This window comes from Cytobacillus oceanisediminis (assembly GCF_007830235.1).
Classification (GTDB): Bacteria; Bacillota; Bacilli; order Bacillales; family Cytobacillaceae; genus Cytobacillus; species Cytobacillus oceanisediminis.
The window spans coordinates 1-57,671 of sequence record NZ_VLKI01000013.1 but is presented as its reverse complement, the minus strand read 5'-3'; the positions used below and the strand labels follow the sequence as shown (position 1 = coordinate 57,671).

Genomic DNA, 57,671 nt, shown 5'->3' with positions numbered 1-57,671 from the left:
ATTTAATTTTCCTCAAGGAGCTTATTGAGAAGCGGAAGATTAAATCGGTCATAGATAGATCCTTTCCCTTTGATCAGACTGCCGAGGCACACAGGTATGTTGAATCAGGACAAAAAAAGGGAGATGTTGTTATAACTATTTAATATTTTGTTATGAACGTGTGATTGAGTTTAAAATCGGATGTCTACAGCAACTACTCACAATCGTGGAACAAGGATTTAGCCCTCCTTTTCATTTTAGAGCCAGATTGCTGCAGAATAAAATCCCAATGCCTCATTTATATCACTGAGACATTGGGGTTTTTTAGATGAAGTATAGGATGGACCACCCTGTAATATATTTAAAAGTTTTCACCCATTCAATAATTATCTTTATATTATGATGTGTCAACATTTAGCCTTAATTAATCCTTTGTATATTTAAAAACTTCGTTAAGGGAGTGGTGGAGCATCTCAGGTAAGAAGTTTATAATCAATAGTAAACTAGTGCAATGTAATAGAAAGGTGTAGATAGAAATGAATGTTGCATCTTTTTTTCCTGAAAACATCAAAGCAGCTCTAAAAAATATTCCGCCTGGGGAGTGGATTCCAGAGCTTCCTGAAGATTGTATTCGTCTCCATTGCGGCTATCCAGCACCTGCCCTTGTTCCGGATAAGGAGCTAAAGGCAGCTGTTGCCAGTCTATTAGAAGAGGAACGTGATTTACCGCTCCATTATATTGGAAGTCCAAACATTTTAAAACTAAAGGAACAGATCAAAAAAAGATTGGAAGAGCGAGGTATCTCTGTTTCTGAAGAAGAGCTTTTAATAACCTCTGGCGCTTGTCAGGCGATCGATTTAATTGCCCGCATTATCCTGGATGAGGAGTCAATCGTGGCAGTAGAGTCTCCCACCTATATGGAAGCTTTAGAAATTTTTCAAAATTATACGAAACATCTGATCAGTATTCCTGTAGATAAGCATGGACTTCAAACTGATGTTTTGGAAGAGATTTTAGCCGAAAGGAAGCGCAATGGGCTAGCTCAGCCGCGTTTTCTATATACTATACCAACTTTTCAAAATCCAACAGGGACGACTATGACTGCAGAGCGCAGGCAGCATCTATTGGAGCTGGCCGACAGCTATAATTTCTTAATAGTAGAGGATGATGCGTATGGGGAATTATCATTTTATAAGAATCTTCCAACACTGAAAGCGATGGATAAAATGTCAAGAGTTCTGCATATCGGTTCATTTTCCAAGATAGTGGCACCAGGAATGCGTATTGGATGGATAGCAGGAGCAAGGGAAATCATTCATGCATCCGCCTGGTTTAAAAAAGATCTGAACCATCCGTTTGCTCAAGCAACCATGGCTGTATATTTAGCAAACACCGATTTTGAGGCAAAGCTCTTAACCTTGAGAGACACATACCGGGGCAAATGTGCCGTTCTACTCTCGGCACTTGAACAGTACCTGCCTGAATCAGCTTCCTGGTATGTGCCAGAAGGCGGTTACTTCGTGTGGATGAAAATTTCTGGTGTCGATACATCAAAAATGTTGGCAGCAGCGCTAGCGGAAGGGGTATCTTATATTCCTGGTAAATACTTTTTCATGAATCAAGCAGATGGGACGGAATTTCTTCGCCTTTCCTTCAGTTATGAGGATGAAAAGGAAATAGCAGAGGGGATTCGGAGACTGGGGAGAGTCGTAGAAGCTGGTCTTTAATAAAATTATTTTATGAAAGGCTATTTTCATAAAGTTTGTTGCCTTTCAATAACGCCGATTAATTTGCTGAGTTGATTGGAGCTGAGGGCACTTGACTCCTGCGGGAGGAGAGGGAAGTGGGAGACCCCGCAGGCGAAGCCGAGGAGGCTCGCATTCCTCCCCGCGGAAAGCAAGTGCCTGTAGCGGAAATCAACGGGCAGAATTCAAAAGCAAAAACAACAATTTATGAGAAAGAGCCTTATGAAAAAAGGATCAACTACCACCATTAACAGTGACTCCTAGGAGATTAAGTAAAGGTTAAAAGTGACAGAAAGATTGGAAGGAATTGAGGATGATCATTCTTGACTGGCAGTTGAGCGAAAAATTGAAGAGGAGTGTTCCTGGATGACAAATAGTAGAACAAACACTAAGGTGGATGAATTTTTAAGTAAAGCTGAAAAGTGGAAGGAAGAATTTGAGAAGTTGAGAAGTATCGTTCTTGACTGTGAGCTGACCGAAGAATTTAAGTGGATGCATCCTTGTTACACGTTTGAGAATAAAAACATCGTTTTAATACATGGATTTAAAGAATATTGTGCGCTTCTGTTTCACAAAGGTGCGTTGTTAAAGGATATCCACGGGATTCTGATCCAGCAAACGGAGAATGTACAGGCGGCGCGCCAGATTCGGTTCACCAATGTTCAAGAAATAGCTGAAATGGAAGCCATCTTGAAAGCCTATATTAGTGAAGCTATTGAAGTTGAAAAAGCCGGTTTGGAAGTAAAATCCAAAGAGCATAAAGAATACATAATTCCTGAAGAACTTCAAAATAAATTCGATGAAATCCCTGCCTTGAAAACTGCTTTTGAAGCATTGACGCCGGGGCGGCAAAGAGCATACATTCTTCACTTTTCTCAACCCAAACAATCCAAAACGCGAGTATCAAGGATTGAAAAATGTATGCCGAAAATTCTCGATGGAAAGGGATTAAATGACTGCACATGTGGATTATCTCAGAAAAAGCCAAACTGTGACGGATCGCACAAGAACATTCGATAAGAAAAATCAATTAATCAAACTCCAAGATATTACCTCACTTTGCGTTCATTCACACTTCTTTTTAGATTGCAGGTAATATTCAAAATGGAAAAAATAAAAGAATGGTATTGCAGTAAAGCTGAATAATTTTTCGTCACCTGGAAATTATATAGTTGAATCCAGACAGGAGGAATGAAGTGGAAACAAGTATGAGTGTGGAAGAAGTATTAACCGGGATCTCTGAACTTAGGGAAAAAGATGGGCAGCCGCCTCGAAAGAAGCAAGTAAAGAAATCAAATCCAGAGCTTATGAAAAATGCATTGTATTATTTTCCGAGCTGGGAAAATGCAGTAGAACAGTCTATAGGATCTTAACCTCAAAGAGTACATAAATTATTTGCTTTTTAAATTGGCCCGTTTTGCGTAACGTAGGTGGGTTCAATTAATAAAAAAACCACAGAAGGTGCCTGCCTGACGCACCTTCTGTGGTTTTTTATAAAGGAAGAATTTTTTGTTTTTGATAAGGTTTAAATGATTGTAATGGAAGAGAATGGTGACAAGAATTTTACCCCTAATATTTTTTTCAAAATAAAAGGTGAGCAAGTCTATTCTTGCTCACCTGGTAATGAAAATTTTAAAATCCCCGGTCCCCATTGAAAATTGAGTTTTTAACAATAACGTAATCCACATGGCGGATGGCGTCCAGTTTGTTCCCGCCTGCATATGAAATGGAGGATTGAAGATCCTGCTCCATTTCTTTCAGCGTATCTGCTAATGATCCTTTGTACTCGACTAAAATTCTCTTGCCTTCAACATTCTTCTTTTCACCTTTTTGAAATTCTGAGGCTGAACCAAAGTACTCTTTATAGAGCTTTCCATCTTTCTCATTTTCGATGGTTTTTCCAGGTGACTCTTCATGTCCTGCAAATAAGGAACCGATCATCACCATTGCTGCACCAAATCGAATGGATTTAGCAATATCACCATGGGTGCGAAGACCTCCATCAGCTATTATCGGCTTGCTTGCTGCCTTTGCACACCAGCGAAGTGCTGCTAATTGCCAGCCGCCCGTTCCAAATCCAGTCTTAATCTTTGTGATGCATACTTTACCAGGTCCAATTCCAACTTTTGTGGCATCAGCACCAGCATTCTCTAATTCTCTGACCGCTTCCGGGGTTCCGACATTACCAGCAATCACAAAGCTTTGAGGAAGGTATTTCTTAATATGCTGAATCATTTGGATGACAGCATTGGAATGCCCATGAGCGATATCAATGGTAATGTATTCCGGTGATAGATCTTCATCAGCTATTTGCTGGATAAACCCAAATTCGCCTTCTTTCACGCCAACACTGATCGAAGCGTATAATCCGCGTGCCTTCATATCTTTCATAAAAGAAATCCGCTTCTCTGGTTCGAATCGATGCATGATATAGAAATACCCATTCTCCGCTAAGTATATGGCAATTTTCTCATCTACAATCGTCTGCATATTGGCAGGCACTACAGGCAGCTTAAACGGACGTCCCCCTAAAAATACCGTTGTATCACATTCAGATCGGCTATTGACGATACTCTTTGCCGGAATTAATTGAATATCTTCATAATCGAATACATTTTCCATCGTAATCCTCCTAATACAAACGAAGCTGAATAAGTTATACGCCCATTGCATGGATAGGTTTTTCAGTTTCAATCGATCTTATACAAAAAGGTAAGGAAAGCATCATGCAAGCAGCAGAGTGCTTTCAATCGGATTTCATCCGCTAATAAAAAAGAGCTTAGAAAACTCCTAAGCTCAATGGATAATAGGGGGTCGATTTGTGATAGTCGACCAATTACATTTTATACAATTCAGAATGCCATTTCAACCCATTAAAGTGAAAACGCGTAAAAGTGATAATGTATTAAAAAATTTCTTTCTCATTTCATTAAATTCAATCAAATTTTCTTAAAATTTGTAAATGGATTTATGAACCTATTAGTCTAGGAAACGTTATGAAAAGATTTTTTATGGAAAAGGACTATATGAATATTTTTTTAATAAACTTGCATTTAAGAAAAATTTTGGTTACGATATTAATCGTAATAATTACGATTTAAAAACATGGTTATAAACTTAGCAGTCAAGCTAGAAATTTTTTATATCGAGTATACATATTAAAGAAATAAAAGATCAACTATTTTGTTTAAATCGTAACGTTTTTGATTTATGGGAGAGGTGAAATAAAATATAGCAGTTATTTAGTTATTCAAAAACATAGTTATTTTATCTGCAAAATTAAAGCACAGCCCACTGCAAGGCAGTGGGATAAATCGAGGGGGAAGATCATTGAATAAGAAAACTCGCATTAGCTTAGTACTAATAGTATTTTTGATGCTGCTGACAGCTTGTTCTGCGGAAAACTCGAATTCATCTGCAGAAAGAAATGGTGAAGAAAAAAAGAAAGAGATAACGTTCCTTTCCAATTTTCCAAGTGAGACACTTGATCCGCATCTGAACTATACGGCTGTCAGGGCAGGAGTAACTGAAACACTGGTGAGAGTCAATCAGGATCAAGAGCTTGAACCATGGCTTGCGGAAAGCTGGGATACAAGTGATGGCGGTCAGACATGGAGCTTTCAAATCAGAAATAACATTACCTTCCAAAATGGAAAGAAAGTAGATGCAGCAGCTGTAAAAGCTTCTTTAGAACGAAACATACAAGTGAGCGAAGCCATGAAAACGGCATTAAAGATTAAGGCTATGGAAGCGGATGGACAAACCCTGAACATTACAACTGAACAGAAATTGCCACAGTTTCCTTCCGAACTTGTTCATCCCAACACCGCTATAGTGGATAGTTCCGTGGAGAATATGGAACAAAAACCAATCGGAACTGGCCCTTTCAAAGTTGTTTCTTTTGAACCGAACAGCAAGCTGGAACTGGAAAAGCATGGAGAATACTGGGATGGGGAGGTCAAGCTTGATCGAGCAACGATGACCTTTAACGAGGATGCGAATGCACGGACAACGGCGCTTCAGTCGGGAGATGCAGATATTGTTTATCGCCCGGCAATTGAAAGCATTGAGATTCTTAAAAGTGACCAATCGATCAAAACGGATGTGGTCTCCAGTCTTCGTACGCATCTTCTCATGTACAACTCAGGCAAAGAAACATTTAAAGATCTCAATGTAAGAAAAGCGTTTGAGGCCTTGATTGATCGTCAAGTGGTTGCAGATGATATTATGGCGGGGCAAGCGACAGTCGCCGAAGGACCATTCCTGGCAGAGTCACCGTACTCACCAGACTACGAAAAGAAATTTTTTAGCATGGAAATGGCCAAAAAGTATTTAGAAGAAGCAGGATATAAGATGAAAGATGGAAAGATGGTAAAAGACGGAAAGCCGCTTACTCTTAAGCTCATGACCTATTCCTATCGTCCTGAATTGCCATTAATCTCCCAATTGCTGCAATCCAATGCAAAAGAACTGGGAATTGCCATTGAAATTCAGCAGGTTGAAAATATTGATGAATATTTGGCAGAGAAAACGGATTGGGATATAGCCACATACAGTTTGATTACTGCTCCAAGAGGAGATGCGAGCTATTTCCTTAATTCTGCGTATATGGCAGGGGGAGCAATTAATCCAGGGCAAATTCAGAATAAACAGCTTACAGAGCTAATAGAAGAGTTGAATCAAACGTCTGATAATGAAAAACGGAATGAAATATCGAAAGCAGCTATCAAGATCATTGATCAGGAAAAACTGCACTCCTTTCTTGTTCATCCCAATAATTTTGTTGCATATAAGGATTACGTCCTAAATTGGCAGACCAGTACAAGTGAATACTATACATTAACCAAGGACCTAGATGTGAGGACAAAATGAAACAGGCTGGTAAAAGACTGTTTGAGCTTGTGCTTTTCCTGTTTATATTATCCTTTATAAGTTTTGTGTTCATGAAGGCAGCTCCTGGTGACCCTGTAAGATACATGCTGAATATTGATGACGTTTCTATTACAGATGAACAGGTTGAAGAGCTTAGAAATGAGCTTGGCTTTAATGAACCCCTTTATGTCCAGTATTGGAATTGGCTGATCCGATTCTTTCAGTTTGATTTGGGGGAATCTTATATGACGAAACAGCCAGTTTTGCAGGAGCTGATTAACAAAGTTCCTTCCACACTTGCCTTAACCTTTTCATCAATGGCGGTTATGATGCTTATAGCTGCACCAATAGGAACTCTTGCTGCCTTGTATAAGAATAAATGGATTGATCACCTCAGCAGGATTTTTGCTTTAATTGGTGCTTCAGTCCCCAGCTTCTGGCTGGGACTGCTTTTTATGCAGCTGTTTTCTGTTAAACTGGGAATTCTGCCTGCTATGGGAAAAGGTACTTTTCTTCATTTACTGCTGCCATCCCTAACATTGGGAATTGCGATGGCTGCTGTTTATGTTCGGCTATTGAGGTCCAGTCTGCTGGAAAGTCTGGGACAGGATTTTATCAAGTCTGCGAGGGCACGGGGACTTTCACAAAAAAGAATTTTTTTCTTCCATGCCTTTCGCCACTCCCTTACCCCGGTTATAACCATCTTTGGGGTAAGTCTCGGGAGTTTGCTTGGCGGAACAGTTATTATTGAAGTTCTTTTTGCATATCCTGGGGTTGGCAAACTGGTGGTAGAAGCAATCGTTAGAAGGGATTATCCGGTTATCCAGGGGTATATTCTTTTCATGGGGCTGTTTGTTGTGATGATTAATTTATTGGTTGATCTTTCGTACCGATACCTGAATCCGGAAATCCGATTGAGGGGTGGAGACAAGGGATGATTAATCGTTTGCGAACAACAAATTCGGTCATTTTATTAATGGGTCTTTTTCTTATAGCCATCATCATTGCTCCTTTTATTGCCCCATTTGACCCGAATCAGGTGAATATGGCGAACCGGTTAAAACCAGTGAGTTTGGAACATTTTTTGGGAACTGACCATTTAGGGAGAGATGTTTTTTCCCGAATATTGGCTGGTGCCCAAACGACAGTCGGCACAAGTTTTCTGGTATTGGCTATTTCATTGCTTCTTGGTGTTCCAATTGGCCTCGTCTCTGGATATATCGGAGGAAGATTAGACCGTATTCTCATGAGGGTAGTCGATGCCTTTATGGCGTTCCCTGATTATATTGCCGCGATAATTTTGAGCGGGCTGCTGGGGCCGGGGATATTCAATTTAATCTTTGCCATTGTAATGGTGAAATGGGTCGGGTATGCCAGATTAGCCAGGAGTACCGTTCTGACTGAAAAACAAAAGGATTATATCTTAATAGCTAAAGTCAATGGTGTTGGCTCGATGAATATATTGCGCAGACATATGATTCCTCATGTTTTAGGGAATGTGATGGTTCTTGCGACCCTGGATGCCGGAAAAATCATTTTAATGATCGCTTCTCTCTCCTATATTGGCTTAGGGGCTCAGCCTCCGACTCCAGAGTGGGGGGCGATGCTGAATGAAGCAAAGGCATTCTTCTATAATGCTCCACACTTAATGCTCATTCCCGGTTTAGCCATCATGGTGATTGTCCTTATTTTTAATTTGTTTGGTGATTATTTAAGAGATTACTATGATGTGAAAAACCAGAACGGAGGCAGATGATGTCTGTTTTAACCATTTCGAATTTAACCATAAAACATAGGGAAGAAACCCTGGTACAAAATATCAGGTTATCCATCAATGAAGGGGATTGGCTGGCGCTTGTCGGTGAGAGCGGAAGCGGGAAAAGTGTAACATCTTCGTCCATTGGAGGCCTGCTGCCGCGTGAGCTCATCATTTCATCAGGCAGCATCCATCTTGGCGGCGTAAACCTCTCCAGCTTAAAGGAAAAAGAATGGCGGACCTATCGCGGGAAAGCCATTTCCTATATTTTTCAGGATTATCAGGGAGCTTTCACCCCATTTATGTCCATCGGTGCTCAATTCGATGAAATGCTGAAAACACATTTGAATGATTCGAAACAACTAAGAAAATCAAGGGCTTTGGAGTGTTTAAACAATGTAAATCTGCCTGCAGAAAGGGTCTATAAAAGCTATCCATTTCAGCTAAGCGGAGGGCAGCTGCAAAGGGCTGCCATTGCCATGGCGACGATACTGAAACCGAAATTGCTCATTGCAGATGAGCCGACAACCGCTCTTGACAGTATCACTGCAGCCCATGTTCTTCAGCTGCTTGCTGAGCAGCAAAAGCAAACAAACTGCGCAGTATTATTTATTACTCATGATTTGCGACATGTACGGAAATTCGCCAATAAAATGGCTGTCATGCGAAAGGGAGAGATTGTCGAGTCCGGAATGACAACGGCGGTACTAAAGCATCCCAAGCATGCCTATACGAAAGCATTGATAGCTGCCATTCCTTCTTTGAAGCAGACGAAAGAACGACTGGTAACGATATAAGATTTGTTTTAAAAAAAAGCGGGTGATTATATGAGTACGGCTGGACTTGAGGTGCTGGTTTCAAAAAATATTACAAAGCAGTATTCGTCTGGACAAATTGCGGTCGATCAAGTATCTCTTGTCATAAAGAAAGACGAATGTCTGGGCATTGTTGGGGAGAGCGGGAGCGGGAAAAGCACATTAGCGAGGTGTCTCCTTGCATTGGAAAAAGTGGATCAAGGTGAAATCTGGTTTAAGAACAAGGCGCTGCATACGGCTAGTAAAGAGGACCTTCGCTCAATTAGAAGGGGAGTCCAGGCAGTCTTTCAAAACCCTGCCGCCTCACTGAATCCGAAACTGAAAATCATCGATTCGTTAATGGAACCACTGGATTTTCAAAAAATTATCCAGCCAGCTTTTTTAATAGGAACTCGGCATCAGAGGGAAAAGACAGCAGAGCATCTGCTTGAGATGGTGGAGCTTCCATCCAAGTATCTTACCTGTTATCCCCATGAATTAAGCGGGGGCGAAAAGCAGAGGGTCACGATCGCCCGGGCCATAAGTATTGAGCCTTCGCTTATCATTCTTGATGAACCCACAGCGAGTCTTGATGTTTCGGTTCAGGCAAAAATATTGAATCTTTTAAAAGACCTCCAGCAGCATTTAGGAGTTTCCTATCTATTTATTTCGCATGATTTGGCTGCAGTTAACTTTATGAGCGACCGGATCATGGTGATGAAACAAGGGCAAATAGTAGATCAATTCAGCAAATATGATTTGTTTTCAGTGAAAAGAAATCCATATACTAAGGAATTGCTGCATGTCTTTGAAGGGTAAGGGGGATCTTCATGAATCATAAGGCATATCTCGCTTTGGCTATTCCACTCATTTTTTCAACCATAACCACTCCCTTATTGGGGGCGGTTGATACAGCGGTGGTGGGCCAGATGCAGGATCCTTCATATATTGCTGCAGTTGCAGTAGGAACGATTATTTTTAATACAATGTATTGGCTGTTTGGATTTTTGCGGGTCAGCACATCCGGATTTGCCGCTCAAGCTCAAGGTGCAAAGGACGCGGAAGGCGGTATGCTGGCAATCGCCCGTCCTTTCCTTATCGCTGTTATAGCAGGAACTAGTTTGATTGCCCTTCAGTTGCCAATTATGCAAGTGTTCTTGCCGCTGTTAAGCCCGGATCATCATGTACAGTCACTCGCCGATGATTATTTGCAGATCAGGATTTGGGGTGCGCCTTTTGCTCTCTTAAACTATGTCATTCTGGGCTGGCTGATGGGAATGTCTATGATCAAAATATCGCTGTTATTGCAAGTGTTGATGAACCTCATGAACATCGTCCTGGATATCCTCTTTGTATTTGGCTTTTCGTGGGGTGTTTCCGGTGTAGCAGCAGCGACTTTACTGTCAGAAATAACGGCTTTTGCCATCGGATTAGCGGTTGTTTTGAAAGCATCTCCTTTCAAAGGAACATTTCCATCTTTTCATAAAGTGATAGATCCGTCATCGTTCAAGAAAATGATGAAAGTGAACAGGGATTTGTTTATTAGGACAGTTTGTTTGTTAACTGTTTTTAATTTATTTACTGCCAAGGGTGCTTCCTTTGGAACAGAAACATTGGCTGCCAATGCAATCCTGCTCCAAATCCATTACATCATGGCTTATTTTTATGATGGTTTTGCCAATGCCTCCAGTATTATGACAGGAAAAGCAATTGGCTCAAAAGATAAAACACTGTATCAGCAGACACTCAAGTTATCGATGCAGTGGGCAATATATTCCTCGGTTATGATAGCCAGTGTCTACTATTTGCTGAATGATTATATCCTCAGGTTATTTACGAATATTCCAAGGATCGTAGAAACGGCCCAAAGCTATGAAATTTGGATAATTGTATTTCCCCTAACGATAAGTTTTGGTATTATCCTTTATGGAGTTTTCACCGGTGCAACCGAAGCTGCGCCCATTCGGGATTCTATGCTTATCGCCTTGTCCATTTTTTTACTTGTATATTTTCTGGTGGTGCCGATCGCCGGAAACCATGGATTATGGCTGTCCTTTCTGATTTTCAGTGCAGGGCGTTCCGTCTTTTTATCAATGTTTGTCCCCCGGTTAACAAGAAAACTGTTTCCTGAGACTGGACCATTTAAAAATGAAGAAAATAAAACACTTGAGAGCTCCTTATTATAATGAAGGAGCTCTTTTTTTAGTAGCGTTATGCAATTCGGTATGGTCAAGTCTCTGAAACAGGGGACATAGATTTCCTTTACAAATGATAACATTAATTGTATACCGGCTGATTTTTTCCCTTTTGATCAGTACCTTAAAACATCCCATTCTTATTAGGAGAATCTTCAGGTATAGGCTGCCCTACATCCCAAAGTTCAACAATCTGGTCATCTTGAAAACGAAAGATATGTACAACTGCTCCTCCAAGATCCTCGGGATTCTGCTTCACATGAGAATAAACAGCAACAGTGTCATTTTCTTGGATAGCCTTTTTGATCTTTAATATTTTGTTTGGGTTTTGAACTGCATTCTCTTCCATCGCAAGCATGAGTGAATCTGCATCGCCATGGAAAAAGGGATTGTGGTGAGAAAAATCTGGACCGATGTAACGCTGGTATGCTTCACGAACATTCCCTGATGCTACGAGCTGCAGAAAAGAAACTGCTTTCTCTTTATGGGTGAGGTTCGATGTAAACTGTTGTTCCGTCCCCATCTTAATCATCCTTTCATTTCAAGAATTGTTTTGAAATTTAATAGAAGTATAAGATATATTCAAATCAATGACAATTAGATAAAGTCCAGATATGATCATTTTAAGTGTGTATATAAGTATTTTTATTCGTTAACACTTCTTAAGTGGTATTATTTAGAAGGCTCTTTTCTCCTAAATTGTTGTTTTAGGAATTCTGCTCGTTGATTTCCTCTGCAGGCACTCGCTTTCCACGGGGTTACCGGGAGCCTCCTCGACGCCATGGGGTGCAGGGGCTCCCTTGGTACCCTACTCCCTCAGGAGTCTCGTACCTTCCGCTCCAATCAACTCAGTGGTTAACCTAGTCAGCAGCCTATAATCAACAAACTTTAGGAAAACAGCCATTAGAAAAAAGATTAAATAAAGGAGTACATTATGACAATTATTGATAAATTAAATCTGAGCAAATATAAAAATATGGCTGTGCTTCATCAGCCAAGTGATTATGATTTATTTAATGGATATAAGGCGGAATTATCAGGGGAGCATGATACTATTTTCATCTTTGTAGAAACGATTGATGAAATGGTGAATCATACTCGAAAAGTGATCAATGAGGAACAGCTGCTTGAAAAAGGATACTTATTTTTCGCCTATCCGAAAAAAGGGAATAAACGGTATGATACGTTCGTTCATAGAGATGATATTTTTCCAGTAATGAAAGTAGGCGAAGATGGATATGTGGAAAATAGCGATGTAAAATTCTCGCGGATGGTGAGTATGGATGATGTATTTACTGTTGTTGGATTAAAACGTGAAAAGAAGAAAGAAAAAAAGTCATCCGCTCCAAGTCAGTGTGTAGCTGATTACGAGGATAACGTGAAAGATGTTGAAAAGCTATTAGCAGATTATCCAAATGAATTGAAATTTTATCAGGAACTAACACCAGGTTATCAAAAGGATTGGGCTCGTTATATCTTTTCTGTTAAGCAGCAGAAAACACGTGATAAACGCGAAGCACAGATGGTTGATATCTTATCACAAGGATATAAATCAGTTGATTTATTTCGACAAAAGAAGAAATAGCAAAGTAATAGCCACCGATTTAAGTTAGAAAGAGGTAAACCATACTTGAAAAAATGATAACAGTGGATTAAGACATTAAATTATTCACAACTGGGAATTGACTAATTACATATTTGAAAAAAGGCATTCTTCATGAAAGTAATGCCTTTTTAATTTGCTTTATAAGTTGATAATATTGTTAAAGTACAGATATTTTGTTTTTTAATAAAGAAAAAGGTTGGATTATGATGAACACGATTGCGTTATTAAACAGTTTTTACCGAGAAGATGTTATTACAGATTTTATTTCTAATCTTATAAACAGTGAAGAGAATTATGCTAAATGGTTTGCAAGGTCAATATGTGATGTGTCAGATACAGATGCGAGGTTTGTTTCAAAGACACGTATAGGTCTAGGGAGGGGGATTGGTACCCCGGATTTAGTGATCGAAAGGAAAGTTAATTACAAAACCGATTTGATTATCGTGATTGAGAATAAACTGGGTGCACTTGAGGGAGCTGAACAAACAAATAGATATGCATCTGATAAAGGAAAAGGGAAGCTTTATTCCACGCTCAAAGTAGGGCAGGATGTTCCGATTAAATTTCTGTTCTTGACCTTAGATCCTTATACACCAGCAAAAAACCCTTTTTTTGATAAAAAAGATTATTTGGATTTTGTTCATGTGGATTGGAATAACGTAATAAAAGATGAAGCAGCAAGGAAGATTATGTATGATTTTTCATCTTTACTTAAAGAATTCTATGAACCAATTACCTCAGCAAAACTAACAGATAACATTGCGGCTAAAACCAAAAATCTTAATGCATTACAGAAAAAACTGATTTGGATCAATATGCTTCAAACAGTTCAAGATACATTGCCAAATCGGCTTACAATGACTTTCGGGGAAGCAGGGGGATTTGGCAGAAATGCTGCTGTGTTCTTGTTCAGTAAAAAAGAATGGGTTCAGAACCGCTTTGATGGAGAGAAATTATTAGCTAATTCCATGAATATTCATTTTGAACTATCTATTAACTTATTAAACTTTAGTAAAGTTTCAGACTTTGCCTTGCATTATGAGCCAAATCCTTATAAACCCAAGAAAGATTATTTAAACGTTAAAGGATATAAAGAATATGAACTTCTCCGTGAGAAAAGATATGACTACCTTCATCAGTTAATAAAGAATCTGGATCAAAAAGAGTTATTTACTATAAGAAAAGGGAGTAATTCGATCCTGCGCATTAATATTAACAACAACCAGCGGTTTGAAGATGTAGTTAGAGAATTAATAGATGTAATGGAGAAGCTAATTCCTCTAATAGACCAAATGGTGAACATTTCGTAATTAATAATTTCATAAATCTTATCTATTGGTCATGAAATGGGGCCTGGACTAGTTCGTTTTAAAATTTATTAAGAATTTGTAAAATTACTACTTTCTTTAAGAAATATTCCATTTTTACTAGTCGTCAAAAAAAGAGGCATTCTTTTTACCTGTTTTAATTAAAAATATATTATTTTAGGCGGCCACAGGCTTAATAAACGTTTCATCCTTTCTTAGATCCAGCTAGAAACCCCCAACTTAACTCCTATTTTTTGTTTATTCATATTTTACAAAAGGTTAACTTCCCCTTAAGAATATTCTGTTAACTTATTTAATAGAAAGCTTAGGAGAATGACAGCTCCAAAAAAATAGGAGGTATTTTTATGTTATTAGGAAGCAAGGATCTTAACAGAAGAGATTTTTTAAAAGTTGGGGGAATGAGCACGCTGGCAATCACTCTGGGGTCAACTGGACTTTTTTCAATGGGCGGAGCCTCCAGTGCGCTGGCTGCAGCTCCAAACCCAACTAGCGGTTTCGGAGGCTACGGTCCTTTAGTCAAAGATCCAGAGGGTATTCTGGATCTTCCCCGGGGATTTAAATACAAAATCATTTCTAAAACAGGAGATCGAATGTCTAACGGCGATTTGGTTCCCGGCAATCTTGATGGAATGGCTGCCTTTCATGGCCAAAAAAATACAACGATCCTTGTGAGGAATCATGAACTCGGAACGAATGCAGATTTCCCTGTTAACGGAAAGAATCCATGGAGCAAAGGAGCTGCTGGCGGAACAACTGCTCTGATTGTCGGACAAAATAACGAGGTCATTAGCGAGTATGTGACGAATTCAGGAAATATCAGGAACTGTGCAGGCGGGCCTTCCACATGGGGAACATGGTTAACATGTGAGGAGACCCGGGAACTTGGACATGGTTTTGTTTTTGAAGTAAATCCGCATGAGCCTGAAAATGAAATGTCGAAAACACCTATTCGGGATATGGGTTACTTTTCTCATGAAGCATGTGCGGTCGATCCAGCAACAGGCATCTGGTACTTAACTGAGGATAGCAATCCAAGCTTTTTATATCGTTTTACTCCAAATGACCGCAGTCAAAAACTTGGTTCTTTGCAAAAAGGCGGAATTCTTGAAGCGGCAGCCATTGATGAATTGCCTTCTTCCTCAGCCAGCACCTTCAGCAATGGACAAAGGTTTGGGATCGTTTGGAAGCAAATTAATCCAGAGCGTGCAAAAGAAGATGCGCGTGATATGGGATGCATTCGCTTTAGCCGCTTGGAAGGAGCCTGGTTTGCAGCAGGAACACTTTGGTTTGACGATACCAGTGCCGGCACAGGAAAACTTGGCCGTGTCTACCGCTACTATCCGGCAACCAATACACTAGAGCTGTTCTATGAATCTGCAGCTTCAAATGACCTGGAAATGCCCGATAATATAACGATTACTCCTTGGGGAGACCTGTGGATTGCCGAAGATGGAAGCGGAAACGACCGAATTATAGGCCTTACTCCTGAAGGGAATGTATACCCGTTTGCGGAGAATACCCTAAACGGTTCTGAATTTGCAGGACCTGCATTTTCACCAGATGGCAACACTCTCTTCGTTAATATCCAAAGCCCAGGCATAACTTTTGCGATAACCGGTCCTTTCTCGCGAAGAAATGCTGCTCGCCAGCGTGCAATGAGTTACGCAGCTCCTCCAGCTTCCTTCGCGCCTGCTGTTTCAGATAAGCTGGCTGCATTCGCAGAAAAACAGGGGATGTCTAATCTAGAAGCCGCAGCTTTAGAACGCCACGGAATGCCCATTATCTAATTGCAGGGTAGGGCATAAGAGATCATTTTCACTAGATCTTTAAATACAGGAATCGAAACTATCAGGAAAATTATTAATAAGGCGCCTGTCCACCTTCTTCTTTAAAGAATTAATGAATAAGGGGACAGGCACCTTTTGTTAGAAGATACTTCTAAAGAATTCTTCTTTTTAAATAGGCTCTGTTAAAGCTTATTGTTGTTTTTTAGCACCCTGTTGATTGGAGCGAAAGGCACTAATCCCGCGAAAATGCATTCGCATTTCCTTCGTGCGGTGTTATTTCAGGGAAGCTTATTCAAAGTCCTGCGGGAGTGCGGATCAAAGGGAGACCCCGCAGGAGCAAAGCGACGAGGAGCGTCGGACCGCCCGCGGAAAGGGAGTGCCTGCAGAGGAAATCAACAGGCAAATTTAACAGAGCCTTTAAATAAAAGGTACCAGTTACCATTAAGACGTGATATAAACATAAGCTCTTTTTTCCCTTTCCATTAAACTTGGAAAGAGTTATTTTATGCAATCCTCATTTAAAGATGCCAGGAATTTATGAGTTATTTCCAATATACTTAAGGGAGTAAATATGTGTTTTAGTTAAGTCAATGACTTCTTCGATAAATTCCTCTTGGGATACTTTGAAGCCATTTTGAATCCAATTCTGAAGGAGTCCATAAAAGCCATAGGCTGTATAGCGTTTAAAGTAATCCATATTGACTGGGATATTGTTGATGGTTTCGAATATAAATTGTTCCTTATAAATTTTTAAGATAGTTTGAGGGAACTGTATGTGTAACCCTGGTAACGTGTCATCGTAATTTAACAGTTCAAAAAAATTCCGGTTTTTATAGATATAAGAAACGATATTAAAAGATGGTGCATTTAGCTTGGCTGTATAGACTTTGTGGCCAGGTATGTATGGTTTGCCTACTGAAGCTTCTAACCCTTGAAGCATGGAAACAAGTAAATCTTCAGCAAATTCAATTTTATCTGGGTAATGGATATAAAAGGTACTGCGATTATAAGAGGCATAATCGACAATGTTTTTTACAGTAACAGAATGGTAACCCTTCTCTTTTATGAGTTCAATCAATGCTTGCTTTAAATGATCTTTTGTCCGATTTTGTCGTTGAGATGTGGTATTTTGTTCGTTATTCATGAAAAAACCTCCCTCGAAATAGACAGTTTCATCATAAGTGTCTAACTAGTAGACACTTAATCATATCTTATTGATTGTTTAATGTGAACAAAATAGTACAATTAAATTGTAAACAAAATAGTACAGATTGTAGATTTGTCTAGTACTTTTTTTGAGTGTCTTAAAGAGATTTTAATACTAGGAGGATGTGGAATGGGGAAATTGCAAGACAAAGTAGCTGTGATTACCGGTGGAGCATCTGGTATTGGAGCAGCAACAGCACGCTTATTCGTTTCAGAAGGAGCCAAAGTGGTTCTTGTTGATTTAAATGAGGAAAAAGGGAAAGCTTTTGAGGCAGAGTTGAAAGCGCTTAACGCTAAAGCTCTTTTTATAAAAGCAAACATTACGAGTGAAGAAGAGGTCGCAAATATCTTTAAACAAACTGTTGAAACGTTTGGAAAAGTGGATATTGTCTTCAACAATGCGGGGATTGGCCGTGTTCATCCTTCACATGATTTGGAGTATTCAGAATGGCGCAATACCGTAAATGTTGACTTAGATGGTGTCTTCTTAGTAGCACGCGAGTCCATCCGTGAAATGCTAAAAACAGGCAGCGGTACGATTGTTAATACCGCATCTATGTATGGTTTCGTAGGGTCTCCTGGTTCAGCAGCCTATAACGCTGCAAAAGGTGGCGTGATTAACTTAACTCGCTCACTTGCACTGGAATATGCAGAACAAAATATCCGTATCAACGCACTGTGCCCTGGATTTATTGATACGCCTATAATTCCGGAAGCAAGCAAGCAAGCTTTAGTTGCAGCCACACCGATAAAACGTCTTGGTAAAGCAGAAGAAATGGCAAAAGCAGTATTATTCTTGGCTTCTGATGATTCTTCATTCATGACTGGCAGCAGCTTAACGGTTGATGGTGGGTATACAGCGCAATAAATCATGCGGACAGTTCTTTTGCTTCAAGTTTGAACAGTAATGGTTCTTAATCATCCAGCTTTGCGGTTTTACAAGCACCACAGGGGACTAAGTAGGAAAAAATGATTTTTACTACTATATATCCTTAATAAAAGATATTTTAATTAAAGGTAAATTAAGGGGATATCAATGCATAGTTATGTATTCTTTCCAATAATAATAGGATATTCCCTTTAGAGCTAGAAACAAAATGAAGGAGGAAATTTCCAATGAGCAATCGGTTTGATGGGAAAGTAGTATTAATTACAGGTGCAGGATCCGGTTTGGGTCAAGCTTCTGCCTTACAAGTAGCAAAAGAAGGAGCAAAACTTTCACTCGTTGATTTAAACGGTGCTTCCTTAGAAGAAACAAAAAGTAAAGTGTTAGAAGTTGCACCAAACGCAGAAATGTTGCTTATCACTGTAAATGTGGCAGACGAAAAAGCAGTTGAAAGCTATATTCTTTGCCAAAGGAAAAGGAAATTATTGTTGTCTGCACGACTGGAAATTTTGCTGCGAAGTGTGCAGCCATCCTTTCTGAAAAAGAATATAATTCTATTGTTTTAGAGGGCGGTATTACAGCTTGGAAGGAGTGTATAAAAAAATAAATAAATGATAATTACTATTGACTTAAAATAATTATAGGTGCTATAGTCTATTTAAATTCAAAAAATTCCGGCGATTACCGCAGGAAGTTACAGCCTAGAGGTGTGTTTTGTGGTTAGATTAAAGGATATTGCTGAGTATGTTGGCGTTTCTATTTCTACTGTTTCCAGAGTCATTCAGAATGACCAGACAAGAAATGTTAACCAGGAAACGAAAAATAAAATTTGGCAGGCTGTCAAAGAGTTAGGGTATACACCCAATCAGCATGCAAGAAATCTGGTTAGCAACAGACAAAATAAAAGTGATGCCAGGACAATGAAAATTGGCTGGGTTGCCAATCCTAAACAGGCTGAGATAAATCCATACTTTTCCAGTATCTATACAGGTATTCGTGATACTTTAGCAGATAATGATTATACATTAATAAGTATTACTAAGGATGAGATTGAAAATGAGGCACTTCTTCTCAAGACAATTCATGATCTCGGGATTGAAGGACTGCTGCTAATCGACAGAATTGATAAGAGTTTAATTGACTACATACAGCAAACCATTCCTGTTGTGGGACTAGACTTTTACTATTCCGATAAAGATATTGCGATTATTGATTATAACCGTAAGTCGGCAATAGAAAAGGTTGTTCAGCATTTAGTGAGTCAAGGTCATCGTGATATTGGGTTTATCGGCGGAGGAATTAATGAAGCCTTCCAGGACTTATACGAAGAACCACGATTTCAAGGTTATCAATCTGCAATGAAAGAAGCGGAACTTTCTATTCGAGATGAATGGGTTATCAATACTAGATGGAAAATGGAAAACAGTTATGAGGGAATGAATCAACTCATTAAAAGCAGTTCTGGATACTTGCCAACAGCTATGGTTTGTGCAAGTGATTTAATGGCACTGGCTGCGATGAGAGCAGTTATAGAAAATCAGCTAAGAATCCCCGAGGATATTGCTTTCTTTGGAGTGGATAATATTGAAATGGGGAAATATTCATCACCGCCGCTTTCAACCGTGGAAATCCCCAAATATGAAATGGGAAAAATGGCCGCGAAAACGATTATGGAAATGGTAGAGGAAAAAGTCGTTCTTCCAATAAAAATTATTTTACCATTTGAGTTAGTCATTCGTGAATCATCTTCTAAAAAACGGACCTAGGCGGTTCTTTTTTTAAAAATGTTAGGAAAACGTTTGGATAAAAACCGGAAAATTTTCCGGAAACTTATTTTTTGCTCATTAGAAAGGAGAAATTTACATGAAGACAATGACAGCGCTCCTTATAGGAGCTGGGGACAGAGGGGCGAGAGCCTATGCACCGTATGCATTGGATTATCCGCATGAATTAAAAATTGTTGCTGTTGCAGAACCGAATAAGGAAAGGAGAGGGAGAATCCAGCAAGAACATCAAATTCCAAATGAAAGTTGCTTTGATTCATGGGAAGAGATCTCACAGCTGGACATACAAATTGCCGATATTGCCATTATCTGTACCCTTGATAGAAATCACTTCAAAGTGACCATGAGAGCTTTAGAGCAAGGGTATCATGTCCTCCTTGAAAAACCAATGTCTCCAGACCCGCTTGAATGTATTTTAATGGAACAGCATGCCAAAACATATAACCGGCAGCTGACCATCTGCCATGTCCTCAGGTATACCGACTTTTGGTCCGCCATTAAAAAGGTAATTTCCAGAGGGGAAATAGGTGAAGTTGTATCTCTTCAATTAAATGAAAATGTTGAAGTCATGCATATGTCACATAGCTTTGTAAGAGGTAATTGGAGTAATAAAGAAAATTCGAGTCCAATGATCCTCCAGAAGTCTTGCCATGACATGGATATCATTTCATATGTTATGGGAAAAGCATGTAAACAAGTAAGTTCGTATGGGTCGCTGATGCATTTTAAAAGGGAAAATGCCCCGGAAGGAGCCCCATTACGATGCTTGGATGGCTGTCCTGCCGAGCTTGAGTGTCCTTTCCATGCGGGAAGATATTATCTCGGTGAAGGAAGAGGGTGGGCAAAAAAATTTACAGAAGACTATACAAATGAAGGCATTATTAAAGCCTTGAATAAAACCCCTTATGGAAAGTGTGTATATCGTTCAGATAATAATGTCGTTGACCATCAGGTCGTCAATATGGAGTTCGAGGGCGGAGCGACCGCTACCTTCAGCATGTGCGGATTTACAAGAGAACAAACTCGAATCGTTCAAATTATGGGAACCAAAGGTGAAATCCGCGGAAACATGGAAGAAAATAAAATCTCTATTTTTGATTTCCTAACCAGGCAGGAAACAGTGATTCATTTTGATCAGCCAGTTGGCGGGCATGGCGGTGGAGACCGCGGAATTATGAGACTATTCCTGGAAGAAGTCCGGAATGGTAATAAAGAGGATAGTGTTTCTTCTGTTTCCGCATCTGTAAGAAGTCATCTTATGGCATTTGCGGCGGAAGAGTCACGGTTAAACCAGGGTCAATCTATCAATGTAGATGAATATTATCATAGTTTAGTTGAGAATATCAAAGTTTAAAAGGTTGTAAACACAGCTTTTTATGCAGTGTTGCAATATATTTGACCAGTTAAGATTCAATCTTAATGGGGAAACATGATTATTTGGAAAACGTTATCCAGGGAGGTGGTAAACGTTCTAAATAACTAAATCATCAATAACATTTTTATTCATCTAGAGAAAACCCCTTATGTTTTGAGTTAGGAAAACAAAAACTTTAGGAAAGAAGGGAAATGGGATGAAGAAATGGATTATTATGCTTTTAACCGTAGTATTCGGTGTGCTTAGCCTTACTGGCTGCAGCGATAGTGATACAGCATCCAGCGGAGAGAAGGATGGCAAGGTTGAGATTACTTATGGCTTCTGGGATAAAAAGCAGGTTCCTGCGATTGAAGAAATTATTAAGTTATTTAATGAAAAATATCCTGACATTGAAGTGAAAACAGAAATCACTCCTTATGGCCAATACTTTCAAAAGCTCGAAACGGCAGCAACTGGCGGTGCTTTGCCAGATGTTTTATGGATGAATGGTGCTCACGTTGTTCAATATGCAGAAGGGAAGGTCATTCTTCCATTAAGTGAAATGGCTGAAAAGGACAACTATAGCTTAGATAATTATCCGGAATCATTGATTGATCTGTATACGGTTGACGGAGATATTTATGGGATTCCAAAAGATTATGATACAACTGGGCTATGGTATAACAAGAAAATCTTTGATGAGGCTGGAGTATCCTACCCGGATGAAACATGGGATTGGGAGAAATTGAAGGAAGTTGCGAAACAGCTGACTGACGAAGAAAAAGGAATTTGGGGCTATGCCGCACTAATGGGCAATCAAGGCGGATACTATGATTTCATTTGGCAAAACGGCGGTTATATCATTTCTGAGGATGGCAAGTCCGTGGGGTTTGACAAACCTGAAGCTATCGAGGCATTAGAATACAATGTCAGCTTTATTAAGGAAGGGTTATCTCCTACGCAAGCGCAAATGACCGAAACGGCTGCTTCTGAATTATTCTCTTCTGGAAAGATAGCAATGATGTTTGACGGTCCTTGGATGGTTCCTGAATATAAGAAAAATCCTGACTTAAATGTTGCTGTGGTTCCGCAAGGAAAAAAACGTGCAGTTTCTATTCACGGCCTATCTAATGTAATATCTTCGAATACTAATCATAAAGAAGAAGCTTGGAAGTTTGTTCAATTCCTTGGTTCTAAAGAAGCAGCTGAAGTATTTGCCAAAACTGGAACGGTCATACCTGCATATGACGGTACACAGGATGCTTGGAAAGAATCCGTTCCCAACTTAAATCTTCAGGCTTTTATTGATGGAGCAGACTATTCAGTTCCATTGCCAAGTGTGAAAAACACCGGGGAGATCTGGCAGTACGAAACAGATGTACTTAAAAAGGCCTGGAGTGAGGAAATAAGTATTGAAGAGGCCGCAGAAGAGCTGGCAAAGAAAGCAAATGAGGCATTGGCCAAGTAATAAAACAGAAGAGAAGAATTTTGATATTCTTCTCTTCCATTCATAAAAGGAGGGAAGACTTTGAAGGAAGTACCTCTTCAGACAGAAGTAAAATCAGCAAAAAGGATAAAGGTTTCGAGCCTCGCAAAGACAAGGAAGCGTTCTGATTATTTTTGGGCTTATCTTATGATTGCTCCTACAATGCTAGGGCTGTTTATTTTTTATCTGTGGCCTATTGTTCAGAATTTTTACTTTAGTTTTACCGAATGGGGGGCATTTGGACAGTATGAGTGGACAGGTTTAGACAATTATAAGAGATTGCTAGAGGATGCAACTCTCGTACAAGCCTTTAAGAACACAATCATCTATATCATATTAACTGTGCCAATTGGAATTTACCTATCCATTATTGTGGCGGTTCTTTTAAACCAGAATATAAAAGGTAAATCCATTTATCGAACTTTGTTCTTTTTACCTGTAATCACCATGCCTGCTGCAATAGCGATGGTTTGGAAATGGCTTTATAACGCTGATTACGGGATGTTAAATTATTTGTTATCTTTGGTTGGAATTAAAGGGCCACAGTGGGTAAGTGATCCCAATATTGCTTTATATTCAATTATTGCCGTGGCGATCTGGAGCGGTATTGGCTACAATATGGTCATTTTCCTATCAGGGCTGCAAGGCATTCCAAAAATGTATTATGAGGCAGCAGAAATAGACGGAGCTGGTCCTGTCACCGTATTTTTTAAAATCACACTGCCGCTGCTTTCGCCAGTTATTTTCTTTGTGACCATAATGTCACTAATTGGTGCTTTTCAAGTATTCGACTTAATTTTCATGATGATTGGAAAAAGCAGCACAGCGCTGGAAAGTACACAGTCTATTGTCTATTTGTTCTATCAGCATGCCTTTGTATTAAATGATAAGGGATATGCTGCAGCTATTGCAGTTCTATTATTAGCGGTCATTTTGATTATTACATCAATTCAGATGGTCCTGCAGAAAAAGTGGGTTCATTATGATTAAAGGGAGTGATGCCGATGGAAAGAACACTTAAGCTTTTTACAAGTAAAACATTCCTTTTCCATTTCATCCTGATTGTTGGGACGGCAGCAATGGTTCTGCCTTTCTTATGGATGATCCTTACCTCGTTAAAGACGTATGCGGAGTCGATTCAAGTACCGCCGGTTTTGATTCCGGAAGATTTTCAATGGGGGAACTATAAAGAAGTATTTGGACTCCTGCCCTTTTTCAAATTTATGTACAATACAGTTATTATTACTGTTTTGCGGACAGTTGGGCAGTTGTTCCTATGTTCATTAGCCGCTTATGCTTTTGCCAGAATTGAATTCCCAGGGAGAAACATTCTTTTTTTGTTAACGCTTACTGTATTAATGGTGCCTGGACAAGTATTCCTGTTGCCGCAATATATGATTATGGTGAAATTAGGCTGGCTTAATTCCTTGCAAGCAGTTGTTGTTCCAGGTTTGTTTAGTGCATTTGGCACTTTTTTATTGCGCCAGTTTTTCATGGGACTTCCTAAAGAATTGGAAGAGGCCGCAAGACTTGATGGCTGTAACCATTTCCAAATCTATTGGAAAGTGATGCTCCCTCTTGCAAAACACGGATTAATCGCTCTTGGGATCTTTACAACCCTCTGGAGCTGGAATGAATTGATGTGGCCGATGATTGTCAATAGTTCTCCTGAGTCTATGACTCTATCAGTTGGCTTATCTTCACTTCAAGGTCAATATTTGACCAATTACCCAATTCTAATGGCTGGATCTTTTTTAGCTATCTTGCCAATGCTGATTTTGTTTATCTTCCTACAGAAGCAGTTTATTGAAGGGATTGCTGTGACGGGAGGAAAATAAAATAGGTTTTATGAGTAACCTTATGGTTATAACTTTTCAGAGTCAATGAACTCATAACTTGTTAAGTCTATGAGTTTTTCATTGACACAACTTATCCCAACAACCCATCCTTGAAAATTTTATCTTTGAGGATGGGATTGAATCCTGTTAGGTAACATGTGCGTCTGTTCGATAGGGCAGTCTAATTGGAATTAACAGCGGGAAAAACACAAAAAAATTGATTTTATGTTTTTATCGAAAAGTTATTTAATAAAAAGGGTTGTTGGGTTGACACGTTAACATTAAATGGTATAATTTAATTAAATTTTCAAACAATAGACGTTACCAAAGCACAAACACGGAGGAATTTATCTAAATGAAACATTTGCAGCACGATAGTATCATCCCGCTTTACCATCAGCTTAAAGAAATATTAAAGGAATCGGTGGACAATGGCAACTGGAATACAGGAGACAAAGTTCCTTCTGAAAATCAATTAATGGATGAGTATGGAGTAAGCAGGAATACAGTAAAAAAAGCGATCGAAGAACTTGTTCAGGATGGGGTTTTGTACAGAATCCAAGGTAAAGGCACGTTTGTTTCAAAGCCAAAATTTCAGCAGTCATTAATGGGTTTCTATAGTTTTAGCAAAGTTCTCAAAGAACATGGAATGAACCCTAAAGATATTGTATTAGATATCCGTGAAGTCAAGCCTACTGCAAAAACCAAAGAAGGGCTGCAAATGAAAAATAATGAAAGTGTCATTGAATTAAAACGCTTGCGATGTGCAAATAATGAACCCATTATCCTTGAATCGTCCTTTTTTACAAAAAAAACTGTCCCTGATATGTCCAAGTTAAATGAAATTGGTACAATTTCCTTATATGATTTGCTCGAACAGCAATTCAATATTGTAGTTACACGTGCCAAAGAAGCTTTTGAGCCAGTTTTAATCCGTGCTGATGAGAGCGAGTATCTTCAGACCAAGGAAGGTCTTCCGGCTTTATTGTTGGAAAGGACAGCATTTGATAAGGAAGGTAACCCTGTAGAGTTTTGCCGATCTATTGTACGAGGGGATCGCTGCCGTTTTTATACAGAACTAACATAATAGATAACACTGACTCATAGTTTCGAGGCTATGAGTTAAATATTCTTTCAACTTGTACCAACAACCCAACTACCCATTGTGTACTAATAATTAATGCCAAAAACCCTAATGGACGCTACATACATATTGAGGGGAGAAAGAGTATGACAGCATTAGTAGCCGACATAGGCGGTACAAAAATAGCAGCTGCCTTTGTTTCTGATAAAGAAAAGACTTTAAAACAACGACTTCAGGCTGATAGTGTCTCACACGATTCAGATGCGTTATTTGATTGTATACTCGCCGTGTTTTTTCAAATAATGGAAAAAGAAAAAATTAAATCTGACGAAATCAAGTTCATTGGATTGGGGATTCCAGGCAAGGTAGATTCGGTAAATGGCCTTGCTGTTTATCAAAATAATCTTCCGTGGAGGAATTTTCCACTTAAAGATAATCTCAAGAAATATTTTCCTAATGCAGAAATAGCGATGGATAACGATGTTTATATGGCAGCCTATGGTGAATGGACTGAATGGAATATGGCAAAGGAGACCTTTGCCTATGTAACGGTTAGCACGGGAATTTCTGCCTGTCTGCTATCAGAAGGTAAATTTCTGCGCGGAGCAGGAATTGCAGGCGAGATCGGACTCACTCTTTTAGAGAACGGAGATGAACTCACAAGCTTAGAGAATCTTGCATCTGGAACTGCCATCGGGGAAAGTGCGAAGAAGGTGTTTAACCCGAAATTAACCGTTGCTGGCGTTATGGACCTATATCTTCAGGAAGACCCTCAGGCCTGTGAGATTATTCATAGAGCTGCAAGGTGTATTGCAAGAGGATTACATCAACTATTTACCATAATCGATCCTCATTTAGTAGTGGTTGGGGGAGGAGTTATTATTAACCAGCCTGAATTCTTTTCTCTTATTAAACAGGAACTAAAAAATATGGTGCAAAACCCGCTCCAGGAGGGGGTTGAAAAAAGGGTACAAGTAAGCAAGTTAAAAGCTGATGCTGGATTATTTGGCTGTCTGTATCGGACTGCGCAGAACAGATTGGAAAACAGCCCATTATAACAAGTGAATAAATAACAAGAATGGAGTGAAATGCTATGGGTTTTGTAAAAAGTTTACAAGAAGAAATAAAAGGCGCGAAACACACTGTAAAAGAGATTCTTCAACAGCCGGAACTCTGGCTTCAGACAGTCGGTATGATTGAAAAACAAAAAGCGGCCATTCAGGATTTTATCAGCCAAAAGATATTTGCCAAACAGGCACGGATTATTTTTACTGGTGCAGGTACATCGGCATATGTAGGGGATACTTTAACACCTCTTTTGAGAAAAGAGCTCCCTTATCAAATTGACTCAATCTCGACTACGGATATCGTTACAAACCCACTGAATTATTTGAAGGCAGAGGTTCCCACCGTCTTAGTCTCTTTTGCCAGAAGTGGAAATAGCCCTGAATCAGTTGCTACTTACAGCTTGGCTAAAAAGCTGATTAACAATGTTAGCCAAATTATCATTACTTGCAATCCTGAAGGGCAGCTTGCAAAAGAAGCGAGTAAAGATGAGAATACCTTGCTCCTTCTAATGCCGGAAGAATCGAATGACCAGGGCTTTGCGATGACCAGCTCTTTCAGCTGCATGTACCTATGCGCTCTCCTGACTTTCCAATTAGATCAATTGGATGAGTTAAAGAGAAAAGTAGAAGTCGTTTCTAAAAATGCAGAAAGAATTTTAACCAACCAATATAAATCGATAAAGAATCTTGTCAATTTCAACAAGAAAAGAGTTGTCTACCTTGGCTCATCAACCTTAAAAGGTTTGGCGCAGGAAGCAAGCTTAAAGCATCTTGAACTTACATCTGGCAAAATACCAACTTTTCATGAATCTGTTCTCGGGTTTAGACATGGCCCAAAATCACTGGTTGATGACGAAACGCTGATTTTCGTTTTTTTATCCAATGATCCTTATACAAGAAAATACGAGATTGATTTATTAAAAGAGTTAAAGAATGACGCCGGCGGTAAAAGAGTGGTGGCGGTTGTAAATAACAATGATGAAGAAATCGGGGAAATATGCGACTGCGCTTTTATTATTCCGGAGCAGGAGAATATTCACCTGGAAGATCATCTGATTGCTTTGAATTACTTAATTATCGGACAGCTATTTGCATTGTTAAACTCCATCCACCTGGGTGTGACACCCGATAACCCTAGCCCATCCGGAATGGTTAACAGGGTAGTTAAAGGAGTTAACATATACAACTTTTAAAAAAAGAGGGGAAGTACAAAGTGCCAAATATTTTATTGACTCGAATTGATAACCGTCTTGTCCATGGTCAGGTAGGTGTTACCTGGGTTAATCACCTTGGGGCTAACCTAATTGTTGTAGCTAACGATGAAGTAGCTGAAGATGAAGTCCAGCAAGACTTGATGGAAATGGTCCTCCCTGAAGCAATCGGTGTCCGTTTTTTTTCGATACAGACAACTGCAGACATTATTCATGATGCCGCTGAAGATCAATATATCTTCTTAGTTGTTAAAACTCCACAGGATGTCCTGAGGCTTGTCCAAGGAGGTGTTCCGATCGACAGAGTGAATATCGGAAATATGCACTATTCAGAAGGGAAGACACAAATTTACTCGACTGTTTCTGTTGATGATACTGACAAAGAAGCTTTCCGGAAGCTAAAAGAACATGGTGTGAAACTCGAAGTGCGCCGTGTTCCTGATGAAAGGCCAGATGACATTTATAAATTCTTATAAGGGAAGGGATGGTGTAACAGATGGATCAGGAAATTTTCCTGCAGGCATTGTTGATTGCCATTTGGGCTGGCATTGCCGGCATCGACTTGTTTAACGGTTTGTTTCACATTCACCGCCCCATTGTAACAGGAGTCATCGTTGGATTAATCCTAGGCGACTTGCCTACGGGTGTGATGACTGGAGCGGCAATTGAATTAGTATGGGCTGGTATGGTACCGCTTGCAGGAGCACAGCCTCCAAACGTGGTTATTGGTGGAATAATTGGTACAGCATTTGCCATTTTGACTGGGCAAGAGCCTCAGGTTGCGATAGGAGTTGCTGTTCCATTTGCCGTTGCAGTCCAGGCATGCATCACATTGATGTTTACAGCCTTTTCACCTGTCATGCATAAAGCAGATAAGTATGCTGAAGAAGCAAATACAAAAGGCATCGACAAGATTAATTACCTGGGAATATTAACTCTGTTTGTATTCTATTTTGTTGTTGCATTCCTTCCAATCTATTTTGGTGCTGATGCAGCCAAGAATGTAGTGGAATCACTTCCGGCCTGGATCATTGCAGGTCTCGGCACCGCTGGCGGTATGATGGCAGCCATTGGTTTTGCCATGCTTTTGAAAATTATGCTGAAGAAACAGTATATTGCCTATTTTATCGTCGGATTCATTCTTGTTACCTATTTGCAAATGCCGATAATTGCTGTCGCGCTAATCGGTCTGGCAATTGCTATGTATGATTTTTATAAAACAACTGGCGGCCAGGGAGCTGCTATGAGGGGAGCGAGAGGCCGTGGCATCTGAAAATGCAGCCATTGAACCTGAAATTTCTGCTCAGGCAAACAATCCTGAGTTTTACGAAAATTCTTCAACCGAACAAGTGATTACAAAAAAAGACCTTAACAAAATGGTATGGCGTTCTTTATTCCTGCAAGCATCTTTCAACTATGAAAGGATGCAGGCGGCTGGCTGGCTATATTCTATTCTTCCTGGACTAAAGAAGATCCACAAAAATAAGCATGACCTAAGTGAGTCTATGAAAAGCCATATGGAATTCTTTAATACCCATCCTTTTCTAGTAAACATCATTATGGGTATTGTCCTCGCAATGGAAGAAAGGAAGCAGAATCGAAATACCATTCGGGCTATACGCGTAGCCATGATGGGTCCGTTGGGCGGCATAGGGGATGCGCTGTTTTGGCTAACACTTCTGCCTATTTGTGTTGGTATAGGTGCTTCGCTCGGTGCAGATGGCAATCCGATAGGTGCACTTGTGTTCCTTATTATATTCAATGTCGTCCATTTTGGACTGCGCTTCGGCCTTATGCGATATGCCTATAATACTGGGACCAATGCCATCAGCTCCTTAAAAGAAAACACGAAGAAAGTTTCTCATGCTGCCTCGATCGTTGGCTTGACAGTGGTAGGCGGGCTGATAGCATCTTTTGTGCAATTAGAGGCAAACCTTGTCATTCATGCAGGCAAAGCTGAAATAGCCCTCCAGGAAGACTTGCTTGATAAGATCATGCCAAACTTGCTTCCACTAGGCTATACATTATTAATGTACTACATGCTGAAAAGAGGCTTGTCCCCTGTCATTTTAATTTTGATTACAGTCGTTATTGGCATTTTTGGCAAGATACCATTCCCATTTGGCACTATTCTTTAAACGGGGGTCAGGAGGAAAAAATGAACGGATTAATTGTTTCAGGGCATGGATCCTTTGCATCAGGTCTTCACTCTTCAGTGAAATTAATTGCAGGGGAACAGCCACGAATAGAGTATGTTGATTTCTTAGAATCAGATTCTACATCAGACCTGGAAATAAAGATTAAAGCAGCTTTGGCAAACTTAGAGGGCTGCAATGGGATACTCGTTCTGTGCGATCTTGTGGGAGGTTCTCCTTTTAAAACCGCTGTTTCTCTAACAAACAATCAACAGGATGCTGCTGTTATTGGCGGGGCAAATCTGGCAATGGTTATTGAAACAGCAATCATGAAAGATAATGTTTCCATAGACGAACTAAAAGAAATGGCCATTACTTCTGGAAGAGAAGCGATAAAATGTTTCCAGAAATCAGAGCGCCTCAAGAGAGATGGAGCAGGTATTTAATGGAGGCTATTTTTGCAGACACAATCTATATCCCTAACCGCCGAATACATTCGGGATATGTTGTTTATGAGAATGGAATAATCAAGGATATAACGGACGAGAAGCCAGACTGTCAGATACATGATTTCTCGGGATTTGCCGTTATCCCTGGGCTCATTGATATTCATATCCATGGGATTTCAGGGAAAGACACAATGGATGCAACACCGGAAGCTTTGCAGGAGATTTCCTTATCTCTTGCAAGGCATGGTGTGACTTCTTTTTTGCCCACAACCCTTACGGACGATTTTGAGAAGGTAAAAGCTGCCGTTAGAGAGATTGGCAGACAAATTGGAAATACGAACGGAGCAGAAATCATTGGTTCTTATGTTGAAGGACCCTATATAACCCCTGAGCACAGAGGGGCACATCCTTTGAAATTCATGCGTGAAATAACAATGGAAGAACTTGATGAGTTGATAAAAGCTTCACAAAATACGATTAAAATTCTAACGCTGGCACCGGAGAAGGCTATGGCTTTAGAAGTTATTCCCTCTCTGAAGGATAAAGGAATCCTTGTCTCGATGGGACATACAAATTCAGACTATGAAACTGCCAATCTGGCTATTGAAAACGGGGCATGTATTTCAGTTCATACGTTTAACGGAATGCGCGGATTTAGCCACCGTGATCCGGGATGTCTGGGAGCATTCCTGACAGATGACGAGACTTTTTGCGAATTGATAGCTGATCTGGAACACGTACATCCAGCAGGAATTCATCTGCTATACAAAGCTAAAGGAGCAGACAAGATTTTATTAATAAGCGATAGCATGGCCGCTTCGGATTTAACGGATGGGGAGTATAAACTGGGAAGCCTATCTGTCACTGTAAAAGACGGTATTGCCAGAACAGTGGAGACAGGCTCCCTGGCAGGCAGTACTGCAAATTTAATGAAGTGTTTAAAAAACACCCAGGAAGTTCTTGGACTACCGCTTGAGTGCATTTTGCCAATGGCTACTATAAACCAGGCTAAATTGCTCGGTATTGGGGAAGAAACCGGCACAATTGAAATAGGGAAAAAACTGAATGCTGCTGTAATAGATGACGCTTTCAATGTAAAGGCCACCTTTGTTAATGGAAAAGTTGTTTTTATGGAGGAGAAAAGAAAATGGGCAATAATAGAATTGTAAATACAGTTGATATGTTCCAAAAAGCCAAGGAAGAAAAATATGCGATTCCTGCATTCAATATCCACAACCTTGAAACATTCCAGGTTGTTGTTGATACTGCTGCAGAGTTGAACTCACCTGTAATTCTTGCAAGCACACCAGGAACAATTTCTTATTCTGGCGGTGACTATTTGGTTTCACTTGGAAATGCTGCAGCAAAAAGGTATGAGATACCGATCGCACTCCACCTGGACCATTTTGAGAGTTTTGAAGAAATCAAGAAATATATAGACTTCGGCTTTAAGTCTGTGATGATTGATGCCTCCCATCATCCTTTTGAAGAAAATTTCAAGATCGTAAAGCAAGTTGTCGAATATGCCCATGAACATGAAGTTTCTGTCGAGGCTGAATTAGGTCGTCTCGGTGGAGTGGAGGACGACCTCGTCGTTGATGAAAAGGACGCGAAATTTACTAATCCGGAACAAGCTAGAGAATTTGTGGATTTAACTGGGATTGACTCTTTAGCGGTTGCTATTGGTACTGCTCATGGCTTATACAACGGAGAGCCCAAAATCGACTTCGAGAGACTGGAAGTTATCCACTCAGTTGTTAATATTCCTCTCGTACTTCACGGGGCTTCCGATATTCCGGATGCGATGGTAAAGAGAACAATAGAACTTGGTATTTGCAAGGTAAACATTGCAACAGACCTTAAAATTCCGTTCTCCAATGCAGTAAAACAATACTTTAATGAAAATCCTGAAGCAAATGACCCCCGAAAATACATGACTCCAGGCAAGGAAGCAATGAAGGAAGTAGTCGTGGGAAAAATTATGATGTGTGGCAGCAATGGAAAAGCCTAGCATACTAACCGTTACACTTAACCCTGCTATAGATACTGCCTACCGCCTTGAATACCTTAAGACCGGAAGCACCACACGTACGAAAAAACCCCTTAGAACTGCTGGGGGAAAAGGATTAAATGTTACAAGGGTTTTGAGCATTCTGGGTGAAAGTGTGACCGCGACCGGTTTTTTAGGCGGCAGTAACGGGACCTATATCCGCAATGAACTGGCAAGGTTGGGTGTACGTGATGAATTTGTACAGATATTAGGTGAAACAAGGCAGTGTCTTGCCTTTATTGACAGCCGGAATAACCATACAGAAATTCTTGAGGAAGGGCCTTCCATTTCCAGTGAGGAGCAGGAAGAAATAAGGAAGCTCTTGCGCGTTTTAATTCCAGAGGTAAAAATCCTTGTAGTGAGTGGTTCCCTGCCCCTGGGAGTATCGTCCAATCTCTATCAATGGATGATAAGAGAAGCTAAAAATCATGGAGTCAAAGTTCTTCTGGATACAAGTGGGGAGGCACTAGCCGAATCCCTGCTGCTTGGACCCTATTTAATCAAACCTAATCGCGAGGAACTTGAAGAGATTCTTGGCTGTTCTTGCCAGGGAGAAGAAGAAATCTGGAAAGCGATGGAGAAGATCGCTGAGAAAGGTATAGAGGTCGTGATTATTTCAGACGGTGATAAGGGATCGCTAGTTTATTATAAAGGTGAGCGGCTGAAAGTGGTATCCGCAGAAATTCGTGCAGTCAGCGCTGTGGGGTCAGGAGATTCATTCATTGCAGGTTTTGCTGCTGGATTATCAAAAGGGTATTCAATTAAGGATACTCTGGTTCTGGCTTCTGCTTGCGGTTCAGCAAACGCACTTGAAGAAACGACTGGATATATAAATCTCCAAAACTTGGATTATTTGATTAAACAAATTTCAATAGAGTCATCTTGGTCAGGCAGGTCATAAAAGTTATGAAAGCTCTTTTCTAATAGAATGTTGTTTTTAAATAGGTTTTGTGATTGGAAACAATTGATGAACAAGGTTGGTTGATTGGAGCGCAAGGTGCGAGACTCCTGCGGGAGGAGCGGGACAGGTGAGACCCCACAGGCGCTGCGCGCCGAGGAGGCTCACCGCCCGCCCCGCGGAAAGCGAGCATCCTGGAGCGGAAATCAACCTCTCCTCACTACATGTTAAAAAGCAACAAAGTTTGCTAAAAGCCTTATAAAAAAAATCACGGAGGTGCCGGATATTGTTTAGAATGAGAAACAAGCTTAAAAGATTTGCACCTATATTTCTTTCATTCATTTTGCTGTTGTCGCTTACTCCAATCACCGCAGTTGGTGCTGAGGAAGCCTCAGATACGTCTTCCATAGGCAAAGTTAATGGGATACAAAAAGAAGGCAGTGATGTTTATATTGATTTGTCTACTGGTGAAGGTATTAAATTAAGCTTTCTGAAGGACAATGTATTCAGGCTTCACTTGGATCCTAGTGGTGATTTTCCTGAATACCCGACACCAAACAAACCTGACCATGTAACCAAAATGATTGATAAGGATAAAGGTGCCTACCAAAAAGAGTATGGTACCGTGCGAGTAAATATAGAAGAAGATTCCGATTTTTATAGAATAAATACCAAAGTGTTAGAACTAACAATCTCTAAAACAGACTCAAAAATGAGCCTTTTCGACAAAAATAAAAACAAGGTCATATGGAGTGAAAAGGAGCCGCTTTCTCTAGAAGCTAATAAAGCTGTACAGACGCTTAATACTAAAGATGATGAGTACTTTTTTGGTGGAGGACAGCAGAATGGCTATTACTCTCACAAAAATAATAAAATTAATATCGCCATCGGAGGCGGCTGGGATGCCGGTGCAGCATCTAGCCCGGTTCCATTTTACTTGAGCACCGAGGGCTATGGGGTTATGCGTAATACGTTTAAACCGGGAGCCTATGACTTTTCTAAAACGGCAACTTTCTCACATCAGGAAAACAGATTTGACGCTTATTATTTTGTGGAAGGCTCCATACCAGAAATTATCAATGAATATACCGAACTAACTGGAAAAGCAGCATTAATGCCAGAATATGCGTTTTATTTGGGGCATGCAGATTGCTTTAATGGGATCCACAATGGCCATAAAGATAAGAGAACGCTTCTTGGAAAGGGCTTGGATACTTTAAATCAATATGTTACAAAGGATATGCCGCTAGGCTGGTTTTTGCCGAATGACGGTTATGGCTGCGGCTACGATGGTTTGGATAACCTAAAGAATTTTGTGGATGAATCAAATGCCAAGGATGTGGAGGTAGGTCTCTGGACACAAAGTAACCTATATCCAGACCCGAACCTTCCTGAGGACAGTCCATTACGAAGGGACCTTGACGGTGAAGTGAAAGCAGGAGTAAGGGCTATTAAAACGGATGTTGCATGGGTAGGACAGGGCTATTCCATGGCCCTTAATGCAACACGTCAAGCAGCCGAAGGGATCGAAAAGCAAGAGAACTCGGGTGGAGCGCGCCCGTTTGTTATTAGTCTGGATGGGTGGGCAGGTACACAGCGTTACGCTACCCTATGGTCAGGTGACCAGTATGGAGGCGAATGGGAATATATTCGCATGCATATCCCAACTTACATTGGAGCGGGCTTATCCGGCAATCCGAATGTTGGCTCCGATATGGACGGTATTTTTGGAGGAGATCCAGTCATTCAGACAAGAGATTTTCAATGGAAGGCTTTCACTCCAATCCAAATTGATATGGATGGATGGGCATCCTCTGGAAACGATTACAGCAAATCCAAAAATCCATGGAATTATGGCGAGCCGTATACTTCCATTAACCGTATGTATCTTAAAATAAAAGCCCAAATGATGCCGTATATTTATACGATAGCAGAGGAATCAACTTCCAAATCTATGCCATCTGTACGAGGTATGATGCTCGAATACCCAGAAGATCCATACACCTATGGAACTGAAACGCAGTACCAATATATGTGGGGACCCAATTTGCTAGTAGCGCCTGTCTACAATGAAAAGGATCACGCAGCAGGTGTAAGAAACGGGATATACTTACCGGATTCTGAACAGGTTTGGATTGATTATTTTACAGGAGAGCATTATCAAGGAGGATCAATTCTCAATAATTTTGATGCCCCATTGTGGAAGACACCAGTATTCGTAAAAAATGGTGCAATCATTCCGATGGCACCTGAAAACAATTCGATCAACCAGTTGGATGGTTCTGAAAATCGAATTTTTGATGTTTATCCAGCTGGAAAATCTGAATTTACTCTTTATGAGGATGATGGAAAAACCACTGAATATAAATCTGGGAAGAATACAAAGACCAAGATTCAGTCTATAGCAGCAAATGATAAAGTAAAGATTACAGTTCATAAAGCCAATGGGAAAGGCTACAAAGGAATGGTCAAGGAAAGAGGCACCGAATTCCTTGTTAATACTCGCAAACAGCCAAAATCATTATCCGTAAAGGTGGGCGGCAAGGATGTAAAACTTCATAGAGCGTTGACAGAGGAAGAATACAACCAGTCAGAAAATGTTTATTTCTATAACGAAAGTCCAAATCTAAATAAATATTCAACAGAAGGCTCTGAGTTCGCCAATACAAAGGTGACTACTGCTCCGAAGTTATTTGTAAAGATTGGGAAAACGGATATAACAAAGAATCAAGTGATGCTTACGGTAAATGGATTTAACAACACGCAGGAGAAAGAAGTAACGGATACAGAAGTACCAGATGCGCCTTCTGGACTCGGAGCTGCAGATGAAAATATTACAGATAAAAGCATAAAACTTCACTGGAATAAGGTTGAAGGGGAAAATGTGTCCTATGACCTTAAAATTAATGGAATGGTATACAGAAATGTTTATTTAGAAAAAGAGGAAACAGAGAAGCCGTTTTTCGAGCACGATGGTCTAAACTTTGACACAGAATACAGATATAGTATCCGTGCAGTTAATACAAAGGGTGCATCAGACTGGAGTGACGAAATAACCGTAAAAACCAAGCTTGATCGATTCAGAAACGTTCCGAAGAATATGACAGCTAGTGCCTCAAGCAATCAGCCTGGGAGCGAAGCATCGAGAGCTGTAGACGGAGATGAGAAAACACAATGGCATACAGCTTGGGGTACAGGAAACGTTCTTCCTCATACGTTTGAGATTGATATGAAGCTTGCCTTTCAATTAGATAAGCTGGAGTATGTGCCTAGACCTGATGCAGGGAATGGAACAATTCTTAAATATGACTTGGATGTCAGCCTTGATGGTAAGACATATAAGAAGGTTATTACGGATGGAACCTTTATTAGGAGCAATGAGACAAAGACCATTCAATTCAACGAAGATGTAAGTGCACGTTATATAAAATTAACCATCAAGGATGCGGTAGGGAAATTTGGATCTGCACAGGAATTCAGGCCTTACAAAAAGGATAAAACAGAAGGGATTGTAGTCGGTGAAAACATTCCTAATGGTGCCATCGACGAAGAGGACCTGCTCTTCTTTGCCAGTTATATGGGCGTGGACACCACCGATACCTCTTGGAATCAGGTATCCAAAGTTGATATTAACTATAATGGTGTGATTGATGCCTATGATTTAATGTTTGTAGCAGGACAGCTTGGTGAGACACAGCTGCAGCCTACTAATCGTCCTGTAGCTGGATTGCTGAGCATTCGGCCAGATAAGCAGCAATTGAAAGCAGGTGAAGAGGTTACAGTCGAAGTTATCGGTGCAGGGCTGAAGGATATTAATGCTTTTAACCTTGAACTTGAGATAGATCCAAATAAGTATGACATCGTTAAAGAGTGTAAGGGAGAAACTGGCTGCGGCGAAAGAATTGTCAATTCTTCTAACACTACCCAGGACATGCTGAATTTTTCGATACTAGCCGGGATCGGCAATGATAAGCAACGAATTATGGCTGCTTTTTCAAATAAAGGCTCTCTAGATACACTGGAAGGCACATCTACTCTGGCCGCCATTAAGCTGAAAGCGAAGAAGGATTTGGAGTTTGATATTCCGATTACGAGATCTTTGCTTGTAAATACTAGTTTTGATACCATTGATAAAATCGGCCATGTTTTAAAGCCTGGAGAAGAGCCTGGCGAAGTCGAGCAGCCTGAAGAGCCGAAGGAACTGCTTTTGACAGCAAGGGATATCGTCGTATCTGGTGAAGCGGATAAAATGCAGGATGGGGCTGAAGCATTTCCACGGTTAATTGACAATGAAATAAGTGAATCTTCCCTTGCAGAGCTAAAGTGGAGCATCACGGAAGCCGATGGTATTACTCTGCCATTAGAAGTTGATTTTAGCTTTAATAGTCCTACAGAACTTACGAGATTTGAGGTATTCAACAGGCCGTTGTATACAAATGGAAAAATCAAAGTTCTCCGTGCAAAAGCTTATGATGAAGAGGGGAATGAATACGATTTGGGAGAAAAGGAAGTCCTCTCTACAGATAAATCTGTAACCTGCAATTTATATGAAAATACTCAAATTCCAGAGGGGAAAAAGCTTGCCAAAGTGAGAATCATTTTTGAAGAATCTCATAGCGGTCCGCTTATGCTTTCAGTTGCTGAGGTGCAATTCTGGGAGAAAAACAGCGCGTATCAAGGGGAATAATTAAGAGGTTTGAAGAAATATAAATGTCCACAGGCTTCGATTTCTCAGAAAAAGCCCTTCTCAAACGAGAGGGGCTTTAACAATATCTACTTCATAACGCTGGATTTTTCAATCGTTGCTGAATCAGATATTTTGAAAATCTATGGGGCTTGACCGAATATTGAAGGATTTTATGCCAGTGGAGATAATTCCCTATCAGTACCTCCTCAATTAATTAATGCTGCAAGTGAGGGTAGTAAAGCTGCTATGGGAGTCATAAGTGACTTAATTGATGAAGACTTTTAAGTATAATCAAGGCAATTAAAAAAAGTTGAAAGAGCGTAGTTGCGTACTTGAAAAAATTTTTTTGATGGTGGAATATATTAAGTATGCTTTATTAAACTGTAAAATGATGGAGGAATTATGGATTCACAGATAAATACGAGAATAATAATGATTACGTTCATGATCGGTGCATTTTTTGCCATATTGAACGAAACGCTGCTGAATATCGCATTGACTGAATTGATGAATGTATTTAACGTCGATGCACCGACTGTTCAATGGATGGCAACTGGATTTATGCTTGTAATGGGTGTTTTGATGCCTATTTCTGCATTATTGATTCAATGGTTCACAACTAGACAGATGTTTATGGGTGTCATGACGATATTTTTGATCGGAACAATCATTGCAGCTTGTGCTATGAATTTTCCGATGCTGTTGACAGGCCGCATGACCCAAGCGGTCGGGACGGGTCTGTTAATACCCGTTATTATGAATGCATTGCTATTTATGTATCGTCCTGAAGTTCGTGGAAAAGTGATGGGGACATTTGGTTTGGTTATCATGTTTGCACCTGCAATCGGTCCAACCTTATCGGGTGTTATCGTTGATTTATTAGGCTGGCGCTGGTTATTTATTTCTGTCATTCCCTTCACGGTGTTTTCCATTTTGTTTGCAATGAAATATTTGCAAAACGTCGGGGAAGTTACACGTCCGAAAGTTGATATTCCATCGATCATCCTGTCATCCATCGGGATAGGGGGAATTGTTTATGGATTCAGCAGTGCTGGAGAAAAAGGTTTTACATCAGTAAGCATTCTTTCAATTATCTTTATCAGTTTACTCAGCCTGGTGATCTTTGTTCTGCGTCAATTAAAGCTGGAAGAGCCATTATTAGATGTACGTGTTTTCAAATATAAAAATTATGCACTGGGTGTCAGTCTCTTTGTTATTGTCATCATGGCGATGTTCGCTTCGGAAATCGTAATGCCTATGTATTTGCAGGGGCCACTCGGATATTCTGCGAAGCTGGCAGGATTATTGCTTTTGCCAGGTGCGCTTTTGAATGGTTTGATGTCACCGGTGATGGGTACTTTATTCGATAAGTTTGGACCTGGAAAATTGATGATCCCCGGAACAATCGTATTAGTCGGGGTCATGATATTCTTCAGTAATATCAGCCCTTCGATGCATATTTGGTCATTTATCCTTGTCTATATCATATTGATGCTGTCTATCTCAGCGATCATGATGCCTGCCCATACGAATGCGCTGAATGAATTGCCGAAGAAGTTATATCCTCATGGAACAGCAATCGGGAACACACTGCAGCCAATTGGAGGAGCACTAGGGGTTTCTGTTTTTGTAAGTATAATGAGTCAAGGCCAGAATAGCTATTTAGAAGAGCAATCAGGGCCGATTACTGAGAAAGTAATGAATGAAGCGATGACTCAAGGTGTGCACCACGCTTATTGGTTTGCATTAGCTTTATGCATTGGGGCATTCTTTATTAGCTTATCCATCAAAAAAGCAGTCGCACCGGATTTTGATAAAACTGAACTGGATTATGATAATTAAAAACTAAAAACTGTAAATTAAAGAGAGCATTCCTTTTTGAGGAGATGCTCTTTTTAAAACGAAAAAGGCAGTATTTTAAGATGAACATGTTGATGGGTTCTAAAAAAAAGGAGCCTGCCCCCGGCTATATGAAATCGTTAATGCCAAGAGGACAGGCTCTTTTTTTATAAAAAATAATTTATTACGCACTAATACGAACAACCTTATCTTCCTTACGCTTCTTAGCATAATCCGCAGTCGCCGTAAAAAGTACATCCGAAGAAGAGTTAAGTGCAGTTTCACAAGAGTCCTGCAGCACACCAATGATAAAACCAACACCAACAACTTGCATGGCAATATCATCCGGAATTCCGAATAAGCTTGAGGCTAAAGGAATGAGTAGTAAAGATCCGCCTGCAACACCAGAAGCACCGGCAGCAGATACGGCTGCTAAGACGCTAAGAATAAGGGCAGTACCGAAATCCACTTGAATACCAAGTGTGTGTACAGCTGCAAGTGTTAAGACAGAGATCGTAACAGCTGCACCAGCCATGTTGATGGTCGCGCCTAATGGAATCGATACGGAATAAGTATCTTCATCTAACCCTAGTTTTTCACATAAGCTCATATTTACTGGAATGTTTGCAGCAGAGCTGCGAGTAAAGAATGCTGTTATTCCGCTTTCTCTTAAGCATCTTAAGACAAGTGGATATGGATTTCTGCGAATATTGATGAATACGATAATTGGATTCACGACTAGAGCTAAAAAGAACATACATCCAAGCAGGACAGCAAGTAATTTTCCATAGTCGAGCAAGGCGGAAAGCCCATTTGTGACAATTGCTTCAAAAACAAGGCCCATGATTCCAATTGGTGCCAAGCTTATAACCCATTTTACTAATTTAGAGATGGCATCCGAGAAGTTAGCCAGCATGTTTTTGGTTGTATCAGCTGCATTTCTTAAGGCTATGCCAAGAAGGATCGCCCAAGTCAGAATGCCGATATAGTTGCCATTTAATAGAGCATTGACCGGGTTGTCCACAATGTTAAACAGAAGCGTCTTAAGTACTTCTACAATACCGCCAGGAGGAGTCACGTCTTCCGCACCTGGTGCAAGTGATAGGGTAACCGGAAAGATGAAGCTCGCCACAACCGCTACAAATCCGGCCAGGAATGTACTTAAACCATAAAGGGCGATAATAGACTTCATATTCGTTTTTTGCCCGCTTCTATGTTTGGAGATGGCGTGCATAACCAAGAACAGGACTAATACCGGTGCAACGGCTTTTAACGCGCCAACAAATAAAGAACCGAATACTGAGACCCATTTGGCGGCATCAGGAATCGTTAATGCCAAAATAATACCAATAATAATACCAACAAGAATTCGTTTAACTAAGCTTACTTGATTCCACTTGAGAATTGCGTTTTTCATTAAAATACCCTCCGTCCTTTTTATAATAAGTACCTCATAAAAGAGAATATTAATTCATCACTGTTTTATAACAGTGACATTTGATATTTTAACACGAATATTATAAATTGTATAACTAATTATTATATTGAAATATTTGTTAAATACCCGAAGATGTCAGGATGAATTTTTCTGGAATCTTCGGTTTTTTGCAATGCATTCAGTGCCTGCGGGACTTTAAGTTCGACAAAAAAAACATTCTTTTATCCATAAGGAATAAGAGTTTCGCCATTGCCACAATCTAAAAAAGTATTCACCGTTTACATAAAATCAAAAATGGGGTACACACCAATGACAGGAATTTTATTAGCCCTGGTTGCAGCGGTTTCGTGGGGCAGCATCGTATTTGTCAGCAATAAACTTGGCGGGGACGAAGACAGTCAAACACTTGGAACCACACTTGGTGCCTTGTTTTTTGCCATTGTGGTATATCTCTTTAAGAAGCCGGATATGCCGAATGTCGTGTGGGCAGTTGGATTCATATCAGGTTTATTTTGGTCGGTTGGACAGAAAAATCAGTTTGGAGCTGTCCGTTATTTGGGGGTTGCCAAGACTGGACCGATGTCTACCGGCTTACAGCTGATTGGGACAACCTTTTTTGGCGTTTTTATTTTTAAGGAATGGCAAACCACGATGAGCATAATTATAGGGATCTCTTCACTGGTTTGCATTATCGTGGGTGCAGTGCTGACCTCGCTCAATCAGGGAGACGACAAGGATCAGGGGAAAAGTCTCAAGAAAGGGCTTCTCGTCCTGCTATTATCGACTGCTGGCTTTGTTGGATATGTGGTGTTAATTCGCTGGTTTCATATCGACGGATGGGCAGCGATCCTCCCGCAGGCGATCGGGATGGTTACCGGTGCTTTCCTTATTACGTTGCGCCATAGGCCTTATAACAAATATGCGGTTCGCAATATGTTAACAGGACTTATTTGGAGTACAGGAAATCTGGGTCTGTTGCTGGCATTACCTTTAGTTGGGGTGGCCACGAGTTTTTCACTCTCACAAACAGGCATTGTCATCTCGACCATTGGCGGGCTTTTCTTTTTAAATGAGCGCAAAAGCAAAAAGCAGGTCATTATGGTCCTACTTGGATGTTTGTTCATTATCGCAGGCGGTGTTTTGTTAGGTTATACGAAAAGATAAGGGAGTGATCTTATGTATCAAAGTCTTGAAGGGAAAGTCGTAGTCATTACAGGAGGTGCCACTGGACTGGGAAAGGCGATGACTGAGAGATTCGGCACCGAAAAAGCAAAGGTTGTCATAAATTATTTCAAAGAAGACCAGGAAGTAAAGGGCATTATTGAAACCATTGAGAAAGCAGGCGGAAGTGCAAATGCCATCCAGGGCGATGTCACCAAGGAAGAGGATATAAAAAGGATGATTGATCATGCGGTCAACACATTCGGTTCGCTGGATGTGATGATCAATAATGCTGGCATTGAAAACGAAGTCCCATCTGAAGACCTGACCCTCGAGGATTGGAACAAAGTTATTTCCACAAACCTGACAGGGCAATTCTTAGGGTGCAGAGAAGCAATTGATTACATGCTCGAGCATAAAATAAAAGGCTCTATTATCAATATGTCATCCGTACATCAGGAAATCCCCTGGCCGCATTTTGTCCATTATGCAGCAAGCAAAGGCGGCGTCAAGCTGATGACGGAGACGCTCGCATTAGAGTTCGCACCACATGGAATTCGAGTGAATTGTATTGCTCCGGGTGCCATTGATACGCCGATCAATGCTGAAAAATTCTCTGATCCCGAATTAAAGAAGGGTGTCATTGAGCTTATTCCGATGGGCTATATTGGCAAGCCGGAAGAAATTGCAGCATGTGCTGTGTGGCTAGCTTCAACTGAAGCCAGTTATGTTACCGGGCTTACACTATACGCCGATGGAGGTATGACCCAATATCCAGGATTTCAGGCAGGGAAGGGATAGGATATTTTTCATCACGTAGTTATTATAAATAGAAATATAAAAGGCCTCACCCTATTTTTTGTGAAGGGAAAAGGCCTTTTTCCATCTAATAGAGCAGGTTTTTACTAGTAGTTGTCGAAATAAGAATCGACTACCTAGACAATTACTATTATATAGAGCAAATATTTTTATAAATCAATAGGAGGTAATCATGGGAAGATTAGTTCATTTCGAAGTTCATGTTGATGACATGGAACGGGCAAAGAAGTTTTATGGAGAGGTATTCGGATGGTCATTTCAAGATTGGAGTGATTATGCAGGAATGCCTTACTTTGGAGCAGTGACCGGCGATGAGAATGAACCTGGGATTAATGGTGCTTTGATGCAGCGGCAAAGTCCTCCACCGGAAGCTAACCAAGCTTTAAATGGATTTGCTTGTACAATGGGAGTGGACGATTACGATACAACGGAAGCTAAAATTTTTGAGAATGGCGGAAAAGTCGCAATGCCTAAATATGCTCTGCCAGGAATGGCGTGGCAGGGATACTATATTGATACAGAAGGCAATGTATTCGGCATTCATCAGCCAGATGCGAATGCAAAATAGAATTGGTGACAGGTGGAAGCATGAAATCACAGCAAGGAATGCTTGAAACGGACAAGAATTCATCGGTCTGATTTAAGAAGCTTATATACGTTCTGAATCGAAGAATTGAAATTAAGGTGCCTGTCCCAAGATACACGAAAGGTTAGTGATTGAGGGGATAGGCATTTTTCTCTCATGCTTGATTAAGTTCGAATCATAAAAAAAGCAGTAGAAGGAAAAATTGTTCTTAAAAGTTATTGACAATAAAGAATAAAAGTTATATTATTATCTCGAATTAAAGATATTTTGTTTCGAGATATATTCTTGTTTGAGTCTATACCACTAAATCAGCAAACAGAATTTATTGAGGTAGTTCTTGTAGGAGACAGTAAGGGATAAAAATGAAATAGCTTAAATTTTTTTGAAATGATATCTCGAATTCAAGATAATTTAAATATAGGAGGAATAAAAAAATGTTGAATCTTGGTTTATTACTTATACGTTTGGTTATTGGTGTTTTATTTATTGGTCATGGAGCTCAGAAATTATTTGGTTGGTTCGGGGGCTACGGATTAAAAGGGACAGGAAGCTGGTTTGACTCTATTGGCATGAAACCTGGTGTAACGATGGCTCTATTGGCGGGACTGGCAGAGCTGATTGGTGGAATAATGTTTACCCTAGGGCTTCTTACCCCTCTGGCAGGAATTATGATTGCAGGAACTATGGTGATGGCAATCGTAAAAGTGCACTTTTCAAATGGGTTATGGGCCACTTCAAATGGCTATGAATATAACTTAACCTTATTGGCAGTTGCTATGGGTGTTGCTTTAACTGGTCCTGGTCTTTATAGTTTAGATGCATTTTTATTCTAAAGTATCTCGAATTGAAGATATTATAAATAAAGGAATATGGATAAGGTGATTGCCTTTATCAAATTGGAAAAAAACGGCCGGTTAACAAGTAACTTTCAGGGCATTCAATAAAAAAGGAAGAACACAATCTCTCATCAGTGAGTTTGTCAGCTTAATTTAGAAAATAATAAAGTTGAAATAACAAGGAGTGTGTAAAAAATGGGTAAAAAGACAATGGGGATTCACCATATCACTGCGATCGTAGGTCATCCTCAGGAAAATGTAGATTTCTATGCAGGAGTTTTGGGTTTACGTTTAGTCAAGCAAACGGTCAATTTTGATGATCCAGGAACTTATCATCTTTACTTTGGTAATGAAGGAGGAAAACCAGGAACAATCATTACATTCTTTCCATGGACGGGTGCTTACCAGGGGGTTATTGGAGATGGTCAAGTAGGAGTAACTTCGTACGTTGTTCCATCAGGCGCAATGAAGTTTTGGGAGGAGAGGCTTGAAAAATTCAACGTTCCTTATACCCAAATGGAACGTTTTGGGGAGCAGTATTTGGAATTTGATGACCCACATGGACTTCACTTAGAGCTCGTAGAAAGAGAAAAAGGGGAAGCAAATACATGGACGTTTGGCGAAATAACCCCTGAAGTTGCGATCAAAGGATTCGGAGGAGCCACTCTCTTATCAGCTCAGCCTGCCAAAACTGCTGAACTGCTGGAAGGAATTATGGGACTTGAAGTGGTTGGGCAGGAAGGGGACTTCATCCGTTACCTTTCTTCTGCCGATATTGGTAATATCATCGACCTTAAATTAACTTCAATTGGCCGTGGACAAATGGGTGTCGGAACCGTACATCATATTGCCTGGAGGGCAATGGATGATCAAGATCAGCTGGATTGGCAAAAGGTTGTTGCGGAGAATGGGTATGGGGTCACACCTGTACAAGACAGAAACTATTTTAATGCGATTTATTTTAGAGAACATGGTGAGATCTTATTTGAAATCGCAACCGATCCTCCAGGATTCGCCCATGATGAATCTCAAGAAACAATGGGAGAAAAATTAATGCTTCCAGTACAATATGAACCGAATAGAAATCAGATCGAACGAGGTCTGCTTCCATTTGAAGTGAGAGAATTAGACTAAAAGGAGTGAGTTTTTTTGCTTTCTATCGACCCGTCTAAAATGTCCGAACGAGAGAATTACAAATTCTTAATTGGAAGCATTATCCCAAGACCCATCGCTTTTGTAACAACCCTTTCGGAAGATGGAATTTTAAATGGTGCACCCTTTAGCTATTTTAATATCGTTTGCTCCAATCCTCCGATGATTTCTTTGTCGATACAGCGATCAGGGGGAAAAGAAAAGGATACTGCCAGGAACATAAAGAAGCTAAAGGAATTCGTCGTTCATATTGTGGATGAGCAAAATGTTGAACAGGTAAATCAGACAGCTGCAAATCTGCCTTCTGATAAAAGTGAGATTGAACTGGCGAGTCTCACTTCAATAGATAGCTTGAAAATTCGTGTTCCTGGTGTGAGGGAAGCGAAGATCAGAATGGAGTGTACATTGGAACATTCGGTGGAACTAGGAGGAGTTGATTCGCCAGGATGTGATCTTATTGTTGGAAAAGTGGTCCAATTTCACATTGAAGATGCACTTTATGATAAAGGAAGAATCGATCCAATCGGGCTGGCTGCTGTAAGCCGATTGGCAGGTTCAAACTATGCCAAGATTGGTGAGATTTTTTCGATCGAGAGACCAAAATAGCTTTTGACAATAGGAGGAGATTGAATTGCAAAAAACGGCTGGAATTCACCATATCTCCGCAATGGTTAACGATGCACAGAAAACGATTGATTTTTATGCTGGGGTACTTGGTTTTAGGCTCGTTAAAAAAACGATTAATTTTGATCGTCCTGAAGTGTATCACCTCTATTTTGGAAATGAAACGGGTCAACCTGGTACGGTTATCACTTTTTTTCCATGGGCGAAACAGCTTAAAGGTCGAATTGGTACAGGTCAGGTAGGTGTAACTGGCTATATTATTCCTAAGGGGTCCACTGAGTTTTGGGAGAGCCGTTTGCAGAAATTCGGCATTAAATATGAGTCAGCTGTCCGATTTTATGAGCGGTATTTAAAGTTTGCAGACCCTGATGGCCTGGAACTCGAATTGATTGAGCGCCAGGAAGGACCAATGAATAATTGGAACTTTGGCAGTATCCAGCCAGAGTATGCCATTAAAGGGTTTGGCGGTGCTACTCTCATTTCAGCCCAGCCAAATAAAACAGCTGATGTACTTGAAAATATATTAGGCATGGAATGCATTGGTGATAAAGACGGATTTCTCCGCTTCAGATCCGAAGCAGAGATTGGCAATATCATTAATATTAAGTTAACCCCTTCTGTCCGTGGCCTTATGGGAGCTGGAACAGTTCACCATATAGCATGGAGAGCGAAAGATGAAGTAGACCTTCTTAGATGGAGATCGCTACTGCTGGAAAAAGGATATTATCCGACAGAGGTACGGGATCGAAACTACTTCAAAGCCATTTATTTTCATGAAGAAGGCGGTATTCTCTTTGAAATTGCGACGGATCCTCCAGGCTTTTCTGTTGATGAACCAGAAGCGGAACTTGGCAAAAAGCTCATGCTTCCATCCTGGTTGGAATCCAAACGGGAAGAGTTAAATGACATTTTGCCGCCTGTTGCAGTTCGTGATTTGGAGGAAGATAAAGGATGAAACATCTATTTCATAAGTCATTTAATGGAGTAAATATAGCAGCAAGTTTATTATTTCATTTTCAGCATGTCTGAAAAGGGGCAATCTTCTTGCATCATCCTATGGTCCCGAGAAAAGGGGTTGATTTCCAGATTTTGAAGGGGAAATCTGTTTTTATTGCGGCAGGAACGAATGATCTCATCTGCTCGCCAATGGAATCAGCGGAAATGCAATCTTTATTGGAAAAGGCAAATGCAAATTAATAAGCATTTAAATTATAGAATTTTTTTGAGGTTTAAGTTAGGTATGTTCAAACATGAATTAGGGGCATTTATTATACGTATTACTCTTGGAATATTATTTTTCATACACGGTTTAGTAAAATTCCAAGGTGGAATAGAAAATATTGTTGGATGGTTTGAAAGTATGGGATTGCCTGGTTTTCTGGCATATGCAGTTGCTTTGATTGAATTGGCTGGAGGTTTAGCATTAATTCTCGGATTAGCAACAAGACTCGTTTTTGCTTTGTTTGCAATCATCATGATTGGAGCGACGCTTAAGGTCAAACTTTCAATTGGCTTATTGGGTAATGGTCAGATGGCAGGATACGAATTAGATTTAGCACTGTTGGCAATGGCCATTTACCTTGCAATTAATGGAAGCAAGCTATTGTCAGCAGGTCAATTAATCTTTCACAAAGATTCAAGCGAGCTAAGAAAAGCAGCTTAAAGTGGAATGTCATCTTTAATATATAGAAACAATAGGTGGTGTATTAATATGGGTTTTCTATCCAAACTATTTGGAAATTCATCGATAAAGGAGACAAAGGCTATGTCAAATGTAAAATTAGCAGTCATTTATTACAGTATGGGTGGAACCAATTATCAGCTGGCAAAATGGGCTGAAGAAGGTGCGAAAGAAGCAGGTGCTGAAGTAAAAGTAGTAAAGGTGCCAGAACTTGCCCCGCAATCGGCTATTGAAGGAAATCCAGTTTGGAAAGCTCATGTGGAAGCGACTAAAGATGTACCAGAAGTCAAATTAGATGACTTGGAATGGGCAGATGCCATTATTTTCAGCGTGCCAACCAGATTTGGAAACATGCCATCCCAAATGAAGCAATTCCTTGATACTACTGGGGGACTTTGGTTTAATGGGAAGCTCGTGAATAAGGTTGTTAGTGCCATGACGTCTGCTCAAAACCCACATGGCGGACAAGAGGCGACGATTTTATCACTTTATACAACGATGTATCATTGGGGTGCCATTGTCGCAGCTCCTGGATATACAGATCCTGTTACATTTGGTGCAGGCGGTAACCCATATGGAACGAGTGTCACTGTCGGTCAAGACGGTAAAATGATTGAAGACGTTCAAGCGGCGGTTAAACACCAGGCGAAGCGGACTGTAACTGTGGCTGAATGGGTGAAAAAAGGGAATCAATAAAAAGTTAGAGCTAATCAAGTAATATTGATTAGCTCTTTTAAATCGACTTATCATTAGAAATAGAGGCATTAATAGTTTTTACAGGGGCAAAATACCTTTAATGGATGCTTAATTAGTTGTACAATTCATATTTTTGATGGAGATTTAAGTTATGGCTAACCTAAACCTTACAATAATTTTTTACTGTTCTACTGGTACTAACCATCAGTTGACCGAATGGGCTTCGGAAGGTGCATGAGATAGTCATAATACATATCACTGTTATTCTTATTAAAGGCAGCTCAAGTATTGATAAAATGGAGAAATATTTATTCATAGCCAGTTCATCCTTTTTATATTTCTATTTGCCTTTATTGTTTGTCTTGACTACAATCAATCGATGGTGAATAAGAAAAAGCTGGTGGGAAATTAATCTTATGCACATGACGGGAGAAATAATATTTTCAAAGTATAAATAAATCGGAATGGGTGAATTTAATAATATCAGTAATAGGAAAGGCGGATCTTTGATGGAGAAAAAATTATTAAACCTTCTTTTCGGAATGTGCATTTTTTCAGTTCCCTTCTTGTTTAAAGGTAAAAAAATGAGGGAAACCTTAGTTGTTTTTTTCTCGAAAGGAGTTCTTGCTACTCTGATTGATGCCTATGTTGTTGGAACGAAAAGAGTTGAGTACCCAGTTCGCCCATTTCCAAAAATCTTTAAAACGAACCTCGTTTATGATATCTTGTTCTTCCCCCTTTTAAGTGTTATCTGGGTTAAAATTTCTTACAATGATAATTTACGGAATATTCTTCTCAAAAGTTTAATATTCAGTGTACCAATGAGTATCGCCCAATGGTACTTTGAAAAAAACACCAGGCTATTTAAGTGGAGGAAATGGTCAATTTTCCATACATTTGGTAGTGTGTGTTTTACTTTATTCACAATTAGAGGTTTTGTTGGGTTTATTAAAAAACTGGATTTATTAAAGAATAATCAAACCGTAAACGAATTGTAAGGTTAGCCTTATGAGGAAAACATCTAAAACAGAGGATTGGAGTATTGCTTTTCCTGGTTTCGGTCAACTATTAAATGGTCAGCTGTTAATAGGGTTCCTTTTTACTTTTAGAATTCATCACCACAAGGATAAGACATAAGCCATTGGTGATCAACCACTTTTGCAGCCTTCGAAATCTTTCCATGAAAACGATACATAATGCTTTGGTTAAAAGAACTGTTTACGTTTAGAACAATCCGATACAAAGAAAAGTATGAAAAGCAGTTTTTCGTCTCAATGGCAAAAAACGATTGGTTATGAATAACGAGGGAAAATTCATAGTGAAATGGAGAAAGGAAATCTGGCAATATTATTCTGACAAAATCATTGACGGCTTTATATGGACTTTGAATTTATATCATAATTGTATTGCCTGTCCCGGTTGAGCTAGAGCGTTAGTGTGTAAGGGAAAGGCATTTTTTTTAAGATGGCTGACAGAACTTATTTTTGACATAGAAAAGGCATGGTTTACTCGTCAAGAACTGGAAAGAACTCTAATGTTTTATGATACAATGTTGGAGACATACAAAAACGCTGATAATAAAACTCTCCCTTTTATTGGAGAGTTTTATTATTAGTAATCTTTGTTTGAAATATTGTAGTGTTGTTATTTGCATTATAGTTTGGATAAGGTTTAACTCATACATAAGCACCTTACCAGAATTTTTAGTAATAAACAGTACGATTGTAGCTGACAGACTAGTAAATGCGATTAATCCAGTGTAAATATCAGATTGAATTAAAGATTATGGGAGTAGCTAGGTAAGATCATGAAGAGATATAAGCTAAAGAATCATTTTAAAGGTTTAAAAAAGGGAACCCAATTCTATTTGATTGCAGAATCTGAATTTATAGGGATCAAAGATTTTGTATTACGAACTAAAGACTTATCGAATAGAATATCAATTAATGAAAAGGAACTGCATAAGAACTTTACTTTATTGAATTAATAAAATCCTATAGAATTACGGTTGTCTGTCCCCCATTGTGCTAAAGCAATGGGGGGCAGCACTTATTTTTAGTTGGCACAAAGAATGAAACTATCTAATGATTGCTCATTTCAGTAGAACTATTCATCAGTTCATAATAACTATTGATCAATGTCTGCAACATGGCAGAAGTATTGACGAATTCGTGACGGATGCAATTAGCATAATACTTTTCCCACTGGGCGTCTTGTAAGTACGTTGCGTAGACCGTAAGTTCCTTCTCAATTTGAAAATTTGCTTGTTCAAGTAACTGTCGAATCTGTCTTTTATCAAACAGATCGAACATGCTGCAACAGTTTGAAATGAACTAGTACGCGTAAACAATCTGTTTAATTGTATGCCAGCGCATGTTATAATGAGACACTTAGGGTAATTACGACCTTTTGCTCATATTTGAAACGGATGCCAAGAACAGCCTCCGCCTAGCAATAAAATATGGAGGTGTAAGAAAATGAATAAACGATGGACAATCGGTAAAATTAAAGAGTTTGTTGAGAAAAATTCGGAAAGTAAGTTGCTAACGACAGAATATCACGGTTTTTCTCAAAAGTTACTATTTAAATGTGCATGTGGCAGCAATTTTGAAAAAACATTTACGAAATTTAAAAATAATAACCAACGTAAATGTGACGTTTGCCAACCGCCAAAAGCGTCACGCTAAACGTATAGCGAATAAACGAAGTGCCGATTTCTATTAAATAGAGGTTGGCATTATTTTTTGTAAAAAAAGTTCATGAAGAATTTCTCATCAACTGCTGTAAAGCCCATTTCAAACAGATCTTCGAAGTAAAGCTCCTCCATTTTTTTATTCAAAATTCCATAGAAATAAGCGATCGGTTTTGCTACAGAACTGGACTTCATTTTGCGGACGAGCTGCTTAAAAGAATGGATGGCTGTTTCCAAGACCTGATCCTGGTTTTGTTCGCGATTGTTCCTGTAGGCGGCAATCTTTGTCATTCTCCAGAACTCTTCAATTGTTTTTGCTTCAGGGAAAAAGTACTTCAAAACTTCAACGAAAGTTTTTGGAATGCGATCACTTATAAAAGTGTGGTCGAGCTCCGTTCCGTTACGTTTAGTATTCTTTTGATTTTTAATAGTTTTAGAAAGATTACTAGTTTTATTAGGGTGGGCCATTTTTCCTTCCTTAGGTAGTTCACTCTTGGGAAAACGATTGAAAACATAAAGGTTGCTGGATTGGGATCCGTTTTTTCGTTCTGTTTCATGGACTGTGAAAATGCCTAGCTCTGCAGCTTTGGCGATCATTCTTTTAAAAGTGGAACGGGATATGCCGTTGCCGCTGTATTCTTCGTGGATTGCTTTTAAAACGGTTCCGATCTTTGCATTGGACACTCCAGGAATCTTGGCTGCAAAACGTGCCAGCCTTTTTAATCCAACAAGCTCGCCTTTTGAGAAATGATCCTTATGTACAGCAAGCCACATTTCTAAATGCGTATTAAACTCCTGAAGATTTGTAAACTGGGAAAACTGTTCAAACTGGTCAATACTGCCTACTTTTAAATTCATATAAATGCACCGCCCTTTCACCTTCTATATACAGTTGAGGGGAGGAAAAGGTCAGGGTGGTTTTTGGGGGATTGTGTCGAAATGGTGAACATTAATTTGGGCCAGTTTCATTCCAGGAGGCCGATGGATGGAGGGACAGACTTGAATAAGGCAAAATAAAAAATCCGGCCAAAAAATGGCCGGATCTAAAGGGGTAAAGAAAAAGGGCTGTATGATGTTTCGGTACAAATCTTATTGTAATGGGTAAATATTAACAAACTATGAACAAGATAAATCTAAACTATTAAAATGAATCCTATCTAAATGCGTTATGAAATTGTTCCTTTGGAATAAGGAGCCTGTCCCCGTGTGCACTAGAACGTTAGTGATAAAGCGGAAAAGAATACGGTTAAAGAGGGATAGGGGGAGCATAATCGTGCTGTAATAAATGTGGCTGAGGATAGGGGGCTATTTAATATAGCCAGTTGTAATTTTTAGCATATGTAGGTGCATAGAAGAAGGGCAGCACACAGGCGGAAGGCTAATTCCAGCTATAAAAAAACATCCCCTATTTCAACTATGGAAATAAGGGATGCTTGTAATTATTCATAAGTCTATTCAACCGTTTCATTTTTATTTCTATTTTTTACTAAAAACACTGCAGTAATCCAGGCAGTGATCGGAATAACCAGCGTTACCCCAATTCCTGCACAAAGGATCGTGATCATCTCAGCACTAAAGATTTTTGAATTAACGATTTCTCCGGCAGAATAGGACAGATCTTTAAACCAAATGAGGAGTGCCAAGTATCCGCCAAAGAAAGCAAAAAATAACGTGTTCGTACTTGTTCCCAAGATGTCCTTCCCAATGCTTAATCCAGCTTGAAATAAGTCTTTCCTGCTGATGTCTGGATGATGATAATGGATTTCCCGCATCGGAGAGGAGATGGCCATGGCAGCATCCGTGATGGCTCCGATTGTACTCATGATGATGACAGAAGCGGCAATTTTAACAAAATCGACTCCAATATAAAGGGAAAACACACTCAGTTCTTCTACTTCCTCTTCACCAAATCCCTGAATCATCGCCTTTTCTGTAACAATGACAATAAACAGGATCAAGATTACAATGGTGATGATCGAAGACATAAATGCTGTTTTGGTCTTAATGTTCACTTCGTTAATATAAAAAAGATTGATACAGCTAATCACAGCACATGCAATCAATGTGACGATAATCGGATTGATATTAGGATCGTTCATAAAAAAGAGGACAAAAATAATCATGCCAAAGTTGAAGAATATAGCAAAAAACGATCTTGCTCCTTTTTTTCCGCCGATTAGGGTCATCAAAATAAATAATATGGCAGCCAGCAAAACCAATGCATTCATGTTCTTGCCTTCTTTCTATTAATAAAAAATATAGAAATATAAAGGCCGATCGGAATGGTTAGTACGATTCCGATGCCGCCAGCCAGCGCCCGGGCTAATTCCAATGAAAGGTTCATGGAAAGCGTAAAACCTAATGGTGAATCATTCTTTATATACAAAATAAGCATAGGAATGGAACCGCTTATGTAGGCAAAAAACAAGATATTTGTCATGGTGCCCATAATATCTTTGCCAACTTCCATTCCAGAACGCTTAAGTGCTTTTACCGGAATGTTATGATTCTTTTCATACAAGCTAAACAGGGAAGAAGACATGGTAATGGCTACATCCATTACAGCTCCCAAAGATCCGATAAATAATCCTGCTAAAAAAACCATTTGATAGGGACGTGTGATAAATTGGAGCTCTTCATATCTAAGACCCTTTCCAGAGGTTACCCAAATGATAAGATAGGTGACCAACAGCGAAATAAATGTAGCCAGCAAGGTTGCGACAATAGCTGCATAGGTCTTTTCATTAAAACCGTTTACGAGCAGCAAGGAAAGGATCGTAAATAAAATAACCGCTATACTGCATATAAGTAAGAGGCTTGTTTCAGGATTATCCAGATAAACATCCAATGCATAAGAGAGCAATAGTGCATTGACTGCCAGACTTATAATCGAAAACAGTCCTTGTTTTTTTCCAACAAGGAGCAGGATAAGGATAAAAATCCAACCTACAATTAGTATGTAATGATCCCGTTTAAGGTCTATTATCGTTCCAGTTAAATCTGTCCCATCTTCTTTATTCTCGCTTATTGAAACAAATAATTTTTGCCCTTCATGAAATTCCTGGTCATAAGCTTTAGAGGCAGAGTATTGATTCTTTATATGAATCTGCTGCCCTTTTTTTTCTCCATTCTTTAATTCGGCTATTAGATGCTGTTCGTGTAACCGGTCCCCATTATCGTATATATCTGTCACCTCTTCTGAATGAACCAGGTCAACTTCCATTACTTCAGCAATTGGCCGGTCATAGAAAGATTCATTGTGATTCACAAACATAACCGAGGCTGCAAAACAAAATGACAGGATGATGTACAAATAGTATTGCTGATAAGGTATTTTCTTTATTTTTTTCAAAACAAACCTCCGAGTATTGAAAATGCAGCCTGCTCTACATAAGACCAGTTCGCAGGTCCATTGCAACGGACTAAGAATAACAGGAACATTTTCAAGCAGTCAAGATAATCCCTGTGGTTCTTTCAAGTTGTGACTTTTGGTGCAGGTTAGTTAACACCTGAAATTATTTGTCTATATGGACAACCATAACACATGATCTTTCTAATCATAATTAAAAATGAAGTTATGCTAAAACGGAAAGTATCCGGGTATATACTTCCAACTTAAAGGTAAAATAGGTAGTGAATTTTTGGGAGGTTTAATTGTGGAGGAAAACAAAAATATGAATTCTTCAAACGAACAAGATGTGAAACGTGAGACGCTGACAACACGGCAGGGCCATCCTGTAACAGATAATCAAAACATCCGTACGATTGGAAACCGTGGCCCGGCGACACTAGAGAATTACCATTTCATAGAAAAAATTTCCCATTTTGATCGGGAAGAGGTACCGGAGCGTGTGGTACACGCAAGAGGTGCTGGAGCATTTGGTTATTTTGAAACATATGGAAAAGTTGGAGATGAACCGGCTGAGAAGTATACACGGGCGAAAGTTTTTTCTGGTGCAGGGAAGAGAACATCGTTAATGGTTCGTTTTTCCACAGTAGCAGGAGCAAAAGATTCGCCGGAAACAGCACGAGACCCACGTGGCTTTGCAGTAAAAATGTATACGGAAGATGGCAATTGGGATTTGGTTGGGAACAACCTGAAAATTTTCTTTATCCGTGATGCGATGAAATTCCCTGATATGATTCATGCGTTTAAGGCTGATCCAGTTTCGAACGTACCAAATCCTGAGCGGATGTTTGACTTTGTATCCCGTACACCTGAGGCTACCCATATGATTACATTCCTGTTCTCACCATGGGGGATTCCAGCAACTTACCGCCACATGCAGGGTTCCGGTGTAAATACATATAAATGGGTAAATGAAAAAGGTGAGTCAGTGCTGGTGAAGTATCACTGGGAGCCAAAGCAAGGGATCCGTAACTTAACACAGGAAGAGGCAAACTCTATTCAGGCGAAAAACGTCGGTCATGCAACACAGGATTTATTTGAAGCGATTAAACGTGGAGACTATCCGGAATGGGAGCTCTTTGTGCAGATCATGGAGGATGATTACCACCCTGAACTTGATTTTGATCCGCTCGATGATACCAAGCTTTGGCCGGAGGATAAGTTCCCGTGGCTGCCTGTTGGCCGTATGGTCCTTGATCGCAATCCAGTTGACTACCATGCGGAGATTGAGCAGGCAGCCTTCGGTACAGGGGTTCTTGTCGATGGAATGGATTTCTCAGATGATAAAATGCTGCAAGGCCGTACCTTTTCTTATTCCGATACGCAGCGCTATCGTGTAGGTGCGAACTATCTGAAATTGCCAGTGAACGCACCGAAAGTACCTGTTCGCACGAACCAGCATCGTGGCCAAATGGATATCCGTGACCCTAAAGAGTCTGGAGATAATCCGCATATCAACTATGAGCCATCGATGAAAGGCGGCTATAAGGAAGCAGCTGAAGAAGGCCGTTCACCTCATCAGCCAACGTATAATGCGGCAGCCTTGAGTGCACCCATTGATCGTCCGAACAACTACGGTCAAGCGGGCCACACATACCGCAGCTTTGAAGATTGGGAGCGCGATGAATTGATCAAAAACCTATCCGAAGCACTGGCGGTATGCGATAAGCGAATTCAAGAGGCTATGATTGAGCACTTCACACAAGCAGATGAAGATTATGGCCGCCGTGTGAAGGAAGGAATCGAAAAAGTAATGAACGACATGCAGAAAATGAACGCTGAAAGTAAAATTCCTGGCCGTGAAGCTGGTAAATCGAAATATGGACAGGGTTCAATCGCTGAGAACGAAGCAACTAAGGAAGCTGTGGAGAAAAGCCACGAAACTGATCCTTATTAATCGTAATCTAAGGCTCTTTTTGTAAAGTTTGTTGCTTTTCAACTGCTAACTAAGTTTAAGCAACTGAGTTGATTGTAGCGCAGGGCGCTTGACTCCTGCGGGAAGTGAGGGAAGTGAGAGACCCCACAGGCGAAGCCGGGGAGGCTCTCATTCCTCCCCGCGGAAAGCAAGTGCCTGTAGCGAAAAACAACGGGCAAATTTGTAGTAAAAACAACAATCTATGAGAAAACAGCCTAATCTAAAGATGCAAGGGCTGTCCCGAAGGTTAGTGGAGCTGACTGAGGGGCAGCCTTTATTTTTACCACATTATGTCCTTGTTATGTGCCTAGTGTAGTAAATAGATCAAAATCATAAAAAAGACCACCGTTTTCAATGTAAAATGGAAGTACCTATCACAGAACTTCCAATTACTAAACCTCACCACAAGGAGTTGAAAACGATGGTATATACACCATTCAATCATATTCAAGGGAAAAACGGAAGTCGATGGGCTAAATTTATTCGGGAAACAGGAGCTGATCATCTATTAATTGTGGCAATAGACGCAGCTAAGTTTACACATAAGGCAATGCTGAGTTCCTTTTATGGAGATATCTTGGTTCGACCGTTCGATTTTGATGCATCGATTTCTGGTCTTGAGTTGG

52 protein-coding genes and 3 pseudogenes (1 of these 55 running past the window's edge) are annotated in these 57,671 nt (G+C 39.9%); 48 read left to right on the top strand and 7 right to left on the bottom strand.

Translation table 11 applies throughout. The features are described from left to right. From IQ19_RS18590 to IQ19_RS27825, 5 genes are all read left to right on the top strand, one after another. Positions 1–143 carry the 3' portion of an NAD(P)-dependent alcohol dehydrogenase gene (locus IQ19_RS18590; protein WP_415802526.1) on the top strand. 331 nt of this gene lie to the left of the window's left edge, so the window shows 143 of its 474 coding nt (coding positions 332–474); its start codon lies beyond the left edge, outside the window; its stop codon occupies positions 141–143. A 372-nt stretch (positions 144–515) separates the two neighbouring features. Next, positions 516–1,706, top strand: a complete 1,191-nt coding sequence (locus IQ19_RS18585; protein WP_144544007.1) for an aminotransferase-like domain-containing protein — start codon at positions 516–518, stop codon at positions 1,704–1,706. Positions 1,707–1,822: 116 nt separating this feature from the next. After that, positions 1,823–1,975 carry a hypothetical protein gene (locus IQ19_RS28150; protein ID WP_199749500.1) on the top strand — a complete coding sequence of 51 codons (153 nt, stop codon included), beginning with the start codon at positions 1,823–1,825 and terminating at the stop codon, positions 1,973–1,975. Positions 1,976–2,090: 115 nt separating this feature from the next. Then, the gene (locus IQ19_RS18580) at positions 2,091–2,744 is read left to right on the top strand and encodes a DUF1801 domain-containing protein (RefSeq protein ID WP_144544005.1); all 654 of its coding nucleotides are present in this window, start codon (positions 2,091–2,093) and stop codon (positions 2,742–2,744) included. Between the two features lie 176 nt (positions 2,745–2,920). Continuing rightward, positions 2,921–3,097 (top strand): hypothetical protein, encoded by a 177-nt coding sequence (locus tag IQ19_RS27825; RefSeq protein ID WP_158638856.1) that lies wholly within the window; start codon positions 2,921–2,923, stop codon positions 3,095–3,097. Positions 3,098–3,356: 259 nt separating this feature from the next. Here IQ19_RS27825 and guaC read toward each other — a convergent pair whose 3' ends face one another. Then, entirely contained in the window at positions 3,357–4,346 is a 990-nt protein-coding gene (guaC, locus tag IQ19_RS18575) for a GMP reductase (RefSeq protein ID WP_144544003.1), read from the bottom strand. Between the two features lie 753 nt (positions 4,347–5,099). Between guaC and nikA the strand changes: the two genes are divergently transcribed. From nikA to IQ19_RS18545, 6 genes are read left to right on the top strand one after another with little or no spacing between them, the layout of a single operon-like run. Further along, on the top strand, positions 5,100–6,596 hold the full coding sequence (gene nikA, locus IQ19_RS18570; protein ID WP_144544101.1) for a nickel ABC transporter substrate-binding protein: 1,497 nt from the start codon (positions 5,100–5,102) through the stop codon (positions 6,594–6,596). Beyond that, the gene (gene nikB / locus IQ19_RS18565; RefSeq protein WP_144544001.1) at positions 6,593–7,534 is read left to right on the top strand and encodes a nickel ABC transporter permease; all 942 of its coding nucleotides are present in this window, start codon (positions 6,593–6,595) and stop codon (positions 7,532–7,534) included. Before nikA ends, nikB begins: the two co-directional genes overlap by 4 nt. After that, positions 7,531–8,352: a nickel transporter permease gene (nikC, locus tag IQ19_RS18560; protein ID WP_144543999.1), complete on the top strand. Its 822-nt coding sequence runs from the start codon at positions 7,531–7,533 to the stop codon at positions 8,350–8,352. Before nikB ends, nikC begins: the two co-directional genes overlap by 4 nt. Beyond that, positions 8,349–9,149: an ABC transporter ATP-binding protein gene (locus IQ19_RS18555; protein ID WP_242021044.1), complete on the top strand. Its 801-nt coding sequence runs from the start codon at positions 8,349–8,351 to the stop codon at positions 9,147–9,149. The genes nikC and IQ19_RS18555 overlap by 4 nt, the downstream gene beginning before the upstream one ends. A 30-nt stretch (positions 9,150–9,179) precedes the next feature. Then, complete coding sequence (locus IQ19_RS18550; protein ID WP_144543997.1) at positions 9,180–9,965, top strand: ABC transporter ATP-binding protein; 786 nt, start codon at positions 9,180–9,182, stop codon at positions 9,963–9,965. Between the two features lie 11 nt (positions 9,966–9,976). Beyond that, positions 9,977–11,332: an MATE family efflux transporter gene (locus tag IQ19_RS18545; protein ID WP_144543994.1), complete on the top strand. Its 1,356-nt coding sequence runs from the start codon at positions 9,977–9,979 to the stop codon at positions 11,330–11,332. Positions 11,333–11,465: 133 nt separating this feature from the next. Here the strand turns inward: IQ19_RS18545 and IQ19_RS18540 are convergent, their stop codons facing one another. Continuing rightward, positions 11,466–11,864 (bottom strand): nuclear transport factor 2 family protein, encoded by a 399-nt coding sequence (locus tag IQ19_RS18540; protein ID WP_144543992.1) that lies wholly within the window; start codon positions 11,862–11,864, stop codon positions 11,466–11,468. A 411-nt stretch (positions 11,865–12,275) separates the two neighbouring features. On the opposite strand from IQ19_RS18540, the gene IQ19_RS18530 reads away from it, so the two are divergent. From IQ19_RS18530 to IQ19_RS18520, 3 genes are all read left to right on the top strand, one after another. After that, positions 12,276–12,926, top strand: a complete 651-nt coding sequence (locus tag IQ19_RS18530; protein WP_144543990.1) for a YdeI/OmpD-associated family protein — start codon at positions 12,276–12,278, stop codon at positions 12,924–12,926. Between the two features lie 224 nt (positions 12,927–13,150). Continuing rightward, the gene (locus IQ19_RS18525; RefSeq protein WP_144543988.1) at positions 13,151–14,257 is read left to right on the top strand and encodes a PD-(D/E)XK nuclease family protein; all 1,107 of its coding nucleotides are present in this window, start codon (positions 13,151–13,153) and stop codon (positions 14,255–14,257) included. 362 nt (positions 14,258–14,619) lie between these two features. After that, on the top strand, positions 14,620–16,062 hold the full coding sequence (locus tag IQ19_RS18520; RefSeq protein WP_144543986.1) for an alkaline phosphatase PhoX: 1,443 nt from the start codon (positions 14,620–14,622) through the stop codon (positions 16,060–16,062). Between the two features lie 535 nt (positions 16,063–16,597). Here the strand turns inward: IQ19_RS18520 and IQ19_RS18515 are convergent. After that, a complete protein-coding gene (locus tag IQ19_RS18515) occupies positions 16,598–17,206 on the bottom strand; it encodes a TetR/AcrR family transcriptional regulator (protein WP_144543984.1) in 609 nt (202 codons plus the stop codon). 192 nt (positions 17,207–17,398) lie between these two features. Between IQ19_RS18515 and IQ19_RS18510 the strand changes: the two genes are divergently transcribed. The 20 genes and pseudogenes from IQ19_RS18510 to IQ19_RS18410 all read left to right on the top strand — a co-directional run bounded on the left by IQ19_RS18510 (position 17,399) and on the right by IQ19_RS18410 (position 40,039). Next, complete coding sequence (locus tag IQ19_RS18510; protein WP_144543982.1) at positions 17,399–18,136, top strand: SDR family NAD(P)-dependent oxidoreductase; 738 nt, start codon at positions 17,399–17,401, stop codon at positions 18,134–18,136. A gap of 248 nt (positions 18,137–18,384) precedes the next feature. Next, a pseudogene (locus tag IQ19_RS18505) lies at positions 18,385–18,555 on the top strand (SDR family NAD(P)-dependent oxidoreductase); the annotation flags it as partial. Between the two features lie 62 nt (positions 18,556–18,617). Next, entirely contained in the window at positions 18,618–18,761 is a 144-nt protein-coding gene (locus tag IQ19_RS18500) for a rhodanese-like domain-containing protein (RefSeq protein ID WP_144543979.1), read from the top strand. Between the two features lie 109 nt (positions 18,762–18,870). Next, positions 18,871–19,920: a LacI family DNA-binding transcriptional regulator gene (locus IQ19_RS18495; protein ID WP_144543977.1), complete on the top strand. Its 1,050-nt coding sequence runs from the start codon at positions 18,871–18,873 to the stop codon at positions 19,918–19,920. A 97-nt stretch (positions 19,921–20,017) separates the two neighbouring features. Next, a complete protein-coding gene (locus IQ19_RS18490; protein WP_144543976.1) occupies positions 20,018–21,292 on the top strand; it encodes a Gfo/Idh/MocA family protein in 1,275 nt (424 codons plus the stop codon). Between the two features lie 217 nt (positions 21,293–21,509). Further along, positions 21,510–22,760, top strand: a complete 1,251-nt coding sequence (locus IQ19_RS18485) for an ABC transporter substrate-binding protein (RefSeq protein ID WP_144543975.1) — start codon at positions 21,510–21,512, stop codon at positions 22,758–22,760. 105 nt (positions 22,761–22,865) lie between these two features. Then, complete coding sequence (locus IQ19_RS18480) at positions 22,866–23,768, top strand: carbohydrate ABC transporter permease (protein WP_199749499.1); 903 nt, start codon at positions 22,866–22,868, stop codon at positions 23,766–23,768. Between the two features lie 14 nt (positions 23,769–23,782). Further along, a complete protein-coding gene (locus IQ19_RS18475) occupies positions 23,783–24,616 on the top strand; it encodes a carbohydrate ABC transporter permease (protein WP_144543971.1) in 834 nt (277 codons plus the stop codon). A gap of 355 nt (positions 24,617–24,971) precedes the next feature. Beyond that, positions 24,972–25,703: a GntR family transcriptional regulator gene (locus tag IQ19_RS18470; protein WP_144543969.1), complete on the top strand. Its 732-nt coding sequence runs from the start codon at positions 24,972–24,974 to the stop codon at positions 25,701–25,703. Between the two features lie 143 nt (positions 25,704–25,846). Then, on the top strand, positions 25,847–26,758 hold the full coding sequence (locus IQ19_RS18465) for an ROK family protein (protein ID WP_144543967.1): 912 nt from the start codon (positions 25,847–25,849) through the stop codon (positions 26,756–26,758). Between the two features lie 35 nt (positions 26,759–26,793). After that, on the top strand, positions 26,794–27,960 hold the full coding sequence (locus tag IQ19_RS18460) for an SIS domain-containing protein (RefSeq protein WP_144543965.1): 1,167 nt from the start codon (positions 26,794–26,796) through the stop codon (positions 27,958–27,960). A gap of 20 nt (positions 27,961–27,980) precedes the next feature. Next, positions 27,981–28,454: a PTS N-acetylgalactosamine transporter subunit IIB gene (gene agaV / locus IQ19_RS18455; RefSeq protein WP_144543963.1), complete on the top strand. Its 474-nt coding sequence runs from the start codon at positions 27,981–27,983 to the stop codon at positions 28,452–28,454. Between the two features lie 20 nt (positions 28,455–28,474). Continuing rightward, positions 28,475–29,251 (top strand): PTS N-acetylgalactosamine transporter subunit IIC, encoded by a 777-nt coding sequence (gene agaW / locus IQ19_RS18450; RefSeq protein ID WP_144543961.1) that lies wholly within the window; start codon positions 28,475–28,477, stop codon positions 29,249–29,251. Next, positions 29,241–30,116 (top strand): PTS system mannose/fructose/sorbose family transporter subunit IID, encoded by an 876-nt coding sequence (locus tag IQ19_RS18445; RefSeq protein ID WP_144543959.1) that lies wholly within the window; start codon positions 29,241–29,243, stop codon positions 30,114–30,116. The genes agaW and IQ19_RS18445 overlap by 11 nt, the downstream gene beginning before the upstream one ends. Before the next feature lie 20 nt (positions 30,117–30,136). Beyond that, the gene (gene agaF, locus IQ19_RS18440) at positions 30,137–30,559 is read left to right on the top strand and encodes a PTS galactosamine/N-acetylgalactosamine transporter subunit IIA (RefSeq protein WP_144543957.1); all 423 of its coding nucleotides are present in this window, start codon (positions 30,137–30,139) and stop codon (positions 30,557–30,559) included. Next, positions 30,559–31,731 (top strand): N-acetylglucosamine-6-phosphate deacetylase, encoded by a 1,173-nt coding sequence (nagA, locus tag IQ19_RS18435; RefSeq protein ID WP_144543955.1) that lies wholly within the window; start codon positions 30,559–30,561, stop codon positions 31,729–31,731. The genes agaF and nagA overlap by 1 nt, the downstream gene beginning before the upstream one ends. Beyond that, positions 31,710–32,573 carry a tagatose bisphosphate family class II aldolase gene (locus tag IQ19_RS18430; RefSeq protein ID WP_144543952.1) on the top strand — a complete coding sequence of 288 codons (864 nt, stop codon included), beginning with the start codon at positions 31,710–31,712 and terminating at the stop codon, positions 32,571–32,573. Before nagA ends, IQ19_RS18430 begins: the two co-directional genes overlap by 22 nt. Continuing rightward, positions 32,560–33,513, top strand: coding sequence for a 1-phosphofructokinase (gene pfkB, locus IQ19_RS18425; RefSeq protein WP_144543950.1), 954 nt, complete (start codon positions 32,560–32,562; stop codon positions 33,511–33,513). The genes IQ19_RS18430 and pfkB overlap by 14 nt, the downstream gene beginning before the upstream one ends. Positions 33,514–33,805: 292 nt before the next feature. Continuing rightward, positions 33,806–38,197 (top strand): TIM-barrel domain-containing protein, encoded by a 4,392-nt coding sequence (locus tag IQ19_RS18420; protein WP_242021059.1) that lies wholly within the window; start codon positions 33,806–33,808, stop codon positions 38,195–38,197. Positions 38,198–38,599: 402 nt separating this feature from the next. Continuing rightward, on the top strand, positions 38,600–40,039 hold the full coding sequence (locus IQ19_RS18410) for an MDR family MFS transporter (RefSeq protein ID WP_144543946.1): 1,440 nt from the start codon (positions 38,600–38,602) through the stop codon (positions 40,037–40,039). A gap of 181 nt (positions 40,040–40,220) precedes the next feature. Here IQ19_RS18410 and sstT read toward each other — a convergent pair whose 3' ends face one another. Next, positions 40,221–41,453, bottom strand: coding sequence for a serine/threonine transporter SstT (sstT, locus tag IQ19_RS18405; protein WP_144543944.1), 1,233 nt, complete (start codon positions 41,451–41,453; stop codon positions 40,221–40,223). 330 nt (positions 41,454–41,783) lie between these two features. Between sstT and IQ19_RS18400 the strand changes: the two genes are divergently transcribed. The 12 genes and pseudogenes from IQ19_RS18400 (at position 41,784) to IQ19_RS18335 (ending at position 51,716) form a co-directional block, all read left to right on the top strand. Continuing rightward, a complete protein-coding gene (locus IQ19_RS18400) occupies positions 41,784–42,638 on the top strand; it encodes a GRP family sugar transporter (RefSeq protein WP_144543942.1) in 855 nt (284 codons plus the stop codon). Positions 42,639–42,650: 12 nt separating this feature from the next. After that, the gene (locus IQ19_RS18395; protein ID WP_144543940.1) at positions 42,651–43,436 is read left to right on the top strand and encodes a glucose-1-dehydrogenase; all 786 of its coding nucleotides are present in this window, start codon (positions 42,651–42,653) and stop codon (positions 43,434–43,436) included. A gap of 190 nt (positions 43,437–43,626) precedes the next feature. Next, positions 43,627–44,022 carry a VOC family protein gene (locus IQ19_RS18390; protein ID WP_144543938.1) on the top strand — a complete coding sequence of 132 codons (396 nt, stop codon included), beginning with the start codon at positions 43,627–43,629 and terminating at the stop codon, positions 44,020–44,022. Positions 44,023–44,474: 452 nt separating this feature from the next. Then, positions 44,475–44,873 carry a DoxX family protein gene (locus tag IQ19_RS18385; protein ID WP_144543936.1) on the top strand — a complete coding sequence of 133 codons (399 nt, stop codon included), beginning with the start codon at positions 44,475–44,477 and terminating at the stop codon, positions 44,871–44,873. 198 nt (positions 44,874–45,071) lie between these two features. Then, a complete protein-coding gene (locus IQ19_RS18380; RefSeq protein ID WP_144543934.1) occupies positions 45,072–46,010 on the top strand; it encodes a ring-cleaving dioxygenase in 939 nt (312 codons plus the stop codon). 15 nt (positions 46,011–46,025) lie between these two features. Next, positions 46,026–46,634: a flavin reductase family protein gene (locus tag IQ19_RS18375; protein ID WP_144543932.1), complete on the top strand. Its 609-nt coding sequence runs from the start codon at positions 46,026–46,028 to the stop codon at positions 46,632–46,634. A gap of 25 nt (positions 46,635–46,659) precedes the next feature. Next, positions 46,660–47,607, top strand: a complete 948-nt coding sequence (locus IQ19_RS18370) for a ring-cleaving dioxygenase (RefSeq protein ID WP_144543930.1) — start codon at positions 46,660–46,662, stop codon at positions 47,605–47,607. A gap of 23 nt (positions 47,608–47,630) precedes the next feature. Beyond that, positions 47,631–47,846 (top strand): annotated as a pseudogene (locus tag IQ19_RS28615) (alpha/beta hydrolase); the annotation flags it as partial. Next, positions 47,839–48,315 carry a DoxX family protein gene (locus tag IQ19_RS18360; protein WP_415802492.1) on the top strand — a complete coding sequence of 159 codons (477 nt, stop codon included), beginning with the start codon at positions 47,839–47,841 and terminating at the stop codon, positions 48,313–48,315. The pseudogene IQ19_RS28615 and the gene IQ19_RS18360, both read left to right, overlap by 8 nt. Before the next feature lie 48 nt (positions 48,316–48,363). Further along, positions 48,364–49,029, top strand: a complete 666-nt coding sequence (gene wrbA, locus IQ19_RS18355) for an NAD(P)H:quinone oxidoreductase (RefSeq protein WP_144543928.1) — start codon at positions 48,364–48,366, stop codon at positions 49,027–49,029. A gap of 509 nt (positions 49,030–49,538) precedes the next feature. Continuing rightward, complete coding sequence (locus IQ19_RS18345) at positions 49,539–50,027, top strand: CBO0543 family protein (RefSeq protein ID WP_144543926.1); 489 nt, start codon at positions 49,539–49,541, stop codon at positions 50,025–50,027. Positions 50,028–51,506: 1,479 nt separating this feature from the next. After that, positions 51,507–51,716, top strand: a complete 210-nt coding sequence (locus IQ19_RS18335) for a hypothetical protein (protein ID WP_066232608.1) — start codon at positions 51,507–51,509, stop codon at positions 51,714–51,716. A 50-nt stretch (positions 51,717–51,766) separates the two neighbouring features. On the opposite strand, the gene IQ19_RS18330 is transcribed toward IQ19_RS18335, so the two are convergent. The 3 genes from IQ19_RS18330 to IQ19_RS18320 all read right to left on the bottom strand — a co-directional run bounded on the left by IQ19_RS18330 (position 51,767) and on the right by IQ19_RS18320 (position 55,073). Continuing rightward, positions 51,767–52,579, bottom strand: coding sequence for a hypothetical protein (locus tag IQ19_RS18330; RefSeq protein WP_144543922.1), 813 nt, complete (start codon positions 52,577–52,579; stop codon positions 51,767–51,769). 593 nt (positions 52,580–53,172) lie between these two features. Continuing rightward, positions 53,173–53,949, bottom strand: coding sequence for a YibE/F family protein (locus IQ19_RS18325; protein ID WP_144543920.1), 777 nt, complete (start codon positions 53,947–53,949; stop codon positions 53,173–53,175). Beyond that, the gene (locus IQ19_RS18320; RefSeq protein WP_415802488.1) at positions 53,946–55,073 is read right to left on the bottom strand and encodes a YibE/F family protein; all 1,128 of its coding nucleotides are present in this window, start codon (positions 55,071–55,073) and stop codon (positions 53,946–53,948) included. Before IQ19_RS18320 ends, IQ19_RS18325 begins: the two co-directional genes overlap by 4 nt. A gap of 322 nt (positions 55,074–55,395) precedes the next feature. Here IQ19_RS18320 and IQ19_RS18315 point away from each other — a divergent pair, with 322 nt between their 5' ends. Next, positions 55,396–57,027, top strand: a complete 1,632-nt coding sequence (locus IQ19_RS18315) for a catalase (RefSeq protein ID WP_242021057.1) — start codon at positions 55,396–55,398, stop codon at positions 57,025–57,027. 439 nt (positions 57,028–57,466) lie between these two features. Next, a pseudogene (locus tag IQ19_RS28145) lies at positions 57,467–57,671 on the top strand (IS110 family transposase); the annotation flags it as partial.

What these genes read in the sequence shown, in the direction of transcription:
- IQ19_RS18460 (WP_144543965.1), top strand. Translation starts at nt 26,794, where the DNA reads ATGGGTTTTGTAAAAAGTTTACAAGAAGAAATAAAAGGCGCGAAACAC.
- IQ19_RS18380 (WP_144543934.1), top strand. Translation starts at nt 45,072, where the DNA reads ATGGGTAAAAAGACAATGGGGATTCACCATATCACTGCGATCGTAGGT.
- nikC (WP_144543999.1), top strand. Translation starts at nt 7,531, where the DNA reads ATGATTAATCGTTTGCGAACAACAAATTCGGTCATTTTATTAATGGGT.
- IQ19_RS18525 (WP_144543988.1), top strand. Translation starts at nt 13,151, where the DNA reads ATGATGAACACGATTGCGTTATTAAACAGTTTTTACCGAGAAGATGTT.
- IQ19_RS18430 (WP_144543952.1), top strand. Translation starts at nt 31,710, where the DNA reads ATGGGCAATAATAGAATTGTAAATACAGTTGATATGTTCCAAAAAGCC.
- IQ19_RS18395 (WP_144543940.1), top strand. Translation starts at nt 42,651, where the DNA reads ATGTATCAAAGTCTTGAAGGGAAAGTCGTAGTCATTACAGGAGGTGCC.
- sstT (WP_144543944.1), bottom strand. Translation starts at nt 41,453, where the DNA reads ATGAAAAACGCAATTCTCAAGTGGAATCAAGTAAGCTTAGTTAAACGA.
- IQ19_RS18530 (WP_144543990.1), top strand. Translation starts at nt 12,276, where the DNA reads ATGACAATTATTGATAAATTAAATCTGAGCAAATATAAAAATATGGCT.
- agaF (WP_144543957.1), top strand. Translation starts at nt 30,137, where the DNA reads ATGAACGGATTAATTGTTTCAGGGCATGGATCCTTTGCATCAGGTCTT.
- IQ19_RS18540 (WP_144543992.1), bottom strand. Translation starts at nt 11,864, where the DNA reads ATGGGGACGGAACAACAGTTTACATCGAACCTCACCCATAAAGAGAAA.
- IQ19_RS18410 (WP_144543946.1), top strand. Translation starts at nt 38,600, where the DNA reads ATGGATTCACAGATAAATACGAGAATAATAATGATTACGTTCATGATC.
- IQ19_RS18360 (WP_415802492.1), top strand. Translation starts at nt 47,839, where the DNA reads ATGCAAATTAATAAGCATTTAAATTATAGAATTTTTTTGAGGTTTAAG.
- IQ19_RS18510 (WP_144543982.1), top strand. Translation starts at nt 17,399, where the DNA reads ATGGGGAAATTGCAAGACAAAGTAGCTGTGATTACCGGTGGAGCATCT.
- wrbA (WP_144543928.1), top strand. Translation starts at nt 48,364, where the DNA reads ATGGGTTTTCTATCCAAACTATTTGGAAATTCATCGATAAAGGAGACA.
- IQ19_RS18465 (WP_144543967.1), top strand. Translation starts at nt 25,847, where the DNA reads ATGACAGCATTAGTAGCCGACATAGGCGGTACAAAAATAGCAGCTGCC.
- IQ19_RS18390 (WP_144543938.1), top strand. Translation starts at nt 43,627, where the DNA reads ATGGGAAGATTAGTTCATTTCGAAGTTCATGTTGATGACATGGAACGG.
- IQ19_RS18545 (WP_144543994.1), top strand. Translation starts at nt 9,977, where the DNA reads ATGAATCATAAGGCATATCTCGCTTTGGCTATTCCACTCATTTTTTCA.
- IQ19_RS18385 (WP_144543936.1), top strand. Translation starts at nt 44,475, where the DNA reads ATGTTGAATCTTGGTTTATTACTTATACGTTTGGTTATTGGTGTTTTA.
- IQ19_RS18475 (WP_144543971.1), top strand. Translation starts at nt 23,783, where the DNA reads ATGGAAAGAACACTTAAGCTTTTTACAAGTAAAACATTCCTTTTCCAT.
- IQ19_RS18400 (WP_144543942.1), top strand. Translation starts at nt 41,784, where the DNA reads ATGACAGGAATTTTATTAGCCCTGGTTGCAGCGGTTTCGTGGGGCAGC.
- guaC (WP_144544003.1), bottom strand. Translation starts at nt 4,346, where the DNA reads ATGGAAAATGTATTCGATTATGAAGATATTCAATTAATTCCGGCAAAG.
- IQ19_RS18315 (WP_242021057.1), top strand. Translation starts at nt 55,396, where the DNA reads ATGAATTCTTCAAACGAACAAGATGTGAAACGTGAGACGCTGACAACA.
- IQ19_RS18335 (WP_066232608.1), top strand. Translation starts at nt 51,507, where the DNA reads ATGAATAAACGATGGACAATCGGTAAAATTAAAGAGTTTGTTGAGAAA.
- IQ19_RS18520 (WP_144543986.1), top strand. Translation starts at nt 14,620, where the DNA reads ATGTTATTAGGAAGCAAGGATCTTAACAGAAGAGATTTTTTAAAAGTT.
- IQ19_RS18420 (WP_242021059.1), top strand. Translation starts at nt 33,806, where the DNA reads ATGAGAAACAAGCTTAAAAGATTTGCACCTATATTTCTTTCATTCATT.
- IQ19_RS18485 (WP_144543975.1), top strand. Translation starts at nt 21,510, where the DNA reads ATGAAGAAATGGATTATTATGCTTTTAACCGTAGTATTCGGTGTGCTT.
- IQ19_RS18345 (WP_144543926.1), top strand. Translation starts at nt 49,539, where the DNA reads ATGGAGAAAAAATTATTAAACCTTCTTTTCGGAATGTGCATTTTTTCA.
- IQ19_RS18515 (WP_144543984.1), bottom strand. Translation starts at nt 17,206, where the DNA reads ATGAATAACGAACAAAATACCACATCTCAACGACAAAATCGGACAAAA.
- pfkB (WP_144543950.1), top strand. Translation starts at nt 32,560, where the DNA reads ATGGAAAAGCCTAGCATACTAACCGTTACACTTAACCCTGCTATAGAT.
- IQ19_RS18585 (WP_144544007.1), top strand. Translation starts at nt 516, where the DNA reads ATGAATGTTGCATCTTTTTTTCCTGAAAACATCAAAGCAGCTCTAAAA.
- agaW (WP_144543961.1), top strand. Translation starts at nt 28,475, where the DNA reads ATGGATCAGGAAATTTTCCTGCAGGCATTGTTGATTGCCATTTGGGCT.
- IQ19_RS18550 (WP_144543997.1), top strand. Translation starts at nt 9,180, where the DNA reads ATGAGTACGGCTGGACTTGAGGTGCTGGTTTCAAAAAATATTACAAAG.
- IQ19_RS18580 (WP_144544005.1), top strand. Translation starts at nt 2,091, where the DNA reads ATGACAAATAGTAGAACAAACACTAAGGTGGATGAATTTTTAAGTAAA.
- nikA (WP_144544101.1), top strand. Translation starts at nt 5,100, where the DNA reads ATGCTGCTGACAGCTTGTTCTGCGGAAAACTCGAATTCATCTGCAGAA.
- IQ19_RS18330 (WP_144543922.1), bottom strand. Translation starts at nt 52,579, where the DNA reads ATGAATTTAAAAGTAGGCAGTATTGACCAGTTTGAACAGTTTTCCCAG.
- IQ19_RS18490 (WP_144543976.1), top strand. Translation starts at nt 20,018, where the DNA reads ATGAAGACAATGACAGCGCTCCTTATAGGAGCTGGGGACAGAGGGGCG.
- IQ19_RS18325 (WP_144543920.1), bottom strand. Translation starts at nt 53,949, where the DNA reads ATGAATGCATTGGTTTTGCTGGCTGCCATATTATTTATTTTGATGACC.
- nikB (WP_144544001.1), top strand. Translation starts at nt 6,593, where the DNA reads ATGAAACAGGCTGGTAAAAGACTGTTTGAGCTTGTGCTTTTCCTGTTT.
- IQ19_RS18470 (WP_144543969.1), top strand. Translation starts at nt 24,972, where the DNA reads ATGAAACATTTGCAGCACGATAGTATCATCCCGCTTTACCATCAGCTT.
- IQ19_RS18555 (WP_242021044.1), top strand. Translation starts at nt 8,349, where the DNA reads ATGATGTCTGTTTTAACCATTTCGAATTTAACCATAAAACATAGGGAA.
- nagA (WP_144543955.1), top strand. Translation starts at nt 30,559, where the DNA reads ATGGAGGCTATTTTTGCAGACACAATCTATATCCCTAACCGCCGAATA.